At 65.6% G+C, this 56,088-nt stretch carries 53 protein-coding genes, 1 tRNA gene and 2 pseudogenes (2 of these 56 only partly in view); 31 read left to right on the forward strand and 25 right to left on the reverse strand.

Annotated elements, in window-relative coordinates:
- The 3 genes from U4960_RS02495 to U4960_RS02505 all read right to left on the reverse strand — a co-directional run.
- A protein-coding gene (locus tag U4960_RS02495; RefSeq protein ID WP_324262036.1) for a TonB-dependent receptor crosses the window boundary here: on the reverse strand, positions 1–274 show its 5' portion. It extends 1,916 nt beyond the left edge of the window; only the first 274 of its 2,190 coding nucleotides appear in the window; it begins with the start codon at positions 272–274; its stop codon lies beyond the left edge, outside the window.
- A 145-nt stretch (positions 275–419) separates the two neighbouring features.
- Positions 420–1,694, reverse strand: a complete 1,275-nt coding sequence (locus tag U4960_RS02500) for a cytochrome P450 (RefSeq protein ID WP_324262037.1) — start codon at positions 1,692–1,694, stop codon at positions 420–422.
- Positions 1,695–1,704: 10 nt separating this feature from the next.
- Positions 1,705–2,292: a carboxymuconolactone decarboxylase family protein gene (locus tag U4960_RS02505; RefSeq protein WP_324262038.1), complete on the reverse strand. Its 588-nt coding sequence runs from the start codon at positions 2,290–2,292 to the stop codon at positions 1,705–1,707.
- 121 nt (positions 2,293–2,413) lie between these two features.
- On the opposite strand from U4960_RS02505, the gene U4960_RS02510 reads away from it, so the two are divergent.
- From U4960_RS02510 to U4960_RS02520, 3 genes are read left to right on the forward strand one after another with little or no spacing between them, the layout of a single operon-like run.
- A complete protein-coding gene (locus U4960_RS02510) occupies positions 2,414–3,739 on the forward strand; it encodes a cytochrome P450 (RefSeq protein ID WP_324262039.1) in 1,326 nt (441 codons plus the stop codon).
- Positions 3,740–3,752: 13 nt separating this feature from the next.
- Positions 3,753–4,154 (forward strand): putative quinol monooxygenase, encoded by a 402-nt coding sequence (locus U4960_RS02515; protein WP_324262040.1) that lies wholly within the window; start codon positions 3,753–3,755, stop codon positions 4,152–4,154.
- Positions 4,151–4,681: a nuclear transport factor 2 family protein gene (locus tag U4960_RS02520; protein WP_324262041.1), complete on the forward strand. Its 531-nt coding sequence runs from the start codon at positions 4,151–4,153 to the stop codon at positions 4,679–4,681. The genes U4960_RS02515 and U4960_RS02520 overlap by 4 nt, the downstream gene beginning before the upstream one ends.
- A 124-nt stretch (positions 4,682–4,805) precedes the next feature.
- Here U4960_RS02520 and U4960_RS02525 read toward each other — a convergent pair whose 3' ends face one another.
- Positions 4,806–5,162, reverse strand: a complete 357-nt coding sequence (locus U4960_RS02525) for a nuclear transport factor 2 family protein (RefSeq protein WP_324262042.1) — start codon at positions 5,160–5,162, stop codon at positions 4,806–4,808.
- A gap of 146 nt (positions 5,163–5,308) precedes the next feature.
- On the opposite strand from U4960_RS02525, the gene U4960_RS02530 reads away from it, so the two are divergent.
- Positions 5,309–5,842 carry a carboxymuconolactone decarboxylase family protein gene (locus U4960_RS02530; protein ID WP_324262043.1) on the forward strand — a complete coding sequence of 178 codons (534 nt, stop codon included), beginning with the start codon at positions 5,309–5,311 and terminating at the stop codon, positions 5,840–5,842.
- On the forward strand, positions 5,839–6,222 hold the full coding sequence (locus U4960_RS02535; protein ID WP_324262044.1) for a hypothetical protein: 384 nt from the start codon (positions 5,839–5,841) through the stop codon (positions 6,220–6,222). Before U4960_RS02530 ends, U4960_RS02535 begins: the two co-directional genes overlap by 4 nt.
- A gap of 126 nt (positions 6,223–6,348) precedes the next feature.
- Here the strand turns inward: U4960_RS02535 and U4960_RS02540 are convergent, their stop codons facing one another.
- On the reverse strand, positions 6,349–6,858 hold the full coding sequence (locus U4960_RS02540) for a VOC family protein (RefSeq protein WP_324262045.1): 510 nt from the start codon (positions 6,856–6,858) through the stop codon (positions 6,349–6,351).
- A gap of 22 nt (positions 6,859–6,880) precedes the next feature.
- Positions 6,881–8,473 (reverse strand): fatty acid--CoA ligase, encoded by a 1,593-nt coding sequence (locus tag U4960_RS02545; RefSeq protein ID WP_324262046.1) that lies wholly within the window; start codon positions 8,471–8,473, stop codon positions 6,881–6,883.
- A gap of 118 nt (positions 8,474–8,591) precedes the next feature.
- Here U4960_RS02545 and U4960_RS02550 point away from each other — a divergent pair, with 118 nt between their 5' ends.
- Positions 8,592–9,017, forward strand: coding sequence for a PaaI family thioesterase (locus U4960_RS02550; RefSeq protein WP_324262047.1), 426 nt, complete (start codon positions 8,592–8,594; stop codon positions 9,015–9,017).
- Between the two features lie 2 nt (positions 9,018–9,019).
- Entirely contained in the window at positions 9,020–9,820 is an 801-nt protein-coding gene (locus U4960_RS02555) for an enoyl-CoA hydratase/isomerase family protein (RefSeq protein ID WP_324262048.1), read from the forward strand.
- Between the two features lie 21 nt (positions 9,821–9,841).
- On the opposite strand, the gene U4960_RS02560 is transcribed toward U4960_RS02555, so the two are convergent.
- The 4 genes from U4960_RS02560 to U4960_RS02575 all read right to left on the reverse strand — a co-directional run bounded on the left by U4960_RS02560 (position 9,842) and on the right by U4960_RS02575 (position 14,933).
- On the reverse strand, positions 9,842–11,791 hold the full coding sequence (locus tag U4960_RS02560) for a polysaccharide biosynthesis protein (protein WP_324262049.1): 1,950 nt from the start codon (positions 11,789–11,791) through the stop codon (positions 9,842–9,844).
- A 290-nt stretch (positions 11,792–12,081) separates the two neighbouring features.
- Complete coding sequence (fabI, locus tag U4960_RS02565; RefSeq protein ID WP_324262050.1) at positions 12,082–12,906, reverse strand: enoyl-ACP reductase FabI; 825 nt, start codon at positions 12,904–12,906, stop codon at positions 12,082–12,084.
- Positions 12,903–13,769: a YihY/virulence factor BrkB family protein gene (locus U4960_RS02570; RefSeq protein ID WP_324262051.1), complete on the reverse strand. Its 867-nt coding sequence runs from the start codon at positions 13,767–13,769 to the stop codon at positions 12,903–12,905. Before U4960_RS02570 ends, fabI begins: the two co-directional genes overlap by 4 nt.
- A 189-nt stretch (positions 13,770–13,958) precedes the next feature.
- Positions 13,959–14,933, reverse strand: coding sequence for a DnaJ C-terminal domain-containing protein (locus U4960_RS02575; RefSeq protein WP_324262052.1), 975 nt, complete (start codon positions 14,931–14,933; stop codon positions 13,959–13,961).
- Positions 14,934–15,125: 192 nt separating this feature from the next.
- Here U4960_RS02575 and pdxH point away from each other — a divergent pair, with 192 nt between their 5' ends.
- From pdxH to U4960_RS02590, 3 genes are read left to right on the forward strand one after another with little or no spacing between them, the layout of a single operon-like run.
- Entirely contained in the window at positions 15,126–15,749 is a 624-nt protein-coding gene (gene pdxH, locus U4960_RS02580; protein ID WP_324262053.1) for a pyridoxamine 5'-phosphate oxidase, read from the forward strand.
- A gap of 20 nt (positions 15,750–15,769) precedes the next feature.
- Positions 15,770–16,717 carry a cation diffusion facilitator family transporter gene (locus tag U4960_RS02585; protein WP_324262054.1) on the forward strand — a complete coding sequence of 316 codons (948 nt, stop codon included), beginning with the start codon at positions 15,770–15,772 and terminating at the stop codon, positions 16,715–16,717.
- A 20-nt stretch (positions 16,718–16,737) separates the two neighbouring features.
- Positions 16,738–17,556: a PhzF family phenazine biosynthesis protein gene (locus U4960_RS02590; RefSeq protein WP_324263159.1), complete on the forward strand. Its 819-nt coding sequence runs from the start codon at positions 16,738–16,740 to the stop codon at positions 17,554–17,556.
- Here U4960_RS02590 and U4960_RS02595 read toward each other — a convergent pair.
- The gene (locus tag U4960_RS02595) at positions 17,541–18,665 is read right to left on the reverse strand and encodes a serine hydrolase domain-containing protein (protein WP_324262055.1); all 1,125 of its coding nucleotides are present in this window, start codon (positions 18,663–18,665) and stop codon (positions 17,541–17,543) included. The two genes, U4960_RS02590 and U4960_RS02595, sit on opposite strands and share 16 nt — an antisense overlap.
- Before the next feature lie 29 nt (positions 18,666–18,694).
- On the opposite strand from U4960_RS02595, the gene U4960_RS02600 reads away from it, so the two are divergent.
- A complete protein-coding gene (locus U4960_RS02600; protein ID WP_324262056.1) occupies positions 18,695–19,033 on the forward strand; it encodes a hypothetical protein in 339 nt (112 codons plus the stop codon).
- Here the strand turns inward: U4960_RS02600 and U4960_RS02605 are convergent.
- Together U4960_RS02605 and U4960_RS02610 are read right to left on the reverse strand one after the other, a co-directional pair.
- On the reverse strand, positions 19,030–19,572 hold the full coding sequence (locus U4960_RS02605; RefSeq protein ID WP_324262057.1) for a nuclear transport factor 2 family protein: 543 nt from the start codon (positions 19,570–19,572) through the stop codon (positions 19,030–19,032). The two genes, U4960_RS02600 and U4960_RS02605, sit on opposite strands and share 4 nt — an antisense overlap.
- Complete coding sequence (locus tag U4960_RS02610; RefSeq protein WP_324262058.1) at positions 19,569–20,570, reverse strand: NADP-dependent oxidoreductase; 1,002 nt, start codon at positions 20,568–20,570, stop codon at positions 19,569–19,571. The genes U4960_RS02605 and U4960_RS02610 overlap by 4 nt, the downstream gene beginning before the upstream one ends.
- A 136-nt stretch (positions 20,571–20,706) precedes the next feature.
- On the opposite strand from U4960_RS02610, the gene U4960_RS02615 reads away from it, so the two are divergent.
- On the forward strand, positions 20,707–21,654 hold the full coding sequence (locus tag U4960_RS02615; protein WP_324262059.1) for an SDR family oxidoreductase: 948 nt from the start codon (positions 20,707–20,709) through the stop codon (positions 21,652–21,654).
- A 306-nt stretch (positions 21,655–21,960) separates the two neighbouring features.
- Here U4960_RS02615 and U4960_RS02620 read toward each other — a convergent pair whose 3' ends face one another.
- From U4960_RS02620 to U4960_RS02635, 4 genes are all read right to left on the reverse strand, one after another.
- Complete coding sequence (locus tag U4960_RS02620; RefSeq protein ID WP_324262060.1) at positions 21,961–23,193, reverse strand: aromatic ring-hydroxylating oxygenase subunit alpha; 1,233 nt, start codon at positions 23,191–23,193, stop codon at positions 21,961–21,963.
- A 144-nt stretch (positions 23,194–23,337) separates the two neighbouring features.
- Positions 23,338–24,516 (reverse strand): TonB-dependent receptor, encoded by a 1,179-nt coding sequence (locus U4960_RS02625; protein ID WP_324262061.1) that lies wholly within the window; start codon positions 24,514–24,516, stop codon positions 23,338–23,340.
- The gene (locus U4960_RS02630; protein ID WP_324262062.1) at positions 24,465–25,895 is read right to left on the reverse strand and encodes a TonB-dependent receptor plug domain-containing protein; all 1,431 of its coding nucleotides are present in this window, start codon (positions 25,893–25,895) and stop codon (positions 24,465–24,467) included. The genes U4960_RS02625 and U4960_RS02630 overlap by 52 nt, the downstream gene beginning before the upstream one ends.
- A gap of 179 nt (positions 25,896–26,074) precedes the next feature.
- Positions 26,075–27,361 (reverse strand): aromatic ring-hydroxylating oxygenase subunit alpha, encoded by a 1,287-nt coding sequence (locus U4960_RS02635; protein WP_324262063.1) that lies wholly within the window; start codon positions 27,359–27,361, stop codon positions 26,075–26,077.
- Between the two features lie 147 nt (positions 27,362–27,508).
- Here U4960_RS02635 and U4960_RS02640 point away from each other — a divergent pair, with 147 nt between their 5' ends.
- Positions 27,509–28,288: an SDR family oxidoreductase gene (locus U4960_RS02640; protein ID WP_324262064.1), complete on the forward strand. Its 780-nt coding sequence runs from the start codon at positions 27,509–27,511 to the stop codon at positions 28,286–28,288.
- Positions 28,269–29,606: a spinster family MFS transporter gene (locus U4960_RS02645; protein WP_324262065.1), complete on the forward strand. Its 1,338-nt coding sequence runs from the start codon at positions 28,269–28,271 to the stop codon at positions 29,604–29,606. Before U4960_RS02640 ends, U4960_RS02645 begins: the two co-directional genes overlap by 20 nt.
- Positions 29,607–29,610: 4 nt before the next feature.
- Here the strand turns inward: U4960_RS02645 and U4960_RS02650 are convergent, their stop codons facing one another.
- Both U4960_RS02650 and U4960_RS02655 read right to left on the reverse strand, forming a co-directional pair.
- Entirely contained in the window at positions 29,611–30,378 is a 768-nt protein-coding gene (locus tag U4960_RS02650; protein ID WP_324262066.1) for an SDR family NAD(P)-dependent oxidoreductase, read from the reverse strand.
- A complete protein-coding gene (locus U4960_RS02655) occupies positions 30,379–31,011 on the reverse strand; it encodes a glutathione S-transferase family protein (protein WP_324262067.1) in 633 nt (210 codons plus the stop codon). It lies immediately after the preceding gene.
- A gap of 129 nt (positions 31,012–31,140) precedes the next feature.
- On the opposite strand from U4960_RS02655, the gene U4960_RS02660 reads away from it, so the two are divergent.
- The 3 genes from U4960_RS02660 to U4960_RS02670 are packed head-to-tail and all read left to right on the forward strand — an operon-like array spanning position 31,141 to position 34,438.
- Positions 31,141–32,310 carry an acyl-CoA dehydrogenase family protein gene (locus tag U4960_RS02660; RefSeq protein WP_324262068.1) on the forward strand — a complete coding sequence of 390 codons (1,170 nt, stop codon included), beginning with the start codon at positions 31,141–31,143 and terminating at the stop codon, positions 32,308–32,310.
- A 50-nt stretch (positions 32,311–32,360) separates the two neighbouring features.
- Complete coding sequence (locus U4960_RS02665; RefSeq protein ID WP_324262069.1) at positions 32,361–32,915, forward strand: PH domain-containing protein; 555 nt, start codon at positions 32,361–32,363, stop codon at positions 32,913–32,915.
- A gap of 11 nt (positions 32,916–32,926) precedes the next feature.
- A complete protein-coding gene (locus U4960_RS02670; protein ID WP_324262070.1) occupies positions 32,927–34,438 on the forward strand; it encodes a PH domain-containing protein in 1,512 nt (503 codons plus the stop codon).
- Here the strand turns inward: U4960_RS02670 and U4960_RS02675 are convergent.
- Entirely contained in the window at positions 34,435–34,734 is a 300-nt protein-coding gene (locus U4960_RS02675) for a GNAT family N-acetyltransferase (protein ID WP_324262071.1), read from the reverse strand. The genes U4960_RS02670 and U4960_RS02675 overlap by 4 nt on opposite strands.
- Positions 34,735–34,785: 51 nt before the next feature.
- On the opposite strand from U4960_RS02675, the gene U4960_RS02680 reads away from it, so the two are divergent.
- Positions 34,786–35,781 carry a threonine aldolase family protein gene (locus U4960_RS02680; RefSeq protein WP_324262072.1) on the forward strand — a complete coding sequence of 332 codons (996 nt, stop codon included), beginning with the start codon at positions 34,786–34,788 and terminating at the stop codon, positions 35,779–35,781.
- On the forward strand, positions 35,778–36,686 hold the full coding sequence (locus U4960_RS02685; protein WP_324262073.1) for a DMT family transporter: 909 nt from the start codon (positions 35,778–35,780) through the stop codon (positions 36,684–36,686). Before U4960_RS02680 ends, U4960_RS02685 begins: the two co-directional genes overlap by 4 nt.
- Here the strand turns inward: U4960_RS02685 and U4960_RS02690 are convergent.
- The gene (locus U4960_RS02690) at positions 36,677–37,453 is read right to left on the reverse strand and encodes an SDR family NAD(P)-dependent oxidoreductase (RefSeq protein ID WP_324262074.1); all 777 of its coding nucleotides are present in this window, start codon (positions 37,451–37,453) and stop codon (positions 36,677–36,679) included. The two genes, U4960_RS02685 and U4960_RS02690, sit on opposite strands and share 10 nt — an antisense overlap.
- Positions 37,454–37,493: 40 nt before the next feature.
- Between U4960_RS02690 and pepN the strand changes: the two genes are divergently transcribed.
- The 12 genes and pseudogenes from pepN to U4960_RS16095 all read left to right on the forward strand — a co-directional run.
- Positions 37,494–40,145, forward strand: a complete 2,652-nt coding sequence (gene pepN, locus U4960_RS02695) for an aminopeptidase N (protein WP_324262075.1) — start codon at positions 37,494–37,496, stop codon at positions 40,143–40,145.
- The gene (gene pgeF, locus U4960_RS02700) at positions 40,138–40,887 is read left to right on the forward strand and encodes a peptidoglycan editing factor PgeF (protein ID WP_416379095.1); all 750 of its coding nucleotides are present in this window, start codon (positions 40,138–40,140) and stop codon (positions 40,885–40,887) included. Before pepN ends, pgeF begins: the two co-directional genes overlap by 8 nt.
- Before the next feature lie 198 nt (positions 40,888–41,085).
- Positions 41,086–41,661 (forward strand): ubiquinol-cytochrome c reductase iron-sulfur subunit, encoded by a 576-nt coding sequence (gene petA / locus U4960_RS02705; protein WP_324262076.1) that lies wholly within the window; start codon positions 41,086–41,088, stop codon positions 41,659–41,661.
- Positions 41,662–41,678: 17 nt separating this feature from the next.
- A complete protein-coding gene (locus U4960_RS02710; protein ID WP_324262077.1) occupies positions 41,679–42,965 on the forward strand; it encodes a cytochrome b in 1,287 nt (428 codons plus the stop codon).
- Positions 42,966–42,987: 22 nt separating this feature from the next.
- Positions 42,988–43,848, forward strand: a complete 861-nt coding sequence (locus U4960_RS02715; RefSeq protein ID WP_324262078.1) for a cytochrome c1 — start codon at positions 42,988–42,990, stop codon at positions 43,846–43,848.
- Positions 43,849–43,928: 80 nt separating this feature from the next.
- Positions 43,929–44,465, forward strand: a complete 537-nt coding sequence (locus tag U4960_RS02720; protein WP_324262079.1) for an adenine phosphoribosyltransferase — start codon at positions 43,929–43,931, stop codon at positions 44,463–44,465.
- Between the two features lie 55 nt (positions 44,466–44,520).
- Positions 44,521–44,594: transfer RNA gene (locus U4960_RS02725), tRNA-Gly, on the forward strand.
- A 176-nt stretch (positions 44,595–44,770) separates the two neighbouring features.
- On the forward strand, positions 44,771–46,003 hold the full coding sequence (locus U4960_RS02730) for a tyrosine-type recombinase/integrase (protein ID WP_324262080.1): 1,233 nt from the start codon (positions 44,771–44,773) through the stop codon (positions 46,001–46,003).
- A 355-nt stretch (positions 46,004–46,358) separates the two neighbouring features.
- Positions 46,359–49,820 carry a class I SAM-dependent DNA methyltransferase gene (locus U4960_RS02735; protein ID WP_324262081.1) on the forward strand — a complete coding sequence of 1,154 codons (3,462 nt, stop codon included), beginning with the start codon at positions 46,359–46,361 and terminating at the stop codon, positions 49,818–49,820.
- A 464-nt stretch (positions 49,821–50,284) separates the two neighbouring features.
- Entirely contained in the window at positions 50,285–51,034 is a 750-nt protein-coding gene (locus U4960_RS02740; RefSeq protein WP_324262082.1) for a hypothetical protein, read from the forward strand.
- Between the two features lie 148 nt (positions 51,035–51,182).
- Positions 51,183–51,362 carry a helix-turn-helix domain-containing protein gene (locus U4960_RS02745; RefSeq protein ID WP_324262083.1) on the forward strand — a complete coding sequence of 60 codons (180 nt, stop codon included), beginning with the start codon at positions 51,183–51,185 and terminating at the stop codon, positions 51,360–51,362.
- A 188-nt stretch (positions 51,363–51,550) separates the two neighbouring features.
- Positions 51,551–52,024: pseudogene (locus U4960_RS16095) on the forward strand (CHC2 zinc finger domain-containing protein); the annotation flags it as partial.
- A gap of 60 nt (positions 52,025–52,084) precedes the next feature.
- Here the strand turns inward: U4960_RS16095 and U4960_RS02750 are convergent.
- From U4960_RS02750 to U4960_RS02765, 4 genes and pseudogenes are all read right to left on the reverse strand, one after another.
- Positions 52,085–52,786, reverse strand: a pseudogene (locus U4960_RS02750) (arginase family protein); the annotation flags it as partial.
- A 5-nt stretch (positions 52,787–52,791) separates the two neighbouring features.
- Positions 52,792–54,183, reverse strand: coding sequence for an aspartate aminotransferase family protein (locus U4960_RS02755; protein ID WP_324262084.1), 1,392 nt, complete (start codon positions 54,181–54,183; stop codon positions 52,792–52,794).
- A 189-nt stretch (positions 54,184–54,372) separates the two neighbouring features.
- The gene (locus tag U4960_RS02760) at positions 54,373–55,122 is read right to left on the reverse strand and encodes a gamma-glutamyl-gamma-aminobutyrate hydrolase family protein (RefSeq protein ID WP_324262085.1); all 750 of its coding nucleotides are present in this window, start codon (positions 55,120–55,122) and stop codon (positions 54,373–54,375) included.
- A 2-nt stretch (positions 55,123–55,124) separates the two neighbouring features.
- On the reverse strand, positions 55,125–56,088 hold the 3' portion of the coding sequence (locus tag U4960_RS02765; RefSeq protein ID WP_324262086.1) for a gamma-aminobutyraldehyde dehydrogenase. 467 nt of this gene lie beyond the right edge of the window; 964 of the gene's 1,431 nt are visible here — the last part of the coding sequence; its start codon lies beyond the right edge, outside the window; its stop codon occupies positions 55,125–55,127.

The following is a 56,088-nucleotide window of genomic DNA, read 5'->3' on the forward strand; positions in this document are numbered from 1 at the left end:
GCAACTTCACCAGCATGTCGCCGATCTGGCCTTCGTGATTGCGCTGGAGGTCCGCACCTTCCAGCACCGAAGTGCCTGCCAGCACGTCCAGCTGAGTCACGCCGATGGCGCTGACGACAATTTCCCCCGAGCCGTCAACCGAGCGGTCATGGAGATCATCTGCCGGTTTGTCCTGCTGGGCCAGCACAGGGGCCGAAACGAGCGCTGCCGCGACAGAAAGGAGAGAGAGGGCGGGCGAGATGGCGCGGTTGCGCGCTGATGAATGATACAACATAACGCAGGCCGTTAGCGATCCTGGGGCGGGAAGAAAAGCGCTTTCGGCAGGACGACGATTTCGCACGACAAGCGGCGGCGGGCACCGCAGTGTCGGCTGCTGTCAGTGCGATCGGGCAGGACAAAGCCGCGCAGGAATGCCCGTGTCAGCGTTTCCGTGGCTCGAACGCGATATGGAGTTCCTTCAGGCTGCGGAGCAGGAAATGCGGGTGGTAGGTGAAGTCATTCTTCCCGTCTGCGAAATGCATATCCTCGAACCGGTCGACCACGGCGGTAAAACCCCAGGCGAGTTCGCGCCGGGCGAGCGGGGCGCCCAGGCAGTGGTGCGTGCCGGAACCGAAGCCCATGTGCGCGCCTGCCTTGGGCCGGTCGAGGTCGAGCTTGTCCGGGCAGGCGAAGAACCGCTCGTCGCGGTTGGCGGCGGCATAGCGCACGTTGACCACCGATCCGGCCGGGATCGCCACCCCGTCAAGTTCCACGTCCTGATGGGTGAAGCGCATCAGCGACTGGACCGGGCTTTCCAGCCGCACCACTTCCTCGACAAAGGTCTTCATGTACCTGTCGGGATCGGACTTGAGCTGGTGCCACACGTCCTTGTTCTCGATCAGCAGCTTCATCCCGGCCGCCAGCGCATTGGTGGTGGTCTCACTGCCGCCGACGAAGGTATCGGCCATCATCTCGGCATGGAGCTCGTTGTCGTTGAGCGGTCGGCCCCAGCCACCGATCACGGTATTGACCAGCACGCTGATCAGGCTGTCATCCGGGTGCTGCCGCAGGCGCTCGAAAATCGGCTGGAAATAGTGCTGCGCCTCGATCTCCCGGTCGACCATTTCCAGGTGCCGGTCTTCCGGCAGCATCAGCGAAATGCGGTGGAAGAAGGCATCGGTCCAGCCCTTGATCCGCCACATGTCTTCGCGGGCTGCGCCCATCTGTTCGCCGATGATGAACAGCGGCAGCGGCACACAGAACTGGCGCACCCACTCGCAGTGGCCATCGGCCAGGAAGCTGTCGATCAGCTCGTAGGCGAGACTTTCGACCCGCGGATCGATCTGCTTGATCCGGCTCGGCTTGAACGCCTCGTTGAACATGGCGCGCATCTGCTTGTGGTTCGGGTCGTCCCGCCCGGCCAGCGTCGGCGCGGGGAGCCACCCCTTCTCCTTGAAGCGTTCCGCCACCTTGCGCCCGCGCTCCTGATCGACCGGGCTGGCGCGCATCGATTCGCTGCGCGCGGTGGACGGAAACCGCTGCGGATCGAGCAGCACCTCGCGCACGTGGTCATAGCGGCTGACGACATAGATCTGCGTGCCCGGAATGTTGTAGACCGGCGCCTCGTCGCGCAGCCGCTTGTAGGCGTCATAGGGGCATTGCTGCAGTTCGGGATCGAACAGGTTGATGCTCAGGCTGTCGGCAGTGGTGGCCATGGTGTGTTCCCTATCGCACCTGCACCGAATCCTGCCCCCAGGGGGCGATGGTTTCGGCTTGTCTGAAAGCTTCAGGCAGTTCCTCGACCATCTTCCAGGTGGCCGCGAGCCGCCCGAATCCGACGAAGAAGGCGCAGGTCATCCCCAGCTCGACGATCTCCGCTTCGCTGAAATGGGCGCGCAATTCGGCGTGCAGTGCATCGTCGATGGCCAGGTGATCGGTCGCCATCAGTTCGCCGTAGCGGATCGCGACTTTCTCCGCAGGGGAGAGGTTGGTCGCCTCCTGCGGGCGTTCGAGCGAGCAGACCAGTGCCTCGTCCACCCCGTCGGCCACCGCGTCGGAATACCGGATCGCCATGCAGCTGCGACACTGGTTGAAGAAAGCGATGCGCAGGCGGACCAGCTCGACCAGCCGGTCGGGCAGGCTGCGATTGAGTTTCAGCGCGCCCCCGAACGCCATCAGGCCAAGGGCCTGTTCCGGGCAGTGGGCGAAGTAGCGGGTCAGGCCCTGCTCCAGATCGGTCAGGTTGTCCGGCTGGATTGCGGCGCGCAGGCGCGGGTCCCATTCACCGGGTTCGACCTTGGCTATCCGGCCCATCTGCCTGCACTCCCAAAAACGCCTGTGGCTAAGGGGGGCAGGCTGGGGCGATAGCAGGGCAGCGGCAATTGGCGGTTTAGAGCATGAGCCTGCGCCTGCCGCCGGGAGAGGCAGTGGTGAGATGAAGGCGCAGCGGCACCCCAACCACGAGCTGAGCCCGATGGCTTGCCCCCGCACGGTGGCCGATGTCGACCTGTTCGGACCGGGCGCGGCGGAGCACTGGTACGAGGCCTACGACATTCTCCATGCCGAGGCGCCGGTGCTGCGCCTGCCGGGCGAAGGGCTGACGCCTGATCGTGACGCCTTCATCCTGACCAGGCACGCCGACATTTCCCGGGTGGTGAAGGACTGGACCCGCTTCCCGCCCACGCTCGACCTGCTGGTGGCGCATATCCAGCAGTCAGGGCAATTGCCGCGCGAGATGCCCGATCTCGATGCCATGGTGCAGTCGATCGTTTCCCTGCGACCGACCCAGGCGCTGTGGCGCGCGCACCGGCAGGAGCTGACTGATCCATGGGTCGGGCCCGGAGCGGGTCGTCACCGCGCGATGATTGCCGGACATGTCGACGCTCTGATCGAGCAATGGATCGGGCGCGGCGGGCCAGTCGATTTCGTGGCCGAATTCGCCCGCCCCCTGCCGCAGCGCACCATGGCCAGCGTGCTCGGCTTCCCGCTGGAGGATGTCCCGCAGCTGGAGGTGTGGGGCAATGCGCAGGTCATGTCCTATGTCCATGGCTGCGGGCACAACAACGTGCTGACGCCGGAGCAGACGGCGGAGAAGTTCCGCCTGCTGGCGGGCATGTCGGACTATGTGCGCGATCAGGTCCGGGCGAAGCGGGCCAATCCGCAAGACGACATGATCAGTTTCCTGAACCGGGTCGAATACACCGCGCTGGGGCGGCGGCTGACCGACGACGAGATCAACGGCGTGGTCTATGCCATGGTCATCGGCGGGCTGGAGACGACGCAATATGCCCTGGCGGAACAGGCCCAGCTGCTGGTGGAACGGCCCGGGCTGTTCGCGCAGCTGCGCGCCGATCGCGACCTCATTCGTCCCTTCATCGAGGAAGGGATGAGGTTGCGCAGCCCGACGCAGGGCCTTTCCACCCGGATCACGGCGCAGGACGAGGTGTTCCAGGGGGTCGCCGTACCCGCCGGGTCCACGCTGCACTTGCGCTACGGCGCGGCCAACGTCGATCCCGACGAATTCGAGGATCCGAAGGAGCTCAGGCTGGATCGCAAGGCGGTCACCCGGCACCTCGCTTTCTCCGCCGGGCCGCGCGTATGCCCCGGCGCAGGGCTGAGCCGGCTGGAGCAGACCATTGCCTGGAACCGCCTCGCCGACCGGCTGGCCGACTTTGCCTATGCCCCCGGCAACACGTTTCTCCACCAACCCGGCATCATGCTCGGCACGCTGGAGCTGCACCTCGACTTCACCCCCGCCTGAGGAGACCTGACAGATGGCTACCCTGCTCGCCCATATCCGCATCAAGCCCGGCAAGGAGGCCAAGTGGGAAGCGATCATGGCCGACATGGTCAGGGAGACCTTCGCCACCGAGGAAGGCGTGGTCCGCTATGAATACTGGAAAGGGCAGGAGGAGAACGCTTATTACTGCCTGCTGTCGTTCAAGGACAAGTGGGCGTTCTACCACCACCAGATGTCCGATCACCACGAAGGACACGATTTCGCCGACGTGCTGGCCGATATCAAACTCGAATATGTGGGCCCGGTGAAGGGCGCAGGCGGCGGACTTGCCCCGACCGAGGACCCCGCCCTGCCCGACGATGCGAGCGCGGCGATGCGGACCGCGCAGGAACGCTTCCCGCTCAGCATTCCCGGCTGGTGGAGCGCACGCGCATGAGCAGGGATACGGCCTTGCAGGACCTGCTCGACAAGCAGGCCATTACCGAGGTTCTGCAACGCTATTCGCGCACCCTCGACTGGCTCGACGATGAAGGGCAGGCAGGTTGCTACTGGCCCGACGCGCATATCGACTACGGCTTTTTCACCGGCAGCGCGGCGGAATTCGTGCCGGTGGTGATGGCAATCGAGCGCGCCAGCCAGCGGCGCTGGCACCTGCTCTCCACCCCGGCGATCCGGTTCGATTCGGCCGATCATGCCGAGGTCGAATGCTATGGCATGGCCACGGGGATCCGGCAGCAGGACGACGGCACCTGGTCAGGCGGGCTTTACGGCGGGCGCTACCTCGACGCGTTCGAACGGCGGACGGGGGAGAACGGGGCCGAGTGGCGGATCGCCCGGCGGCGATACATCATGGACTGGAAAACCCCGCTCGACGATCAGCCGTCCAACGAACCCAACCCCGATTTCCCCCTGCCGGTGCTGCAGATCATCGCCAGCGGGCACGCCGATTACCGGAGGATGTAGCTTCTCGCTCGTCATTGCGAGGAGGCGAAGCTGGCGAAGCAATCCAGAGCCCGACGCATGACCATTCTGGATTGCCGCGGCCTGCGGCCCGGCCATGACGGGTTGGCGAGGGCAGGCCGCGGGCCTACCCCTCCTCAGCCGGGTCCATATAGTCGCGGTAATAGGTCAGCTTGCCGTCTGTCACCTTGTAGATGCCCACCCCGCCGCGTGAAGGCGCGCCTTCCATGTGCATGGTCCAGCGCGCCCACACAGCATGGTCATCGCCGCAGATTTCGTCGACGGTGAAGTGGACTTTGCGGGTGCCCATTTCCCTGACCATGGTGGTCATGAAACCGAGGATCGCCTCGCGCCCTTCGTAGCGGCCCCAGATCGGGTCCTCCAGCAGGGCGTCCTCGGCGAACAGGTCGACCAGTCGGGTGTAGTCGCCATCGTCCTGGATGCGCCAGAACTCCTCGATCACCCGCTGTGCTTGTCCCGGCATTTGTTCTCTCCCCCCACAGTGTCGGTGCAGTGTCGGTGCAGCATCGGCGCCAGTGTGCCACGATGCGGGTGCGCGGCTGCCCTGTGAAAATGGCGAGGGCGGGGGACAGGCCGGGGCTGTTATCGTGCCGCGCAAGGAGAGGCCCGATGTCCACCACCCCCCGCGTATCTTCCGCCGTTCCCGGCGAGCCAGCCCACTTCGGCACGGTGCTGGCCCACCAGCCGGAACTGTCGGCCAGGTTTTTCGCCCTCTACGGCGCGTTCTGGGGCAGCGATGTCCTCTCGGCCCGGATCAAGGAAGTGGCGCGGATGCGCAATGCCCGGGTCACCGAATGCGGCTTTTGCCGCCAGGTGCGGTTCGACAAGGCCGTGGCCCAGGGGCTGGGCGAGGACGTGCTGGACGACATTACCGATGGCTACGAGGCCTCCGCCCGGCTGACCGAGGCGGAAAAGGCCGCGCTGACATTCACCGATGCGCTGATCCATGATCCGGACCTGCTCACCGGCGATGCCCGCGCGGCACTCGCCCGCCATCTCACGCCGGAGCAGATTGCCGAGCTGGGCCTGGGGGTCAGCCTGTTCCTTGCCCTCGCCAAGGCGCTGATCACCATGGGACTGGAACCGGAAGCGATGGCCCGCACCGTGCTGCCCACACCTGCGCCGCTGGAGCAGGCGGCATGAGCGGGCCGGTTTTTGCCGCACTGGCGGCCCGGCCCGAACTGGCCGCACACTATGCCGCGTTCCGCGAAGCCGCGCACCAGGCGCTCGACCCGGCGCTGGTCGCCATGGTCCGCCAGGCGATTGCGGCAGTGCATGGCTGCGCCGACCCGGAGGCCGCGCCGATCGACGAGGCCGCGCTCGACGCCGGTACGCAGGCCTGCCTCGCGTATGCCCGGCGCATGCCGTTCGAGCACACCGCAATCACCGATGCCGAGGCCGCCGCCGTGGTCGCCGCGCTGGGCGAGCCGGGCTATGTCGCGTTCTCGGTGGTGGCGGCACTGGCCGATGCTGAATGCCGCGCGGGGCTGGTGGGGCTGCCGGAGCTGGTGGAGCAGGGCTAGGGCCACCGGTCCTTCCCATTTCCTGGCCCGTCATTGCGAGCGAAGCGAAGCAATCCAGAGCGTTTGCGCGCAGCGCTCTGGATTGCCGCGGCCTTCGGCCTCGCAATGACGAAATAAGAGTGGAGCTTACGCCAGCGCCCGCACCGGGTCGGACCCGTCCCACCCCTGCGCTGCTTCCGCCACCATCGCGTAGAAGCCCGTCAGCACGTCACTCGGCTCGTACAGTTCCAGCATGTGTCCCATTTGCTCCCGCGCATCGATAAAGGCAAATGCGGTGCCCGTTGCCGTGACTGATAGCTGCGCCAGCGGCATCCCCTCGCCTGCAAACTGCGCGATTGCCGCCTCCAGATTGTCGACGAACAGCGCCGCATGGTGCAGCCCTTCCTGGCCCGATCCGTGCGGATAGATGTCATGCACCGCGCTCGGATCGGGGTTGTGCTGCTGGACCAGTTCCACCATCACGCCGCCCCACTGCCCATAGGCGCTCGAATGGTCGAACGGGCGCTCGACCCCGCGATGCTCGGAGCGCGCCAGCGCCACATGCCGCAGGACGAAGAACGGGCCGGAGCCGAATCGCCGGTGGTGCGCCAGTGCCGCTGCCTCCACGTCCTGCACTGCGTAGGCGAGTTGGCGCACGGCCAGACCACCCGGAAGCATGTCAGTTGACCGCCCGGTCCTTGCCCTCCCAGTAAGGCGCGCGCAGTTCGCGGCGCAGGATCTTGCCGCTGGGATTGCGCGGCAGGGCATCGATGAAGTCGACCGACTTGGGGCACTTGTAGCCCGCGATGTGCTGGCGCGCGTGGGCAATCACCTCGGCCTCGGTCAGGTTTTCGCCGGGCTTGACCACCACGCAGGCCTTGACCGCCTCGCCCCACTTGTCGTCGGGCACCCCGATTACGGCCACGTCAGCCACTTTGGGGTGGGCGTAGATCGCGTTCTCGACCTCGGCCGGATAGACGTTCTCCCCGCCGGAGATGATCATGTCCTTCACCCGGTCGTGGATGTAGAGATAGCCGTCCTCGTCGAGATAGCCCGCATCGCCGGTCCGCAGCCAGCCTTCGGCGTCGATTGTCTCGGCGGTCGCCTCGGGCTTGTTCCAGTAGCCCTTCATGTTCTTGGTCGAGCGGGTGGCGATTTCGCCCACTGCGTTGGGGCCGAGCGGGTTGCCATCGGCATCGATGATCTTGATTTCCACCCCCGCCAGCGGCTTGCCGACCGAGCGCATTTTCGGGCTGCCTTCGGGCACGTGGTCTTCCGGGTCGAGCGCCACGATCGTGCCGCTGGTCTCCGTCATCCCGTACATCTGGACGAACCCGCAGCCGATCCGGTCCATCGCCGCTTTCATCAGTTCGAGCGGGATCGGCGAGGCACCATAGGTGATCGTCTTCAACCGGCTGAAATCGACCTCGCCCACGCGCGGGTGGTTGAGCAGGATCTGGATCGCTGCGGGCACCAGGAAGATCTTGGAGATATTGTAGTTGGCGATCAGGTCCAGCGCCTGCGTGGGATCATATTCGGGCAGGACAATCGAATTGGTCCCCGCCACGATCGTGCCGATGCCGGTGCCGGTGCCACTGATGTGAAAGCACGGCATGGCCAGCAGGGTGACGTCTCCCTCGACCGGTTCCTGCCACGGCCGCAGCACGCCCTCGCTTCCCGTCGCATCGCGGCTGGAGAGGATCGAGCCATTGGTCATTACCGCACCCTTGGGCCGCCCGGTGGTGCCCGAGGTGTAGAGCTGGAGCAGGTCGTCCTCGCGCACCAGTGGCACTTGCGGATCGGTTGCCGGGAAGCTGTCGCGCCACGCGCGGTAATCGGCAGCGGTTTGCGCGCCGGCATCGATCCTGATCACGTGTTCGAGCCGGGGCACTTGCCCGCGCACCTGCTCGACCATCGCGGCGAAACCTTCGCCCACGAACACCACCCGCGCCTGGCAATCGTCCAGGATATAGGCGACCTCGGGCGGGGCCAGCCGCCAGTTGACCGGGGTCATCACCGCGCCCAGCTTGGCCGCACCCAGCAGCGCCTCGAAATAGAGCGGGTGGTTCTTGCCCAGATAGGCAACCCGCTCGCCCTTCGTCACGCCCAATGAGGCAAGGGCCTGTGCCGCGCGGTTGCTGCCCGCGTCGAGCGCGCCGAACGTCAGCTCCTCGTCACCGAAGGTGAAGGCGACTGTATCGGGCTGGGCCTGGCCGTGCAGCCGGATCACTTCGGCCAGCGTTTCGGCCTGGAGGATGGTGTCGATGTCCATTTTGCTGGTTGTCGCCCTTCTGCTCGGTTGCTTTGTGCAGCTTTCCTGTGCCGGAGATTAGCCCTAGGCGGCAGGGGCCGCGCGCGGGATTGGCACAATTCATAGCAGGGAGAGCGAGATGGTCGAGGATGACGAGGCGCGGCTGGAGGGCTTTGCCCCGGCGCGGTTCACTCCGGGCTTCCTCGACCATGGCGGGCCTTACTGGCTGAAGCCGGCCGAAGGGCGCACGCTGGTCGGCCTGCGGATGGCACCGCACCACATGAATTACCGCGACATGGCCCACGGCGGCGTGCTGACCACGCTGGCCGATGTTGCGCTGTCCTATCAGGCGTTCGCCTCGGAGGACCCGCCGGTGCCGGTGGCGACCGCCTCGCTCACGACCAATTTCCTCGCCCCGGCACGGCTGGGGGACTGGCTGGTGGCCGACGCGCGGATTGACCGGATCGGCGGGCGCAGCGCCCATGTCTCGGGCCGGATCGCGCGCGGCGGCGAGACGCTGGCCACGATGAGCGGGGTTTTCACCCTGCACCGCAAGGGAGCATGACGATGGCTGATGAACTGCTGGTCGAGACGCACGGGGCAATCGAGGTGGTGACCCTCAACCGGCCGGAGCGGCTGAACGCGATGAACGCCGGGCTGATCGCGGCCATGCAGGACTATTTCCGGGGCTTGCAGGAGCGGCTGGAGGTGCGGGTGGTGATCCTGCGCGGGGCAGGCCGGGCGTTCTGCGCCGGGCTGGACCTCTCGCCCGACAGCTGGCCGCGCGAGCCGGGCATGGGCGGGGTCCAGGCCGGGTGGAAGACCCAGCGCGCCATTGCCACGGTCATGCAGCTGATGCGCAGCTGCCCGCAGCCGGTGATCGCACTCGGCCACGGGGCGGCTTGCGGCGGGGGCTTCTCGCTGCTGCTGTCCAGCGACGTGCGGATTGCTGCGCCGGACCTGAAGATGAACGCGGCCTACATCAAGATCGGGCTCGGCGGGTGCGACATGGGATCGAGCTATTTCCTGCCCCGGCTGGTCGGTGCCTCGCTGGCGGCGGAGCTGCTGCTGACCGGCAACTTCATCCACGCCGAGCGCGCGCTGGCATCGGGACTCGTCAGCCGCGTGGTCGATCATGACGCGCTGCTCGATGCCGGGATGGCGCTGGCGCAGGACATGCTCATGACCAGCCCGATGGGGCTGCGCCTGACCAAGGACGCCTTGAACCGCAACATCGATGCGCCCGGGTTCGAGGCGGCGCTGGCGCTGGAAGACCGGCAGCAGGTCATGCTCGGCCAGACGGAGGATTTCCGCGAGGCCACCCGTGCCTTTGCCGAGAAGCGCCCGCCGCAGTACCGGGACCGCTAGGGCGCCTGTAAGCGGGTACGGCTAGGCAGCCGGATTACCGCCCGAGGCCGCAGCAGGCCCGTTGTCCCGCCGGTGCTCGAATTCGGGCACGATCTGGCGGAGTATCTCCAGCGCCCGGACCGGATCGCGCGTTTCCACGATCATGGTCAGGCACCGGTTCAGCTCTGTCCAGTCGAGATGGTTTTCGCGCGCCATCCGGATGCGGGGGTGGCTGGTTTCCTGCGGATCGCTGCCGATCAGCAGCTCCTCGTAGAGCTTCTCCCCCTCGCGCAGGCCGACTTCCGCAATCTCGATTTCGCCATCGGGGTTGTCCTTGTCGCGCACGGTCAGGCCGGACAGCTGGATCATAGTGCGGGCAAGGTCGGCGATCCTGACCGGCTGGCCCATGTCGAGCACGAACACTTCGCCGCCGCGCGCCATCCCGGCGGCCTGGATCACCAGCGAGGCGGCTTCGGGGATGGTCATGAAATAGCGGGTAATCCGCTTGTCGGTGAGGGTGATCGGCCCGCCCGCCTCGATCTGCTGGCGGAACAGCGGCACCACCGACCCGCTCGAGCCAAGCACGTTGCCGAACCGGACCATCGAGAAGTGGGTGTGCCCGTTGCTCTTGGCAAAAGCCTGGACGATCTGCTCCGCCGCGCGCTTGGTCGCGCCCATCACGTTGGTCGGGCGGACCGCCTTGTCGGTCGAGATCAGGATGAAATCCTTGGCCCGGGCGGCATGGGCAGCCTCAACCACCGCACGGGTGCCGAGAATGTTGTTGCGGATCGCCTCCAGCGGATTGGCTTCGACCAGCGGCACATGCTTGTAGGCTGCCGCGTGATAGACAGTGTCGATGGCATGGGCGGCAAAGACTTCGTCCATGCGCTGGCGATCACTGGCGCAGCCGAGCACCGGCACGATCTCGATCTGGCCCGCTGCCTGATCGTGGGCAAAGGTGCTCAGTTCCTTGTGGATTGCATAGAGCGCAAATTCGCTCATCTCGAACAGCACCAGCTTGCTGGCGCGCATCCGCACGATCTGGCGGCACAATTCGCTGCCGATGGAGCCGCCTGCGCCGGTCACCAGCACCGTCTTGCCGACCGTGGTGCGCCCCAGCAGCAGCTCGTTCGGCCGCACCGGCGAGCGACCCAGCAGGTCTTCGATATCGAGCGGGCGGACATCGTTGATGGTCACTTCGCCTGCCACCAGATCGCGCATCTGGGGCAGGGTCTTGACCTTGATCTTGAGCTCTCCGAGTTCCCTGACAATGGCCCGGCGGCGGCTGCGGCGGATATTGGGCAGCGCCAGCAGCACTTCGCTGGCGGCGGTGGCGGCAATCACTTCAGGCAGCCTGCGGCTCCAGTAGACGGGAATGCCATCCAGCTTCTGCCCGTCGAGCCGCTTGTCATCATCGATATAGCCGGCGACCTCCATTTCGGCGTCGGAGCGCAGCGAACTGGCGAGCTGCTGGCCGGCCTGTCCTGCGCCATAGACCAGGACGCGCCGGATCTGCCCGCCGAACCGGGTCCGGCCGAGCACGTCGACCATGGTAAAGCGGGCGAACACCCGCAGGCCCATGACCAGGCAGAAAAACACCAGTGGCTGCAGCAGGCCCAGCGTGCGCGGCACTCCGGGCACGCCCACCAGGGTGAACACCGCGAACACCGCCAGGCCATAGAAAAACCCGGCGCGCAGCAATGTCTTGAGCATCCCCAGCCCGACATAGCGGAAAATCGCCTGATAGACGCCGGTCATCAGGAACACCGGCACCATGAACAGGGCCGCCCCGATCGTGAACTGCATGACGGCCCGGTCCCACAGGATCCACTGGTCGATGCGCAGCGAGTAGGCGATCCAGATCGACTGGATCAGCAGGACGAAATCGAGCGCGAAGACAATGCCCTGCTTGGCCACGCGCGGCAGCACGGCGAGGCGCTGGAGCAGCGACTTGAAGCGTTCACTGGCAAGATTGGTGAGGGAGGTCAGCATATCGGTATCGGTTGTTCGCCTGTGGTCGTTCGTTACTGCGCGGGACCGGTTGGGTTCCCGCAGTGATCAACCCTGCCACAATGCGCAGCAGGGGGACTGGTGCCATGCTCTGGCAAAGACGACCCCCGGGGTGCCCGGGCCACGAAGCGGCCCTGGCACTGCCCGTTTGCCAGGTCTGCGATCAGTATCGGTTGCCGCAGTTACAGGCAGCAGGGGGTTAGCCGCTAAATGCGGCACTGCCAAGACTGTCGCGGCGACTCGTTCCGGCCCCGCCTGCGGGTGCAAGTGCCTCAGTCCAGTGCGATATCCGGCGCGTCTTCCTGTTTCATCCCGACCACGTGATAGCCGCCGTCGACATGATGGGTTTCGCCGGTCACCCCGGAGGACAGGTCGGACAGGAAGTAGAGCCCGCTGCCGCCGACATCATCGATCGTGATGTTGCGCCGCATCGGCGAATTGAGCTCGTTCCACTTGAGGATATAGCGGAAGTCGCCGATCCCGCTCGCCGCCAGCGTCTTGACCGGGCCGGCGCTGATCGCGTTGACGCGGATGCCCTGCGGCCCGAGATCGTTGGCGAGATACTTGACGCTGGCTTCCAGCGCCGCTTTGGCCACGCCCATCACGTTGTAGTGCGGGATGACCTTTTCCGCGCCGTAATAGGTCAGCGTCACGATGCTGCCCCCGCCGGTTCCGTCCTCCCGGAGGGGGGGCATCATCTTCGCCGCGCGCTGCGTCACCGCGACCAGCGAATAGGCCGAGATGTTCATCGTCATCAGGAAGTTGTCCAAGCTGGTGTCGACGTACTTGCCGCGCAGCTCGTTCTTGTCGGAAAAGCCGATTGCGTGGACCACGAAGTCGATCATCGGCCAGCGGCTGGCGAGGGTTTCGAACGCCCGGTCGAGCGCGGCCATGTCCGACACGTCGCAGTCGAAGGTGAAATCGCTGTCCAGCTGGGCGGCGAGCGGGATCACCCGCTTGGCCAGCGCCTCGCCCTGATAGGAAAAGGCCAGCTCCGCGCCATGCTCGCGCAGCTTCTTCGCAATGCCCCAGGCCAGCGACTTGTCATTGGCAAGGCCCATGATCAGGCCCCGTTTTCCCTGCATCAGACCGCTCATGCGGTTCCCTCCTCTTGTCCTGCCCCGCCTTCGGGCGCTGCGGCGGCTTCCTCTTCAGGGGTGACCGCCAGCGCCGCATTCAGCTCTGCACCGACCACCATCCCTAGCCCAACCAGCCAGAAAAAGAACAGCACGATCATCATGCCCGACAGCGCGCCATAGGTCAGGTCGTAGGTGAAGAAGCTGGCCAGCACCGGCGGCAGGGCCAGCGTGACCAGCACCCACCACACCGTGGTCAGCAGGGCGCCGGGCCACTTGGGATAGCGCCGCTCGCGATAGGCGTGCGGGGCCAGGCTGTAGAACAGCAGATAGACCGAGGCGAGCACCCCGAAGGCCGGGATCAGTCGCCCCAGCGCGAGCTGCCCCAGAATGTCCTGCAACAGCGGAAAATAGGCGTCGATCACCTGTTGCGCGGCCCCGATCAGCACTTGCGCGATCAGGCTGAGCATCAGCAGCACCACGGCGAGCAGGATCACCCCGGTGGAGAGCAGCCGGTTGGCCCAGAACCCGCGGGTCGGCCGGGTGCCATAGGCGCGGCGCAGCACGTCACGGATCGTCTCGACCAGGCTGCCCACGGTCCACAGGCCGATCAGGCCGCCCACCCACAGCAGCCAGCCGCTGCGCGCATCGACCACGGAGCGGGCAACCGGCTCGATCACATCGGCCACCACCGGCGGCAGGGCTTGCACGATGGCGGTAACCGTGGCCAGCCGCTCGCTTTCCTCGCCGATTACGGAAAACAGGGCCGCGCCGGTGATGAAGAACGGAAAGATCGCCAGCACGCTCATATAGGCCAGGTTGCCGGCGTGGATGAACCCGTCGTTGAATGTGCCCAGCGCCACGCGCTTGATCACCGCGAACACGCGGGTGCCCGGGCCGACCCGGTTTTCGATCCGGCCGCGCAGGTTCTGGGCGCGCAGATTGCGGGCACGAAGGCGGCGCGCTTCCGGACTGAGCGAATCGAGCTCGCGCTCTTCGGGATCAGGCAGGGAATCGATCGGGCTTTCTCCTCCGGTTTTCGCCCGGCCACCAGGTGCGTGGGCGAAGGGGCCTCAGATGCCCAGCTTCGCCCGCGGGTTGCTGCTGTCCTGCCAACCTTCCAGCCGGCGGGACAGTTCCGACAGGTCTGCCGGCAGCTGGATCTCCAGCGTCACCAGCTGGTCGCCGCGTGCACCGGCCTTGGTCGAGAACCCCTTGCCGCCGAGCCGCATCACCGTGCCGCTGCCGGTGCCCGGTTTGATCGTCAGCATGACTGCGCCATCCACGGTGGGGCACTTGACCTTGCCGCCCATGACCGCCTCGTCGAGCGTGATCGGCAGGTCGAGCCGCACATCGTCGCCATCGCGGCGGAAATGGGGGTGGCGGTCAATCGCAATCGTGACGATTCCGTCGCCGGTGCCGCCAGGCCCCGGTTCGCCCTTGCCCTTCAGCCGCATCTGCGTGCCGTCCTCGACCCCGGCGGGCAGCTTGAGATCGATCGTCTTGCCGTCAGCCAGGGTAATGCGCTGGTCCTTGCGGGTGGCCGCATCGATGAACGGCACGCGCAGGCGATAGGCGACATCGGCGCCCTTGGGCGGTGGACGGCCCTGCCCCCTGAAACCGGCGGCGCCAGCCGGGCCGCGCCGCGCGCCCCCGCCACCAAACAGCCCGTCAAACAGGTCGCCCAGGTCGAGCCCTTCGGCGCCCTGGAGGTCTTCGGGCCGGAAACCGCCCTGACCCCCGAAGCCGCCCCCGTAGCTGCCGCCGAAGCCGCCGCCGGGCCGCCCGCCGTACCCGCCGCCCATCCCGGCAAAGGGATTGGCCGGGTTGCCGTCGCCATCGATTTCGCCCCGGTCGAACTGGGCGCGCTTGGTGGCATCGGACAGCAGGTCATAGGCCTGCGTCACCTTGCTGAACCGCTCGGACGCTTTCGGATTGTCCTGGTTACGGTCAGGGTGCAGCTCCTTCGCCAGCTTGCGATAGGCGCTCTTGATCTCTTTTTCGGAGGCCGTGCGGGCAACGCCCAGGGTCGCGTAAGGATCGCTCATGGCGTGTTAGCTAGGTGAGGCAGTGGTTCCGCGCAAGCACGCAGGCTTTCCTACTGCATGCTGAATGCCTAGATGCGGGGCATGACCAGGCCTTTCCACCCCCCGTCCCGCCCGTTTGCCGGTCATGAAAAGGCGGCGGGATTTTCCTTTCCAGGACTGTGTAACATGCGGTCCAAGTGTGCGGTGTGAGCGATGAACCGAGAGCCTGACCAGAGCGCCATTCCGACCAGCGATCCCTTTGCCACCTTCGACGCCTGGTTTGCCGAGGCGCAGGCGGCCGAACCGAACGATCCCAATGCCATGGCACTGGCCACCGCCACGCCAGCGGGCGCGCCGTCGGTCCGCATGGTGCTGCTCAAGGGCCACGGGCCGGATGGCTTCGTGTTCTACACCAACGCGCACAGCCGCAAGGGCGGGGAGATCCGCACCAACCTGCAGGCCGCGCTGCTGTTCCACTGGAAGAGCCTGCGGCGCCAGATCCGGATCGAAGGCCCGCTGACCGAAGTGACGCCGGCGGAGGCCGATGCCTACTTCCACTCGCGCCCGCGCGTCTCGCAGCTGGCCTCGGCCGCGAGCGACCAGTCGCGTGCCCTGGCCGATCGGGCCGACTACTACGCCCGCCTGGCCGAGGTCGAAGCGCGCTTCCCCGAAGGCAGCGTGATCGAGCGCCCGCCGCACTGGACCGGCTTCCGCCTCGCGCCCACCGCCATCGAGTTCTGGCTCGACCGCCCGGGCCGGATGCATGACCGGCGCCGGTTCGAGCGTGATGGACCAGAGACCGGAGGGGTGTGGAGCAGCACCCTGCTCTATCCGTGACCTCCACTCCACCCGCAAGCATGGCCCATGGCGCAGAGCGGGGGAGCCTGACACGCAGTGCTGCCTATGCCTCGATTGCCACCGCCCTGTTCCTGATCGGGCTGAAGGGCTGGGCCAGCTGGCGCACCGATTCGACCGCCATGCTCGGCAGCCTGGCTGACACCGCGCTCGACCTCGTCGCCAGCCTCGCGACGCTGGTCGGGGTGTGGATTGCCGCCCGCCCGGCGGACGAGACGCACCGCTTCGGCCACGGCAAGGCAGAGGCGCTGGCAGCGATCGTGCAGGTCATGCTGATTGCGGTCTCCGCCACCGGCATTGCCGCGCGCGCGATTGCGCGGCTGGTCGATGGCGGAGAGACGGCGGCGGCAGAAGAAGGGATCGCCGTTTCGGTGATCGCGATCATGGCGACGCTCGCGCTGCTGGCGTGGCAGCGCCACGTGATCCGGCGCACGGCCAGCCTGGCGATCCGCACCGACCATGTCCACTACCAGTCCGATCTCCTGCTCAACCTGGCGGTGATCGCCGCCCTGGTGCTTGACCAGTACCTCGGCTTCACCCGGGCTGATCCGCTGTTCGGCCTTGCCATTGCCGCCTGGCTGCTGTGGGGGGCCTGGCGCGCAGGGGCGGACGCGGTCGACCAGATCATGGACCGTGAATGGCCGAAGGAACGGCGCGAGCGCTTCCTCGAGGTGCTGGCCCGCCATCCCGAACTGCGCGGGGTGCACGATCTGCGAACCCGCAGCAGCGGGGTGCACGAGTTCGTCCAGTTCCACGCCTCGGTCGATCCGGCGATGAGCGTGGCCGAAGCGCACCGGGTGATGGACGAGATCGAGGCCCGGCTCGAAGCCGAGTTCCCGGGCGTGGAAGTGCTGATCCACCCTGACCCGGACGGGCTGGTGCGCGAGGAAGGCCTCGCGGCCGAGGAGCTGCTGCCGGGCGCCGCCGAAACCACAGGAGACAAGCCGTGAGCCCGCCCATGACCTCCCCCATGACCCCGCTGCCCTATTGGCACGTCGATGCCTTTGCCGACCGCCCGTTCCGCGGCAACCAGGCGGCGGTGATGCCGCTCGAGGCCTGGCTGCCCGACCACGTGCTGCAGGCGATTGCCGAGGAGAACCTGTTCGCCGAAACCGCCTTCGTCGTGCCCGATGCCAGCGGTGCCGCGGACTGGGAGCTGCGCTGGTTCACCCCGACCAGCGAAGTGCGGCTGTGCGGCCATGCCACGCTCGCATCCGGCCATGTCCTGCTGACTCGCGATGGCGATGCCAAGGAACAGGGGCGCGTGACCTTCCGCACCCGGCAGGGCGGTGTGCTCGAAGTGCGGCGCAGCGATGCTGGCTACGAGCTGGCCCTGCCTGCGATCGTGACCGAGCCGGGCGAATGGCCGGAAGCGGTCGCCCTGCTCGGGGCGGAGCCGGGCGAGGTGTGGCGCACGCCGGGCTACAATGTGTTCCTCTATGCCGATGAGGCGCAGGTGCGCGGGCTCGATCCCGACTTGCGCGGGCTCGGCGCACTGGGGAACGAGCAGTTCATCTGCACGGCTCCCGGCGCCGCGTTCGACGTGGTCAGCCGCGTCTTCGTGCCCGGCGGCGGGGTTGACGAGGACAGCGTGACCGGATCGGCCCATGCCGTCCTGACCCCGTTCTGGACTGCCAAGCTGGGGCGCGATGACTTCACCGCGCACCAGGCAAGCGCGCGCGGCGGCGATCTCGTCTGCCGGCTGGAAGGCACCGGCGAAAGTGCGCGGGTCTGGCTGGGCGGGCCCTGCGTGACGGTGGTGGAGGGGACGTTCTACCTCCCGGGGTAGAGCGCCAGCACGTCGGCCAGCTCCTGCAACAGGACGCTGCGCTGGGGCGCGTCCGAATGGCCCAGCCGGACCACGGTGACGCGCTGCTCGGGGGAGACAACCACGTACTGCCCCATGTGGCCGATCGCGGCGAACACCGATGGCGGCGCACGGTCAGGGAACAGCGGGTGCTCGCGCTCGCCGGTGGGGCGGTTGAGCCAGGTCTGGCCGCCATAGTGCGGGCTGCGCGGGCTGGAGCTGGTCATGAACTCGATCCAGCGGCGCGGGACCAGCTGGCTGCCGCGAAAGGAGCCCTTGTTGCGCAGGAACTCGCCGAACCGGGCCCAGTCCCGCGCGGTGCCGTGCATCAGGCTGCCACCGATCAGGGTGCCACTGGCGTCGTATTCGGCGATCATCGAGTCCATCGCCAGCGGTGCGAACACACGGGCGCGAAGGTAGTCGTCCACCGCACGGCGACGGGTGTCGGGATCATCGCTGGTGGTCAGCACGCGGGCGGCGATATCGGCCAGGATTACGGTGGTGTTGCTGGAGTACTCGAACTGCGCCCCCGGTTCGGCCTCGAGCGGCTGGGCTTCGGCCCAGGCGGCCATGTCGTCCCGCCCGTCGAGGAACAACATCCGCACCTCGGACGATTCGTAGGGCGGATCGCCTGCCTCGGTATGCTCCAGCCCGGCCCGCATCTGGAGCAGCTGGCGCAAGGTGATCTCGCCGCGCGGGTCACCCGGACGCTGCCAGTGGGGGACGGGGGGAGATTCGTCGAGCCGCAGGCGCCCGTCGGCGACCAGCATCCCGATCATCACCGCCGTCACCGTCTTGGCCATCGACCAGCTGACGAACCGGGTCTCGGCATCATAGCCGGGGGCATAGCGTTCCGCTGCGACCTGGCCGCCGTTCATGACCACCACGGCGCGGGTCTCGCCCAGTTCGGGCTTGGCAAACAGGTCATCGACTTCGCGGGCGAGCTGCTCGCGCGGGGCGGCGGCCTCCTTGGTCACGGCGGCCAGGGCTGCCTCGCTCAGCGGGGCGGGGGCAGCCGGCGTCTCGCCGCACGCGGCAAGGCTTGGCAGCAGGGCCAGCATGGCGATAAGGGACAGGGAGCGCGCGACCATCGCGCATCCCCTCGCTTAAGGAAATCCGCTTGGCAACGGCAAAACCGGCAAAGTCCCGTCGTCCGGGCATCATTCTGGCAGGCGTTGCAATCCTGCTGCTGGGCACGGCGTGGTATTTCCGCGCCCCGATGACCGGTTATGCCGGGGTCTCGACCGCCTATGCTGCGCGGGTGGCCTGTTCCTGCCGCCATGCCGGGGGGCGCGATCTGGAGGACTGCGCCAAGGACAAGCTGGCGGGAATGGAGCTGGTGACCCTGACCGAAGACGCCGAGGCAAAGAGCGTGACCGCCCGCTTCCCGCTGATTTCCAGCGACACCGCCAGCTGGCGCGAAGGCTATGGCTGCGTGCTGGAGCCGTGGGAGGACTAAGCCGGGCGCCAGCGCCTGACCACCGGGGTCGATGGATCGCGGTCGTCGTGGAAGCCACAAGCACCCTCGGGCATGGCGGACAGGTCCACCCCCTCAACCTCGCGGTATTCGCGCCAGTCGTAGATCCCGGTCCGGTGCGCGATGCGCCACACACCGTCCCGCTTCTCGAACCGGTCGACATAGCGCCCGGCGATGACAGCAGAATAGACGGTGCCCTTGTCGGGGAAGACTTCGGTCATCGGGTAGCCTGCCGGGATAGTGTGCATCGCGGTCATGTAGGTTTCGGTGTAGCAAATGTGCGCGCTCTCGAACCCGAACGAGACCTGGCCGAGCTGGTGCTGGGTGATCAGGCACGGATCGATGATCGCGCGGGCCTGCTCCACGAAGCCTTGCCAGTCGCCCTGCACCGGGCCGAAGCCGAACACCGCGTCGGCATGGAACAGGGCGGCCATCATGTCCCACCGGCGGCGGTCGATGGCATGGGCATAGGCGGCGATCACGTCGCGAATCGCTTCGCGGTCCTCCAGCGTTCCGGTCATTGCTCCAGCTCCACGATCACCTTGCCCATGTTCGCTCCCGACAGCATCCGGCCATAGGCAACGAGCGTATTCTCCAGCCCCCGGGTCACGTCATATGGCAGGTCCAGCTGGCCAGCATCATACCAGCCCAGCAGGCGCTCGGTCAGTTCCGGGCCGTGGTGCATGAAATCGGGCGAGAAGAACCCCTCGATCCGCAATCGCCGCATCAGCACCTGGTCGAATTCCTGCGGGGCGGTGCGGGTCCCGGTGTTATAGTCCGCCACCAGCCCGCACACCGCCACCCGGCCGTAATGGTTCATGCTGACCAGGACATCGTCGAGCAACGGGCCGCCCACATTGTCGAAATAGACGTCGACCCCGCCAGCCCCGGCGAGCTGTTCGCGCACGTTGCCCGCCTTGTAGTCGATCGCCCCGGCCAGCCCGTAATCGCTGACCAGCGCGGCGCACTTGGCCGGGCCTCCGGCAAGCCCCCACACGGTGCAGCTGAGCAGCTTTGCCACCTGGCAGGCGAGCAGCCCGGTCGCCCCGGCGGCAGCGGAGACCAGCACTGTCTCGCCCGGCTGGGCAGCGCCGGTGCGCTCGACGCCCCACAGCGCGGTCCAGCCGTTCATGCCGAGGGGGCCGAACCAGGCGCGTAGGTCGGCCACGCTTTCATCCAGCCTGACGGCACCGGCCATGACCGGATCGACCACGCTATGATCGCCCCATTGTCCGAACGCGCGCACCAGCGCGCCTTCGGGGAAGCCAGCATGGCGAGAGGCGGTCACACGGCCGATCACCAGCCCGCTCATGGCCACGCCGAGATCGAGCGGAGGCTGGTAGCCGTCGGTCCGGTCGCTCATCCACATCCGCGTGCCCGCGTCCATCGAGAGGAGCGCGTTGCGGATCACGATCTGGCCCTCGGCAGGATCGGTCAGCGGCGCCTCGACCAGGTGCAGCGCACTGGCGAAATCGGTTCCCTGCGGGCGCGCCGTCAGGCGCCAGATGCGGTTGGTCATGCGCGTCAGCATCGACCGGCGCGGCCGTTGCGGCAAGGCGCAGTTTTGGCAGGGCTGCGGCTATCAAAATGGGGCGGCGCGCAGGGGCAAGGGGGTGCCTAAGCTGGCAGTCAACCAATCGACAGGGAGAGGCAGCATGGCATTGATCACGGTAATCGGCTCGTCCGGGCGGCAAGGCATGGCGCAGGTCCGGCAGGCGCTGGCGGCAGGGTATGACGTGCGCGCGATTTCGCGCCAGCCCGATCCGTTCGCGGGGGCAAGGATCGAGGGGGTCGAGCGGGTCGAGGTGCGCCCGATGGATCTCTACGATCCCTCGACCTACCGCGCCGCGCTGGAGGGGACGGACTACGTTTTCTACACCCACCCGCTCCAGGCGCGGGCGGACCGCGCGGTGCTGGTAGGTGATGTCGGCAAGGCGGCTGCAGAGCTGGGCGTCAAGCGGGTGGTGTGGAACACCTCGAGCTGGATTCCGGACAAGCCGGGTGATGCCTTCACTTATGCCGGCAACACTGCGGGCATCAACGCGCTTTGGCGCTCCGGCGCGCCGGGCACGGTGTTCGGCAGCGTGCTGTTCATGGACAACCTGCTGACCAATTGGGCGCGGCCGTTCATCGTCAACGAAGGGCGCTATGTCTATCCGCACGCACCCCATCTCGAAGCCAACTGGATCAGCCTCGACGACGTCGCCCGGTTCATGCTCGCCAGCCTCGAACGGCCCGACATGGAAGGCGCCTGGCTCAACATCGGCGGGCCGGAGCGGATGCGCGGGCCGCAGGTGGCCGAGGTGCTGAGCAACACGCTGGGCAAGACTGTCAAATACGATCCCTGCACCCCGGCCGAATTCGGGCGCTACCTGGTCCAGGCGGCGGGCGATGACATGCCGGCCGAAGTGCGCGAGGAATTCGCCAAGGGGATCGAGGCGTTCTACGAATACAACAACACCGCGCCCACGCGCCCGTTCGCGGTTGACATGGACCATGTCTATGAACGCTTCCCGGAACTGGAAGGCAAGCTTGAGCCGATGAGCGAATGGGCACCGAAGCAGGATTGGGGCGACAGCAACTTCCGGCCGGCTTTCGGTTAGTGTGGAGGCGCCTCCGCGCCTCCATCCTCGCTAGACGCGCAGCATAACTGCGCCCGCTGCGGGCGGCCGGTCGGCCTTGCGATGCCGTTGGCATCGAGACAGTGCTGACAAGCTGATTTAGCTTGTAACCCGGTCGCTGGCCCGACCGGGATTTGGCGCCAATGTTACTGGCGGCGAGGCTCGCTTCGCTCCCCTCCCCTTGGGGAGGGGTTGGGGGTGGGGGTTCTGCGGCCGATATGGCGTGCTGCATGGCAACGCCGTACACCCCCTCCCAGTCTCCCCCTCAAGGGGGAGGAGCTGGTCATTCTATTCCGCCGCGATGGCTTCGCGTTCGCGAGCGAAGATGTCCTTCAGTTCGGCATCGCTCGCGTGGGTCAGTTTGTCGACCCACTGGTGAAACACCTGGCCGCCGCGTTCATTGCGGCCGAACAGGACCTCCTTCATCAGCCCGCTCTGCAATGCCTCGTGCTGGCGCTTGCCGGTCTTGTAGTCCTCGTCGCGCACCACGATTTCGAGGAAATCGAACTGGTCGCGTGCGGCCTTGATTGCCACTTCGTCGGTCGGTTCGTGTTCCATGACGTAGAACTGCGTGGTGTAGCTTTCGCCCACGGTGGCGCCGGGGAACAGCTGGCTGATCATCGCCCCGCGCAGGCCCCCGCCGTAGAAGCTCGCAATCGAGATATGCGGGAAGATGGTCCACACGCCCTGGACCAGCACTTCCTGCGGAATCTGGTCATCGGCCATGGTGTTGATGTCCAGCTTCTGGTCGTCGTCACCCGAGACCTTGATCGCGAACTGTGAGGGGGTCGACAGGCGCTGATGTGGGCCGAAGGCGAAGTAATTCGCACGATTGTAGAAATCCGCGCCAAAGGTGTCCTTGTGCAGCACCGGCAGGTGGTAGAAATCGAGGTACCCGTCATAGGCGGTCTTCCAGTTCGGGCCCGCCAGCGTGCGCTGGCTGAACAGGTGCCAGCCGTCGAATTCGAACGCTTTCAGCAGCTCGTCATAGCCGCACAGGTAATCGGCGATGTCGAGCGTGGAGGCGGGATCCAGCGTGGCCCAGATCAGGCCGGCATTTTCGTAGACCGGGAACCGCGTCAGGCAATGCGCGGCCTTGTCGATCACGCCGAAATCCTGCGGGCTGGCAACCCCGATCAGGTCGCCGTCATTCTTGAAGGTCCAGCCGTGATAGCCGCAGGTAAAACGGCTGGCGTTGCCCGTGCCGGCGGCAACCGGGTTGCCGCGATGGGTGCACATGTTGAGGAAAGCAGCGACCGTACCGTCCTTCTGGCGGGTCAGCAGCAGGGGCACGCCGCAGATGTCCAGCGCCTTGTAGTCGCCTGGCTTGGGCAATTCACAGGAAGGCGCCACCATCAGCGGCAGCCGCCGGAAGATCTGCTTCTTCTCCAGCTCGAACAGGTCGGGATCGGTGTAGCTCGCCGCCGGGATGCCAACCACTTCGTCTGCCAGTTCCATCGTGCCTGCCATGCCGTGGGCGACCAGCGAGCGGGTCATCGAAACCAGATTGTCCTGCGCCATTGCTTACCTCTTCCCTGATTGACGAACCGCTTGTCGGCCAGACCGGCTCAGGCGGCAATTGCCACTTTTGCGTGGGGCCTGAACGAAAGCGGGCGCGGGGGTGGATGTCCCCGCGCCCGCAGCGGCGTCCGCTTGAAGCTCCCCCTAGAAGCGGACCCTGCCTTCGATGAACACCTGCCGGCCCCGGTTCTGCGTCAACACGATGTCGTCGCCGGTCGGGATTGCGAGACCCGAGGGTGCCAGGAACGGGCGGCCGCCCGAAGTGATGACATAGATCTCGTCGGTCAGGTTGACCCCGACCAGCGAGAGCTGCCACTTGCCGTCCGGATCGCCGACCGAAACAGTCGCGTCGAGGGTGACGAAGCTGTCCTGTTCGTAGTCACTGAAGGTCGCCTCGTCGGTAATGTAGCCGCCATTGTACGATGCGTTGCCGCCCAGCCCGAACTCCAGGCTGTCACCCATCGGGATGGACCAGTCGAATGCGAAGTTACCCGACCATTCCGGCGCCTGCGAGGCGCGGCGGCCCTTCAGGTTGACCGGCCCGCCGGCACCGCCCGGCTGCAGGAAGTCGTCGGTGTATTCGGCATCGAGGTAGGCCACGCTGCCGGACAGGTTCAGGCCCTCGACCGGCGTATCCCACGCCCAGTTCAGATCGACGCCCTTGGTGGTCAGCTCGCCGGCGTTGCTGGTGATGAACTGGACAGTGGTGGCGTTGAAGTTCTGCACCTGGAGGTTGTCGAAGACGTAGTGATAGACGGTGCCATTGAGCGTGAAGGTGCGGTTGGCGAACTGGCTCTTGAAGCCGATTTCGCCGCCAATGGCCGTTTCCGAGGCATACTTGAGGCTGTTGGCAGTGGCTGCCTGCACCGCCGGGTCGCTGCTGGCGAACCCGGAGAGCGAATTTGACGGCAGCGCGCTGTTGTCGATCCCGCCCGACTTGAAGCCGGTCTTGAACGAAGCGAAGATGTTGAGATCAGGCGTTGCCTGGAACTTCAGCGTGGCTTCCGGCGACCAGTTGTTGTCGGCAAACCGGATCGGCCCGGAGAAGAAGCCGCTGTCCACGAAGGCCGGGCCTGACGCCAGGAAGGTGTGGACATAGGGGATGCTGATCGTCTGCACCTTGGTTTCGTCGGTGTAGCGCACCCCGCCCGACAGCTCGAGCCGGTCGGTCAGATCGATGCTGACGCTCCCGAACACCGAGTAGGCTTCGGTCTTGGTCAGGTGGGTCTTGTCCCAGTCATAGGTGAACCCGGTGATCGGATCCGGGGCAATCAGAGAGATGTTGACCCCCTGCTGCGAGGTGTCGAACAGGATTCGCGCCATTCATAGAAGCCGCCGACCATGAAGTTGAAGGGGCCGTCGTAGTTGCTGGACAGGCGGATTTCCTGGCTGAACTGCTTCAGTCCGTTGATCGGGTCGCTGGCACCGGCGCCCATCGGCACACCGGGCCGGTTGACCGCAGCCAGCGCCGGGAAGTTGGCCGCGATGACCGCATCGCTGACTGCTGCCGGCAGACCCGGGATGAAGGCCTTGCCCTGGCCGCCGTAGGAGTAGCTGTCGAAATCGACCGCTTCCATGTCGAGCAAGCCGGAAACCGACGACAGGGTGAAGTGGTCGCCAATATCGAGGTCCCACTTCAGCCGGGCGAAGAAGATCTCGGTTTCGCCGAACGGCACCCCGTTGCGGCCCTCTGCCTTGGACGGCCCTGGTACGCCGCTGGCAAGGGCCGGGTTGGCATCGACCTGGTAATAGCTCTGGTCGAAGCTGTTGCAGTCGTATCCGGCCGGAATGGCGATTGTGCCGCCGAACAGCACCACTTCGTCTGCACGTCCGTTGAGGCCGCAACCAATCTCGACCGTGCCGAGCGCGCCGTCGTTCTCGTGCTTGGAATACTGGATCTTGAGGTTGGCGTTGAACTCGGGCAGCGGATCCCAGTTGAGCGTGACCCGGCCGATGAAGTCGGTCAGGCCGCGCTTGCGGTTGACCGCCGGGGTGTTGGGCGCGATCTTGATGAATTCGTCGATATCGTTGAACTGGGCGGCGACGCGGATGCCGAGGGTATCGGTGACCGGGCCGGAAATGTACCCGTTGATCAGGTACCCTTTTTCCTCGAATTCATAGGACGCCTTGGCCCCGATTTCCCACTCGCGGGTCGGGTCGGCCGACTTGACCGCGAACACACCGGCAGAAGCGCTCTTGCCGAAGTAGAGCGACTGGGGCCCCTTGAGCACTTCGATCTGGGCGGTGTCGAAGAACCCGGCCTGGACCAGACGCATGGTGGAGACCTGCACCCCGTCGAAATCGAACGCGACAGCCGAGTCGAAGGCGGCCGAAATGTTGGATGAGCCCACCCCGCGCAGGGAGAGCTGGCCGCCCGAACCCGAACCGCCGACCTGCACGTTGAGGGTCGGCACGCGGCTGACGACGTCAGCGACCTGGTCGACGCCATATTTGTCGAGCGTGTCCCCGCCGATCACGGTGACGGTCACGGGGACTTCCTGGAGCGTTTCATCCTGCTTGCGGGCGCGCACGATGATCTGGTTGCCGCTGTCCTGACTGGCGTCCTCGCTGGCACCGGCGTCCTGCGCCAGGGCGGCCTGCGGTGTGGCCAGCATTGCGGCCCCCGCCACCCCGCCAAGCAAGGCCGTTCGTATCGCACCATGGCGCAGCCAGGACGGATTGCGGTCGTCGATCTTGTGCATGCTGTCTCTCCCGATTGCGGCAGGCGCTACCCCCCTGTCCGCGTTTGTCCCGTGCGGATTTCCCGCCAGATGTGCACTTCTATGAGGCGTGTCCGAACACACCATCCGCAAAAGCAATAGTGCGTGCAGCCAGCCGTGACGTTGCGTCATTCCGGCATCACCGGCCCTTTTGGCCAGGCTTACCCTGCCGCTTCCATCAGCGCGATGCGGGGTTCGTTCGGCCAGGTCCACTCTGGCCCGATCACCGGCTCGACCCGCAGTTCGGGCGGAATCCGGGCAGGCCCGATCATCCGGTCACAGGCCTGGTGAAAGGCATAGATCCGCGCTTCCTGATAACTCAGCGGTACGCTGCGGAAGGCGGCACTCTGCATCGAATGCTGGATCGCTTCGCCGAACTGGGTGTCCTCCAGGATGATCGGGCTCATCTGGCGCCCGATCGGCTGGCTTTCGTCGGGGACGGTCCACAGATCGGGCGCGGGCCCGTCTCCCCAGTCCAGTGCCATGGTCACCAGCTCGAGCCGGGTGGTGGTGAGAGAAGTCGGCCAGAACACCAGCGGCGGGATGAAGTAGTTCGACAGCGGCGAAACCCAGTTGGGGAACAGGGTATAGCTCTGGGTGCAGGTTCGCCCCAGCTCGCCGACGGTATCGATCTGCCGCCAGTGCGCCGGGCTGTCGATGGCCCGGACGTGGGCGCGATCGGTTTCGCGGGGCGCCGGGGCAAGCATCCGCGCGTGGCCATTGGGGTAGATCGTGTTCAGGTTGCGGGCGGGATCAACCAGCGGCGCGACCGTGTCGGGATGGATGAAAGGCACATGGTAGACTTCCATGTTGGCTTCCATCGCCACCTTCCAGTTGCAGTTCAGATCGAACGAATGGCGCGCGGCAAGGCGCACCCGGTCGAAGCCGAATTCCTCCCATTCGTCGGCGACCGGCCCCATCCACTGGCGCAGCGGCATGGCATCATCGTCGAAGTTGACGAAGATGACCTTGCCGAACAGCTCGCACCGCACGGGAATCAGGCTGCGGCAGGCAAGGTCGAAACCGGGCGGGAAATCCTGCCGCGAAGGCACGCCGACAAGGCTGCCATCGGTCTTGTAGGTCCAGTTGTGATAACCGCACATCAGGCGGCTGGACTTGCCGTAATCCTGCGTCACCACGGGCGCGCCGCGGTGGCGGCACGTGTTGTAGAAGGCGCGGACGACGCCATCCATGCCGTGCACGATCACGATCGGATCGCCTGCATTGTGCCAGCGCATGTAGCAGCCAGGCTCGGGGATCTCGTCCATGTGCCCGGCGAACAGCCAGGACTTGCGGAACACATGGCTCTGCTCGAGGGCGTAGTATTCGGCGCTGGTGTAGCGGGCGGCGGGCAGGTCGGGCAGGATCGGAAAGCCCTCCGGCGGTGCGGTGCGGGTTGCCTCCCATTCCATCAGCGCCTTCAGGCGTTGGATTTCGGCTTGATCCATGCGGAGTCTCCTTCCCGCCTGGGAAGCTAGCTGTCCCGCCAGTGCGCGCGACTGGCATTTTGGCGTGTGCATCATCGCTTTCGACAGTGGTCTGATGGTGGGTGCCGCCTAGTCTCCCGGCCAGAAAATACGCTTCAGGAGAGGGCGATGGCAGGCAGGGTTGAAGGCAAGGTGGCGCTCGTTACCGGCGGGGCGATGGGGCTGGGCAAGGCCGATTGCGAAATGCTGGCGGCACAAGGCGCGCGGGTGATCGTGACCGACCGCGAGGTCGAGCAGGCGCACAAGGTGGCTGACGCAATCGGCGGCGATGCCATGGCGCTCGACGTAACCGACGAGGCACAGTGGCAGCACGTGATGGCGGCGGTGCAGGAGCGGCACGGGGGGCTTGATATCCTGGTCAACAATGCCGGCAACGTGATCTTCGAAAGCGTGGAAGAGTGTTCCACCGCCAACTTCCGCCTCCATCTCGACATTCACGTGATGGGCACCTTCTTTGGCTGCAAGTACGGCATCCCCCTGATGAAGAACCGGGCCGAAACGCACGGCGGCGGGGGCTCCTCGATCATCAACATGGCCTCGACCGCCTCGCTTATGGGCTATGGCAACATCGTCGCCTATACCGCTGCCAAGGGCGCAATCCGCTCGATGACCAAGTCGATCGCGATGCATTGCCAGGACAACGGCTACGGCATCCGCTGCAATGCGCTGGCACCGGGCGGGATCGAAACCCCGATGGTGCGCGACATTTCCGGGCGTGCGGGGCAGGATCTGATGGCGGTGCCGGATGGCCCGCTCGACGCCAATGCCCTTGGTTCGCCGAAGGATGTGGCTTACGCCGTGCTGTTCCTCGCCAGTGACGAGGCACGCTTCCTCAACGGGCTGGAAATCCCGGTGGACAACGGCCTCTATGCCCGCCCCCACCACTGACGGGCCGATAACCGCGGCGGCCCCGGCGAAACCGGCCGATCAGCCGGGGCCGTACCGCTGGTACGTGCTTGGACTGCTCACGCTCACCAGCACGTTCAGCGTGGCCGACCGGTTGGTGTTCGGCATCCTGGTGGAGGACATCAAGGCCGAGTTCCAGCTGAGCGACTTCCAGCTCGGCCTGCTGGGCGGGGCGGCCTTTTCGCTGGTCTATGTGCTGGCCGGCTTCCCTGCCGCCCGGCTGGCTGACCGGTCGGTGCGCAAGAACATTGTCGCGGCCGCGATCAGTTTCTGGAGCGTGATGACGGCCATGTGCGGCCTCGCGACGGGCTTCTGGACACTGTTCCTCGCGCGGACCGGGGTGGGTGTGGGCGAGGGCTGTTCTGGGCCGTCGTCGCAAAGCCTGGTGGCCGATTTCTTCGCCCGACACGAACTGGCCAAGGCGATGGGCTTCCTCACCATCGGCGCCAGCATGGGTACCGCCGGCGGACTCGTGATCGGCGGGCAGCTGGCCGAAATCTTCAACTGGCGCTGGGCCTTCGTGCTGATGGGCCTGCCCGGCGTGCTGCTGGGTGCGGTGCTCTATTTCACCGTGCGCGAGCCGGTGCGCGGGCGCTATGCCCCGGTCGGTTCGGACATGGCCCAGCAGCCGCTCTGGGCGACCACCCGCAGCCTGCTCGGTAACCGGGTCTTCATGGGGCTGGCGGTTGGCTGGGCCGTGCAAATCATGATCGGCTACGCGCTCGCGTTCTGGATGGCGGCGGTCATGCTGCGCCAGTTTACGATCTCGACCGGTGATGTCGGGCTCTTTCTCGGGCTGGCCTTCTTTCTGGGCGGAATTCCTGGGCCGATCCTGGGCGGATATGCAACCCACTGGCTCACCTTGCGTGACGAACGCTGGCGGGCCTGGCTGCCGGGCGTCGTCAGCCTCGCCTGCCTCGTGCCGCTGGCGCTCAGCCTGACTGCCGGCAGTTTCTGGCCATTTCTCGGCTGGTTTGCCTTTGCCTATGCTATCTATGTCGCCAGCCAGGCGGGCATCCTGTCCGGCATCCAGGCGGCTGTCGAACCATCGCAGCGCGGATTTGCCGTGGCGATCGCCCTGTTCCTCAACAACCTGGTGGGCCAGATGCTCGGGCTGGCGGTGATCGGGGCGGTGAGCGACTGGCTCACGCCTGCCCAGGGCGCGGCCTCGCTCGGCATTGCGGTGTTCGGCGTGTGTCTGGTGTCCGGCGTGCTGTCGATGGCCGTATTTGCCTGGACCGCCGCCCAGATGGGGCCGACCGGCTATCTCGCCCGGATGCGTGACGACGTGTTCGGCTGAGCGATCAGAACCCCGGATGGATCGACAGCGCGCCGCCATCCACCAGCAGTTCCGCGCCGGTCATGAACGGGCATTCGTCGCTGGCGAGGAAAGCGATGGCCGCGGCGGTTTCCGACGGCTGGGCCAGCCTGTTCATGGGTGATGTGGCCGCAACTGCCGCCTTGAAGCCGGGCATTTCCGCTTCGGTCCGGTCAAGGATGCCGGTTTCGGTGGCACCGGGGATCACGGTGTTGCACCGGATCGCATAACCCTGCCCGGCGCACCAGGTTGCGACCGATTTCGACAGGACCCGCACCCCGCCCTTGCTGGCCGAATAGGCCGCATCGGTCGGCAGCGGGGCGAGTGCGGTGGTGCTGGCCACGTTGATGATCGAGCCTTTGGCACCGCCAGGATTGACCTTCATCGCCCGGATGGCCGCGCGGCAGCCAAGCATAGTGCCGGTCAGGTTGACGGCGATCACCCGGTCCCACGCGTCGAGATCGGCATCCTCGATTGGCCCCCCGCCGACCATGCCGGCGTTGTTGACCAGGATGTCGAGCCGCCCGAAAGCCGCAACCGCCTCGGCCACCACCTCGTCCCAGCGGGCCCGGTCAGCGGCGTCCTGCACTGCGAAGCGTGCACCCGCCGAAGCGCACAGCGCCGCGCCGCCCGCCGGATCGATATCGGTGCCGAGCACCTGCGCCCCGTCCGCTGCCAGCCGACGCACGGTGGCCGCACCAATCCCGCTGGCGCAACCGGTAACCAGCGCCACCTTGCCGGACAGGTCGGGCACCTATTCGCTGTCCTGCCAGACGGCCGCGCTCGCCCGCTCATTGTGGGCGGCGACGAAGCGGGCGAGGTTGTCGGTTCCCTCGGGCAGCTTCCAGCCTACGGTAAAGCCGAAGTTGGCGAAGCAGAACACGATCAGGTCGGCAAAGGTGAAGCGACCGAGTGCGAAGTGGTTGGCGCTGCCCAGCTGCTGATCGAACCAGCGCCACTTCTCGTCGGCCATGGCTGACAGCTCTGCCCCGGCCCCGGGGCTGACCACGCTCATGCGGGGTTCGAACATCGGGCGCCCGGCGCCGGCGCGGAAGCCCATGGTCATCGGCACCACCACTTCCTGGTCGAACAGGCGGGCCCACTTGCGCACCTGCGCGCGTTCCACCGCATCCGCGCCAAACAGGTTCGGCTCCGGGTGCACTTCCTCCAGGTACTCGCAGATCGGCCAGCTCTCGGTCAGGCAGGTGCCATCGTCCAGCTCCAGGGTCGGCGTGGTGCCAAGCGGGTTCTTCGACACGTAATCGGCGTTCTGCCGGTTTTCGCCGCTGATGATATCGAAGTGGACCCGCTCCACTTGGATGCCCTTCTCGACCAGGAACATGCGCACCAGGCGGGGGTTGGGGCCGAGACTGGAATAGAGTTTCACGGGCGTTGTCTCCTGATCGTGGTTAGCCGGGAACCTAGGCTGCGGGCTATGCGCCCTCATCCTCCCAAATGCGCTAGGCAAATGCGCGGCGCAATGCTCTAGGACTGCGCGCAAAGGAGAGAAGCCCCGATGGATTTCCAGCTGACCGAGGAGCAGCGCGCGCTGCAGGACGCCGCCCGCACATTCGCCCGCAGCGAACTGCCCGACCTTGCCCGCGAGATGGAGGAGAAGGACTTCTCCGTCCCCGCCGACATGATGCGGCGTTATGGCGAGATGGGTTTCCTCGGGGTGAACCTGCCGACCGAATATGGCGGGCTTGGCCTTGGCCACCTGGAGGCGCTGCTGGTGCTCGAGGAGTTTGCGCAAGTCTCCAACGCGGTCGCCTTCCCCGTGTTCGAGGCGCTGGTCGGCCCGGTCCGGGCGATCGAGCGGTTCGGATCGGAGCAGATGAAGGCCCGGGTCATCCCTGAAGTGACCGCGGGCGAGGCGACCGTGGCGGTCTCCATGTCCGAACCCGATGCCGGGACCGCGCTGACCGACCTCAAGACCCGCGCGGTTGATGCGGGTGATCACTTCCTGCTCAACGGCAACAAGCGCTGGACCAGCGGCGCGGGCCACGCGAAATACTACGTCACCTATTGCCGCCTGTCGGATGACGAAGGGGCCAAGGGTATTGGTGCGGTACTGGTCGAGAAGGGAATGGCGGGCGTCAGCTTCGGTGCGCGTGAGGAACTGATGGGTTTCCGCGGGATCGAGACGCGCGACATCCTGCTCGACGATGTCCGGGTGCCGAAGGAGAACCTGGTCGTGCCCGCCGGCAGCTTCGGCAAGCTGATGAGCGCCTTCGGGCTGGAGCGGTGCGGCAATGCCACCCAGGCGCTGGGCGTGGCGGCGGGGGCGCTGGAGCAGGCACTTGCTTACACCCAGGAACGCAAGGCGTTCGGCAAGCCGATCGTCGATTTCCAGGCGGTCCAGATCAAGCTGGCCGAAATGGCGATGAAGGTGGAGGCAGCGCGGCTGCTCATCTGGCGCGCGGCGGCCAATGCGGCCCACCAGCCGAACCAGCTGCCCAGCGTGTTCGAATCGAGCGTGGCCAAGTGCTTTGCCAACGAGATCGTGCGCGATGTCGCTTCGTTGGGGGTGCAGGTCATGGGCGGCTACGGCTATCACAAGGCTTACGGGATGGAGCAGCGCCTGCGTGATGGCTTCGCCTGGGGTATCGCGGGCGGCACCACCGACGTGCAGAAGACCAACATTGCCGCTGCAATGATTGGCCGGCGGTTCGACCAGCGGAGGTAGTATCGGAAATCGGGCTTGCTCTGGCGCGGTGTATTGTCCATCTAAACCACATGGACGAAAACCCCGTTGAAACAGCCCCGCCGGCCGACATGACGCCTGCACCGGCCGGTACCCCGGTCGCAACTCCGCTGACCGGGCCGCTCGATGATGAGGCGCTGACCCCGCTTCATCCCGCGCACGTCAAGGTCCTGCGGCTGCAGGCTGTGCTGTTCACCCTGCCGTTCTTGATCGCCGCGCTGGTGCTGGAAAGCGCGGGGCTGGTGCCGCTTGGCGCGATCATTGTCCCGGTGGCGCTGCTGGCAACATGGATCATCATTCAGGCGCCGCTGAAGCGTTATTACGCCCGGGGGTATGCCATGGGCGAAGACCGGCTGCGGGTCGTGCGCGGCTTGCTTTTCCGGAGCGACAGCGTGGTGCCGTTCGGCCGGGTGCAGCACATCGACCTTGATCAGGGCCCGCTGGAACGGATGTATGACCTCGCCACCCTGACAGTCCACACGGCAGGCACCCATAATGCCTCGGTCCGCCTGCCGGGCCTGGCCAACAATGATGCGGTTGCCATGCGCGAAGCCATCCGCGCTCACATCCGGCGCGAGACGCTGTGAGCGCGCAAGCCGTGAACCAAGAGGCCGTTGCTGCGCCGGCAGAGCCGCGCCGCACCGCGCCGGTCGGCCTGCTGGTCAAGGCCGTGGCCGGGCTGCGGCAGTCTGTGGCCGGGATTGCTGCGCTGGTCTTCGTCATGCGCGACCAGGGTTCGATCTTCTGGATTGCGCTCGGCGTGGTGCTGCTGGTGGCCGCGATCAACGTCATCGTTGCGGGCTTGCAGTGGCACCGGCTGACGTTCCATGTCGGAGCGGAGGATATCCGGCTGGAAAGCGGCGTGCTGGCCCGCGCGGCACGCTCGGTTCCCTACGAACGGATCCAGGATGTCAGCCTGGAGCAGGGGCCGCTGGCGCGGATTTTCGGGCTGGTCGAAGTCCGCTTCGAAACCGGTGCGGGCGGGGCCGATGACCTTTCGCTGACCTACCTGACCGTAGCCGAGGGGGAAGAGCTGCGCGAACTGATCCGCGCGCGGCGCGACCAGTCCCCTGTCGGGCAGGATGACCATGCAGCTGCGGCACTTGCCCCGGTGACTGCCCTGTTCGCCATGGGGCCGCGCCGGGTAGTGACGTTCGGCCTGTTCGAGTTCTCGCTGGCGGTGATCGCGGTCCTGTTCGGGGTAACCCAGCAGTTCGACTTCCTCCTGCCATTCGACATCTGGGATTTCGACCAGTGGGAGGAACGCCTGGCAGGCCAGGGGGCGTGGCTCGCCGGTCTTGGCGCGACTGCGCAGATTGTCGGCGGGATTTTCGCCGTGGCTTCTATCCTGGTACTCGGGTTCGCGACCGGAGTGGTGCGAACGACCTTGCGCGAGTGGGGTTTCCTGCTGGAACAGACCGACAAGGGATTCCGCCGCCGCCGGGGTCTGCTGACGCGCACCGATGTGGTCATGCCGGCCCACCGGGTGCAGGCCATGACCCTCGGCACGCGCCTGCTGCGCCGCCTGTTCGGCTGGCATGGCCTGTCTTTCGTCAGCCTGGCGCAGGACGCCGGCTCGGCCAACCACGTGGTGGCCCCGTTCGGACGGCTTGAGGAATTGTGGCCGGTAGCACAGGCGGCCGGGTTCACCCCGCCGCCGGAAGACGCGCGCTGGCATCGGGCCAGCACGGCCTATCGGTTCGATTCGATGCTGCTGGCAGCCCTGCTGCCGGTCATTCCCGCCGCAGTGCTGATCGGGCTGGGTGAATATCTGTGGGCGCTGCTCCCCATGGCGGTGGCCGTTGCCGGTGCCGCAGGGAACTGGATTGCCTGGTACAATACACGCCATCTGATTGACGGGCATCAGGTGCTGGCGCGCAGGGGCTGGCTGGCACCCCGGCTTGATATCGCACCGCGGGTCAAGTTGCAGTCAGCCGATTTCCGGCAAGATCCGCTTGGGCACTGGCATGGTTACGGCACACTCCACCTGGGCCTGGCAGGCGGCACGTTCGAAATTCCCGGTGTGCCGGTGGCGCGGGCGCGCGAGGTGTGCAATGCCGTGCTCGCCAGCATTGCCGAGGCCGACTTCAGCGAGCTGAACCAGGGTTAGGCGCGCAGGCCGGCCCAGTCGGGGTTGCGGCGGAATTTCGCCTCCACATAGGAGCACTGGGGTACGATCCGGAAGCCTTGCGCCCGCGCATCGGCGACCAGCGCATCGACCAGGGCGGCAGCGATCCCGCGTCCTTCCAGCTCGGCTGGCACCAGCGTGTGGTCAGCCACGCGCACGCTCTCGCCGCGCGCTTTCCAGGTCAGCCGGCCCACCTTGTTGCTTCCCGGCACGACAGCGCGGTATTCGCCGCCCGCTCCCCTGTCATGATGGGTGATTTCGAGCCCTTCGATTGCCAAGATGCGTCTCCTTCTTGCCAAGAACGTGCGGGCCGCTAGGGGCGTTCCACCATGCTGTTCCTGTCCGACAATGCCGCCGCCGTCCACCCCCGTGTCTGGGCTGCGATGCAGGCCGCCGACGCGCCAGACGCGCCCTATGACGGCGACGCGCTGAGCAGGGACCTCGACGCGCGATTTGCGGACCTGTTCGGGCGGGACTGCGCGGTGCTGTGGGTCGCCACCGGAACGGCCGCCAATTGCCTTGCGCTTGCCACCATGTGCCCGCCTCACGGCGGGGTGGTGTGCCACCGCGAAGCGCACATCGAGGTCGACGAGGGCGGCGCGCCGGGGTTCTACCTCCACGGGGCCAAGCTGATGCTGGCCGAGGGGAGCGGTGCGAAGCTGACCCCCGACGCCATCCGCGCCGTGGTCGATCCGATCCGCGATGACGTGCACCAGGTGCAGCCGCACGCGATCTCGGTGACACAGGCGAGCGAATATGGCCGCGCCTACCGCCCTGCCGAACTCGCCGCGATCGGCGCGCTCGCGGCAGAGCGAAAGCTGGGCTTCCATGTCGATGGAGCGCGGTTTGCCAACGCGGTCGCCTTTCTGGGCTGCTCCCCGGCGGAAGCAGTCGGCCCGGCGGACGCGCTCAGCTTCGGCTGCGTCAAGAACGGCGGGATGAGTGCCGAGGCGATCGTGTTCTTCGATCCTGCGCTGGCAGACGTGGCCCGCTATCGCCGCAAGCGCGCCGGTCACCTGCAATCGAAGGGCCGGTACCTCGCGGCGCAGCTAATCGCGATGCTGGACGGCGATCTGTGGCTGGAGAATGCGCGGGCCGCCAATGCCGCTGCCGCCGCCATCGGAATGGCCTGCGGCGAGCGGTTGCTCCATCCGGTCGAGGCCAACGAGGTATTTGTGCGCCTGACCGCGGCCGAGCGTGATGTGCTGCGGGCGCAAGGTTTCGGCTTCTACGACTGGGGCACCGATGCTGCCCGGTTCGTAGCTGCCTGGAACACCCGCGAGGATCACGCGAGCGCGCTCGCACAGGCCATCAGCAGCCTGTGACCAACGCTCCCCCGCACGCGCTGCTGCGCCCGCGCATCGCGCTGCCGTTCATTCTGGTTGCGCTGATCTGGGGTAGCACCTGGTATGTCATCACCGGGCAGATTGCCGAAGTCCCGGCCAGCTGGTCGATCGCCTACCGCTTTGCGATGGCCACCCCGGCAATGTTCGCGGTCGCGCTCGTCATGCGCCAGCCGCTCGGGCTGGGCCGGGCGGGGCACCTGCTGGCGGTGCTGATCGGCCTGACCCAGTTCTGCGGCAACTTCAATTTCGTCTATCGGGCGGAAATGCACCTGACCTCGGGCATTGTTGCGGTCATGTTCGGAATGCTGATGGTGCCCAATGCCCTGCTCGGCCGCTGGTGGCTGGGGCAGCAGGTCACCCCGCGCTTCCTGCTCGGCAGCCTGGTGGCCATCGCCGGGATTGCCCTGCTGCTGGTGCACGAGGCGCAGACCGTGCGGCTCGACGGCAACGTGTTGTTGGGCGTGGTGCTGGCTGTAGGCGGCATCCTCTCTGCCTCGATTGCCAACGTGGTGCAGGCCAACCCGACCGGCCGGAGCCTGCCGATGGTCAGCCTGCTGGCCTGGTCAATGCTCTACGGCACGATCATCGACGTCGTGCTGGCCTGGACGACTGCCGGCCCGCCGGTGTTCCCCACCTCGGCCGCCTTCTGGGCCGGCACGGCCTGGCTGGCGCTGGCCGGATCGGTCGTCACCTTCCCGCTGTACTACACCATCGTGCGCGAAATCGGGCCGGGGCGTGCGGCCTACAACGGCGTGCTGGTGATCGTGGTGGCGATGCTGATCTCGACCTTTGTCGAGGGCTATGAATGGTCCCTGCTGGCGGCAGCGGGGGCGGTGCTGGGCATGGCGGGCATGATCCTGGCCCTGCGCGCCCGTCAGGCCTGAAGCAGGCTGGCCAGCCCTTCGCGATAGGTGGGATAGCGCGGCTGCCAGCCAAGCACCCGCTTGGCCTTGCCATTCGCCACCCGGCGGTTCTCGGCATAGAAGCCCAGCGCCATGGGAGAGAGGTTCGCTTGTTCCAGCGTCTGGAGCGGCGGCGGCGCGCGGCCGAGCAGGCGGCAGGCCTGCTCGATCACCGCATTCTGGCTGCACGGCAGGTCATCGGCCAGGTTGTAGGCACCCGGCGGCCCGTCGAGCCCGGCCAGCACGCCGGAAACGATATCATCGACATAGACCCGGCTGAACACCTGCCCCGGCAGGTCGATCCGCTGGGCACGCCCCTCGCTGACCCGGTCGAGCGCGCTCCGGCCCGGGCCGTAGATCCCGGGCAGGCGGAACACCCGCGCGCCCAGCGCCATCCAGCGCGCGTCCGCCTCGCTCCGGGCGGAGCGGCGCCCGGTGCCGGTCGGCGCGCTCTCGTCGACCCAGGCGCCCTGCGCGTCGCCATAGACGCCGGTCGACGACAGGTAGCCGAGCCATCCGTGCGTCAGGCTTGCGCCATAGCGATCCAGCACCGGATCGCTGTCTCCCACTGGCGGGACCGAGGACAGGACGTGGCTCGCCCGGCCCAGCGCAGCCCGCACCGCCGCCTCGTCCTCGAAGGCGATTCCGCCCGCCCGTCCGGTGGCCTCGACCGTCCACCCGCGCGCCACAAGCGCGTTTCTCACGCGCGAAGCAGTGTAGCCGAGGCCGAAGATAAGCAGGTGCGGCAAGCCGTGGCATCCTTCCGAAAATGCGATTAGGAACGGCGCAATGGATATTGCAACCCCTCCGCAGCCCGATGGCACCACCATTCTCGCAGACGCCGCGCCCACCCCGCACGAACCGCCGGTGATCCGGCGCGAGGATTACCGTCCGTTCGGCTGGCTGGTACCTGAGGTCTCGCTCCGGTTTGACCTCGGGCTGGACCGCACCCGGGTGCACGCCGCGCTGACGGTGCAGCGCAATGCCCGGGCCGATCACAGCGACACCATCCGGCTCAATGGCGACGGGCTGGCGGCGCGCTCGGTCACGGTCGATGGCGCGCCCTGTACCGGCTGGAGCATGGACGGCGGCGACCTGATGGTGCCGCTGCATGGCGACAGCCATCTGATCGAGGTCGAGACCGAGATCGATCCATCGGCCAACACCCAGCTGATGGGCCTCTATGCCTCCAGCGGGATGCTGTGCACCCAGTGCGAGGCCGAAGGTTTCCGCCGGATTACCTTCTTCCCTGACCGGCCCGATGTGCTCTCGGTTTACACCGTGCGGATGCAGGGGCCCAAAGCGCAGTTCCCGGTGCTGCTGTGCAACGGCAACGAAGTGGCGACCGGAGAAGGCGAAGACGGCTCCCACTGGGCCGAATGGCACGATCCCTGGCCCAAGCCGAGCTACCTGTTCGCGCTGGTGGCAGGTGATCTGGTGGCCAACTCGCAGGGCTTCACCACCATGGGGGGGCGCGAAGTGACGCTCAATATCTGGGTCCGCGTCGAGGACCTGCCGCGCACCGATCATGCGCTCGAATCGCTGGCCCGGTCGATGCGCTGGGACGAGGAGGTGTTCGGCCGCGAATACGACCTCGACCTCTACAACGTGGTTGCGGTGAGCGATTTCAACATGGGTGCGATGGAGAACAAGGGCCTCAACGTCTTCAACACCAAGTATGTGCTGGCCGACCGGGAAACCGCCAACGACGCCGATTATGACGCCATCGAAGGGGTCATCGCGCACGAATACTTCCATAACTGGTCGGGCAACCGCGTCACCTGCCGGGACTGGTTCCAGCTGAGCCTCAAGGAAGGCTTCACCGTGCTGCGCGACCAGCTGTTCAGCCAGGACATGCAGGGCGAAGCGGTCAAGCGGATCGAGGATGTGCGGGTGCTGCGCCAGGTCCAGTTTCCTGAGGACAGCGGCCCGCTGGCCCACCCGATCCGGCCTGACAGCTTCCGGGAAATCTCCAATTTCTACACCGCCACGGTCTACAACAAGGGGGCCGAGGTGATCCGCATGATGCGGACCATGTCCGGGCCGGAGGCGTTCCGGCGGGGCACCGACCTGTACTTCAGCCGCCATGACGGCGAGGCCGCCACGTGCGAGGATTTCGTCCGCGCGATCGAGGAAGGGGCCGGGCTTGACCTGGCCCAGTTCCGCCTGTGGTATTCCCAGGCCGGGACGCCCAAGGTCGAGGTCGCGCTGACGCACGAGGGCGAGACGGCGACCCTCCACCTCAAACAGACTGTTCCGCCAACACCGGGGCAGCCCGACAAGAAGCCGATGCCGATCCCGCTGCGTCTTGCCCTGTTTGACCGCGCCAGCGGCGCGCACCGGGGCGAAGAACTGCTGGTGCTCGACCGGGCCGAGGCGAGCTACCACTTTGCCGGGTTTGCCGCCCTGCCGGTGCTGTCGATCAACCGCGGCTTTTCCGCCCCCGTTGCGATCGAGCGCCACGTGCCTGCTGAGGACCTGCTGTTCCTGGCCGCGCATGACGATGATCCCTTCGCCCGCTACGAGGCGATGCAGGAACTGCTGGTCGGCCATCTTACAGCCGCCAGTGGCGGTGGCCTGGACGCGGCCGAGCGCGCGGCTGGTCAGGAAGCGGTCCGCAGCGCCTTTGCTGCGGTGCTGACCGACAAGGCGCTGGATGATTCGATGCGGGGCGAACTCATCACCCTGCCCGGCCACGGCTATCTTGCCGAACAGCAGCTGGTGGCCGATCCGGCGCTTATCCATGCCGAACGTGAGGCGCTCAAGACCTGGCTCGGGCGTGAGCTGGAGGCGGACCTGCTCGCCATCCACCACCGCGCCGCAGCGGTCCCCTTTGCGCTTGACCGGGCAGCCAAGGGAGCGCGCAAGATCCGCACCCAGACGCTGGTCTATCTTGCGGCGGGCAACCCTGCCCTGGCTTCGGAGCTGGCAGCGGCGCAATACCATAACGCCACCAACATGACTGACCGCCAGGGCGCACTGATGGTCCTGGCCGGGCTGGAGACGGCCGCGCGCACCGCGTGCCTGCTCGATTTCTACAACCGCTTCCGCGGCAATGATCTGGTGATCGACAAGTGGTTCAGCCTGCAGGCGCTCTCGCTCCACCCGCAGGTGCTGGAGCATGTCAAGGCGCTGGCCCGTCACCTCGATTTCACCTTGCGCAACCCCAACCGGGTGCGGTCGCTTTACATGGCTTTTGCCGCCAATGCCCATGCGTTCCATGCCGCGAGCGGGGAAGGTTACCGGATGCTGGCGGACCTGATTATCGAACTCGATGCAATCAACGCTCAGACCGCCGCGCGTATGGTGCCCTCCCTCGGGCGCTGGCGGCGGACCGAGCCGGGCCGGGCAGCACTGATGAAGGGCGAGCTGGAGCGGATCATGGCTACCGGCAGCCTGTCGCGCGACACGTTCGAGCAAGTGAGCCGCAGCCTTGGCTGAGGCGGTTCGGGTCACGGCACTTTCCGGTATACCGCACGGATTCATGACCCGGCTTGGTGGCCAGTCCACCGGCCTGGTCGGCGGGTTGCAATGCGGCTTTGGCGCAGGCGATGATCCGGCTGCGGTTGCGGCCAACCGGCGGGAAGCGGCCGATGCAGTGCTGCCGGGCGCGCCGCTGCTGGGGCTGCACCAGGTCCATTCGGCAGACGTGGTGACGGTGACGGACCTGTGGGACGACGACCATCGCCCCACGGCCGATGCGCTTGTTACCGACCGGCCCGGGGTGATCCTGGGCATCGTGACGGCCGACTGCGCCCCGGTCCTGTTTGCTGATCGGCAGGCCGGCATCGCCGGTGCTGCCCATGCCGGATGGCGCGGGGCACACAGCGGGGTGCTCGAAGCGACTCTCGAGGCGATGGAGCGGCTCGGTGCACGGCGGCCGCGCATGGTCGCAGCGATCGGCCCCACTATCGCGCAGGCCAGCTACGAAGTGGACGATGCGTTCCGCGACCAGTTCGGACCGTCTGCGGAAAAGTGCTTTGCTCCCGGGAAACCGGGCCACTGGCAATTCGACCTTCCCGCCTACGTCGCAGGCCGGCTGAGGCAGGCTGGTGTTGGTGCTGTCGAAGATTGCGCGCTCGACACGTACGCCCTGCCGGAGCAGTTCTACTCGTTCCGCCGAGCCACTCATCGGGCCGAGCCGAATTACGGGCGCCAGCTCAGCCTGATCGCGGTTGCGTGAAAGTGCACAGGCAGTGCCCAAAATGCGGTTGGCAAAAGCACTGCCCCTGTATAGAGGCTCGCCCAAACCGGCGATAAGGTGTGGTCTTTTCACGTCTGTCGGAACCTGCCGCTGGCGGGTTCACTCAGGCGGAGGCCGGTTGGAAGATTGGGACAGCCCGCGCATCGGGCGGAATACAGGCTAGGCAAGGCAGGTCTAATGGCTGATTCGACTGGCACCGCGACACCGGCAATGGTTGCCGAAACCGGCGACACCGGGGTCCGCAGGCGCGACTTCATCAATATCGCTGCGGTCAGCGCCGCCGGCGTCGGCGCGGTTGGCGTGGTGCTGCCGCTGATCAGCCAGATGGCGCCTTCGGCTGACGTTCTGGCCGAAAGCAGCACCGAGGTTGACGTTTCGGCAATCCAGCCCGGTCAGGCCGTCAAGGCGATTTTCCGCAAGCAACCCCTGTTCATCCGCCGCCTGACCCCGGCTGAGGTCGAGGCGGCCAACGCGGTAGCGACCGGCGATCTGCGCGATGCGCAAAGCCTGGCTGAGCGGACCAAGGAAGGTCATGAGGACCTGCTCGTGACCATGGGTGTCTGTACCCACCTCGGTTGTGTTCCCCTCGGTGCCGCAGAAGGCGAGAACAAGGGTGAGTACGGCGGCTATTTCTGCCCCTGTCATGGTTCGCACTACGACACGGCAGGCCGCATTCGCAAAGGCCCGGCACCGACCAACCTGGAAGTGCCGGAATACGCATTCACTTCCGACACTGTCATCCGGGTCGGCTGAGGAGCGAGAGAGAAACCATGAGCTTTCCCTGGGCTAAGCAGTACGAGCCGGCCACCGGCCTGACCAAGTGGCTGGACGAGCGCCTGCCGCTTCCGCGTTTCGTGTACAATGCTGTCGGCGCCGGTTATCCGGTCCCGCGCAACCTCAGCTACATGTGGAATTTCGGCGTCCTCGCCGGGTTCTTCCTGGTGCTGCAGATCATTACCGGGGTTGTCCTGGCGATGCATTATGCGGCCGATGCGGCGGTCGCCTTCGGCAAGGTCGAGCACATCATGCGCGACGTGAACTGGGGTTGGCTGATGCGCTATGCCCACGCCAACGGCGCCAGCTTCTTCTTCATCGTGGTCTACATCCACATCTTCCGCGGCTTCTTCTACTCATCGTACAAGGCCCCGCGCGAAATGATCTGGCTGCTGGGCGTGGTGATCTTCCTGCTGATGATGGCAACCGCCTTCATGGGCTATGTGCTTCCCTGGGGCCAGATGAGCTTCTGGGGCGCCAAGGTCATCACCGGCCTGTTCGGGGCAATCCCGCTGGTTGGTGAGCCGCTGCAGGTTTGGCTGCTGGGTGGCTTTGCCCCTGACGACGCTGCCCTCAACCGCTTCTTCTCGCTGCACTATTTGCTGCCGTTCGTGATTGCGGGTGTCGTGATCCTGCATATCTGGGCACTGCACATCCCCGGCTCGTCCAACCCGGCCGGGGTCGAAGTGAAGCAGGAATCGGATACCGTGCCGTTCCACCCCTACTACACTGCCAAGGACGGTTTCGGCCTGGGCGTGGTGCTGATCTTCTTCGCATTCATGGTGTTCTTCCTGCCCAACACGCTGGGCCACCCGGACAACTACATCGAAGCCAACCCGCTTGCGACGCCGGCGCACATCGTGCCCGAATGGTACTTCTACCCGTTCTACGCGATCCTGCGCGCCTTCACGGTCGACTTCATCCTGTCGGCGAAGCTGTGGGGCGTGCTGGCCATGTTCGCAGCCATCCTGGTGTGGTTCTTCCTGCCCTGGCTGGACAAGGGCCCGGTTCGCAGCGGCCATTACCGCCCGCTGTTCCGCAAGTTCTTCTGGTTCGGCCTGATCCCCTGCATGGTGGTGCTGTTCATCTGCGGCGGAGCCCCTGCTGAAGAGCCCTACGTGATGATCAGCCAGATCGCGACGGCATACTATTTCCTCCACTTCCTGGTGATCCTGCCGATCGTGTCATCGATCGAACGGCCGGAGCCCCTGCCGTTCTCGATCACCGAGGCAGTGCTGGGTTCGGACCCGAACGCGAAGCTGGGCACCCCTGCGGCTGCCTGAGGACGAGAGAAAGAGACCTGACATGATCCGTCTTATCGCAATCCTCGTCGGCCTTGGTTTCACCGTAGTGGTGGGCTGGTCCTTCGGTGTCGGCGCCTATACGGCTGCGACCGAAGGTCTGGGAGAAAAGGGTGCCGAGTACACCTTCTACCAGAAGCCCAAGGCCCCGGCCGAAGGCTTCTCGTTCGCCGGCGGCCTTGGCCGCTGGGACGAGGCGCAGCTCCAGCGCGGCTACCAGGTGTACAAGGAAGTCTGCGCTTCCTGCCACAGCCTGAAGTTCGTGCACTTCCGTGATCTGGCAGCGCTTGGCTACACCGAAGGCCAGGTCAAGGCGCTTGCCGCTGAATGGACCGTGCCCGGGATCGACCCCGATACCGGCGAAAGCACGACCCGCCCCGGGATGCCGACTGACAAGTTCCCGTCGCCCTATGAAAACAACGTTGCGGCGGCAGCGGCCAACAACAACGCCATTCCGCCGGATCTTTCCCTGATGGCCAAGGCCCGTCCCGATGGCAGCAACTACATCTATTCGCTGCTGACCGGTTACGGCGAGATCCCGGCTGAGCTGAAGCAGCAGTTCCCGGCCTTCGAAACCGGCCCTGGCCTGCACTTCAACCAGTACTTCCCCAACCTCAACATCGCCATGGCTCCGCCGCTGGCGGTGGACGGGCAGGTTACCTATGCCGAAGGCTCGCCCGAACCGACCATCAGCCAGATGGCACAGGATGTCGCCGCGTTCCTCACCTGGACGGCAGAGCCGAAGATGGAAGACCGCAAGCAGACCGGCTTTACTGTGCTGATCTTCCTGCTGTTCGCCACCATCCTCGCCTACCTGTCGAAGCAGCAGGTCTGGTCCGCCCTCAAGCGTCGCGAAAACGGCTGATCGCTCGGCGCATGAAATCGGGAGAACGCCCCTTGCGTCCTTAGGCGCGAGGGGCGTTTCCTTTTGGGGGGAGTGAACGGATGAGCCCGGACGATCTCAAGGCACTGATCAGGACCGTACCGGACTTCCCTGAGCCCGGAATTCTGTTCCGTGACATCACCACTCTGATCGGCCACGGCACCGGGCTGGCCGCGACGGTCGAACATCTGGCCGAACGCGCCCATGACACCGGTGCGGACGCCATTGCCGGCATGGAAGCCCGCGGTTTCATCTTCGGCGCTGCTGTCGCGGTGCGGCTCGGTCTGGGATTTGTGCCCGTCCGCAAGCCGGGCAAATTGCCGGTTGCGACGCTGGGGGTCGATTACGCACTCGAATATGGCAGCGACCGGCTCGAAATCGATCCCACGGCCATTCACACCGGCCAGCGTGTTGCCATTGTCGATGACCTGATCGCGACCGGCGGAACCGCACTCGCCGCCTGCGCGCTGCTGCGTCAGGCGGGCGCACGGGTAGACACGGCGCTGTTCGTGATCGACTTGCCGGACCTCGGCGGTGCCGAGCGCCTCAGGGCCAGCGCCGTGTCCGTCGATGCCCTGATGGCATTCGACGGCCACTGAACACCAGATATTGACGAGAGGCCACCATCGGTGGCAGTGCCGCCCCGCTGGATGTGCGGGTATAGCTTAGTGGTAAAGCCCCAGCCTTCCAAGCTGGTTATGCGGGTTCGATTCCCGCTACCCGCTCCAGCCCCTAGACCGTTCCCGTTCATTACCGTCTAGACAAACCCCGGAAATCCGCCATATTTGACGCATCAAGCGGCCAAGGGCGTTCACTGTTGGCCGCTGGAAACCGGCAAATCCGGGGGCCTTTTTAGGGGGCCTGTCGCTTGGGGGCCGATTTCCGCATTTGGAAAGGCCCCCATATGGCGCTGACAGACACGAGCATTCGAACCGCCAAGCCCCGGGAAAAGGACTACAAACTGGCCGATTCCGGGGGCCTTTATCTGCTGGTCACACCAGCGGGCGGGAAGCTCTGGCGGTTGAAGTTCCGGAGCGACGGGAAAGAACGCAAGCTGGCGCTGGGCCGTTACCCGGCTGTCGGTCTGGCCGATGCCCGCAAGGCGCGGGATGCCGCCCGCTCGCAACTGGCCAGTGGAGCCGATCCGGCACGGGAAAAGCAGCGCCAGAAGATCCGGGCCAAGCTGTCAGCTGAAAACACCTTTGCGGCCATTGCTGCCGAGTATGCCGCCAAGCGCAAGCGGGACGGGGAAAAGGGCTGGACCGATTCAACCGCCAAACGGTGCGAATATCTGCTGTCGCGGCTGGCCCCTTCGCTGGGCCACCTGCCCATTGCCGAGATAGAGCCTGCTGACGTGCTGGCAGCGGTGCGCAAGATTGAAAGGAAAGGCCAGCTGGAAAGCGCCCGGCGCACCCTGCAACTGGCCAGCGCTGTTTTCCGCTATGCCGTATCTACCGCGCGGCTGGGGTCCGACCCGACCCGCGACTTGCGCGGCGCACTGACAGCGCCAACCGTGACCCATTACGGGGCCATTACCGATGCCAGCCGCGTAGGCGCGCTGTTGCGGGCGATAGATACCTATGAGGGCACCGGCATAACCGGGCTGGCCCTGCGGCTGGCCCCGCACGTCTTTGTGAGGCCGGGCGAGTTGCGCCATGCCGAATGGAGCGAGTTCGATCTGGACGCGGGCCTGTGGGCCATCCCGGCGGGCAAGATGAAAATGCGCAAGCCGCATCATGTGCCCCTGTCGCGGCAATCGGTGGCCATCCTGCGGGAAGTCCATTCCGTTACCGGACCCGCAGGGCTGGTGTTTCCATCGGTCCGCAGCCGGACCCGGCCCATGAGCGATAACACCTTGAACAGCGCCCTGCGGCGGCTGGGCTATACCAGTGAGGAAATGACAGCGCACGGGTTCCGGGCGCTGGCGTCAACGCTGCTGAATGAATGCGGCAAGTGGAACCCGGACGCGATCGAACGGGCGCTGGCCCATGGCGATAAGGACAAGGTGCGCGCTGCCTATCATCGCGGCCCCCATTGGCAGGAACGGGTGGAAATGGCCCAGTGGTGGAGCGATTATCTGGACCAGCTGCGCAAAGGGGCGGACGTGGTGAAGTTCCCGGAACGGCAGGCCGGGTAGGGGGGTATGGCAATCCCTGCGGCCCCAAAACCGGAGAGCGGGGGAAATCTGGCGTTCAAACACTAACACAGTTTTTCGCCCGCGCGCGAGGGAAGTGCCCGGCTGTTCCCCGAGGTGCCAAAAACGGCAACTTGCCAAATGATTTAGGAAAATCGTGGCGGCTGATCGCGACGCCGCATTGCGTGATAGGAAACGCTGTGAACAACTAAAGGCTGCGTGCCTCGCCGTTGTCTTTAAGTGCGGGCGATTGCCGCGCCCTCAACCTTTCCCCTTGTGCGTTAAAGCCTTTAGTCGTTATCCCCAAAGGCCACGAACAAGCGCGACATATCCCGCGCGGTGAAGGTATGGTGGCGGCTTGAACATCGATGATTTCATAACCCGCTGGCAGCAATCCGGTGGCAGCGAACGGGCCAATTTCCAGACCTTCGCAAACGAGTTGTGCGATGTCCTGGGCGTGTCCCGGCCCACCCCGGCCAGCGAAATCGCCAACGCAAACGCTTACCATTTTGAGCACCCCGTTACCTTCATTCACACGGGCAGCCAGACGCGCGGCTTTGTCGATCTATACCGCGCTGGCCATTTCGTGATGGAAGCCAAGCAAGGCGTCTCTGGCGACCAGCCGGAAAGCGACCCGCAAGCCTTGCTGCTGGCCGATCTGCCCAAGGGATCCCGCAAGGGCCATGGCACACGCGGGACGCGCGGCTGGGATGATACCATGATGCGCGCCCGCAATCAGGCCGATGGCTATGCCCGCGCGGTTTCCCGCACCGATGGCTGGCCCCCGTTCCTGCTGGTGGTCGATGTGGGCCATGTGATCGAAGTTTACGCCGATTTCTCGGGCCAGGGGCAGGGTTACACCCAATACCCGGATGGGAACCGCTACCGCATTTTCTTGGATGACCTGCGCGACCCCAAAACGCTCGACCGGCTGCGCACCATCTGGACCGACCCGCACGCGCTCGACCCGTCCAAGATTGCGGCGCAAGTCACCCGCGAAGTGGCAGACCGGCTGGCCGCGCTGGGCAAATCGTTTGAAGGCCAAGGCCATGCCCCCGAGGCGGTGGCCAATTTCCTGATGCGCTGCCTTTTCACCATGTTCGCAGAGGATGTGGAGCTGATACCCAAGGAAAGCTTTTCCGATCTGCTGAAACGCCTTCGCGGCAAGCCAGAGCACGCGGCCCCGGCTCTTGCCGATCTGTGGCAGGTGATGAACGCGGGCGGCTTTTCCGGCGTGCTGATGACCGATCTAAAGCGGTTCAATGGCGGCTTGTTCAAGGACGCCTCTGCACTGCCCTTGTCCGAAGTGCAGCTTTCCCTGCTGATCGATGCGGCAGGCAAGGATTGGCGCGAAGTCGAACCGGCGATTTTCGGCACGCTGCTGGAACGCGCGCTGGACAAGAAACAGCGGCACAAGCTGGGCGCGCATTACACCCCGCGCGCCTATGTCGAACGGCTGGTGGTTCCCACCATCATGGAACCCTTGCGCGCCGATTGGCGCAATGTGCAGGCAGCCGCGCTTACCTTGGCCAATCAGGGCAAGCTGGAACAGGCCCGCGAAACGGTGCACGCCTTCCATACCCAGCTTTGCGAAATCCGCGTGCTGGACCCTGCCTGCGGCTCGGGCAATTTCCTTTATGTCGCGCTCGAACTGATGAAGCGGCTTGAAGGCGAAGTAACCGCGCTGCTGGCCGAACTGGGCGAGGAACAGGGCGCGCTGTCGCTGGCGGGCCTGACTGTGGACCCGCACCAATTCCTGGGCATTGAATTGAACCCATGGGCAGCGGCGGTGGCCGAACTGGTGCTGTGGATTGGCTATCTGCAATGGCATTTCCGCACCCATGGCAAGGCCAGCCCATCCGAACCGGTGCTGCGCGATTTCCGTAACATCGAAAACCGCGATGCGGTGCTGACATTCGAGAGCACCAAAGCGCGGCTGGATGATGCGGGCCAGCCGGTAACGCGCTGGGATGGGGAAAGCACCATCACTCACCCGGTAACGGGCGAGGACGTGCCAGACCCGCAAGCGCGCGTGGCGGTGCTGGATTATATCAAGCCGCGCCCAGCCGCATGGCCCGAGGCGGAATTTATCATCGGCAACCCGCCCTTTATCGGGGCCAGCCGGATGCGCGATGCGCTGGGCGATGGCTATGCCGAAGCCTTGCGCGCGGCCTATCCCAAGATCCCGCAAAGCGCCGATTTCGTGATGTATTGGTGGGACAAGGCGGCAATGGCTGCGCGCGGCTGGAAGCCCGCCACCGAAAAGGCGCGCGCCAAGGGCACGCGGCGGTTCGGCCTGATCACCACCAATTCGTTACGCCAGACCTTTAACCGCAAGGTGCTCGAACCACATCTGGCCGACCCCAAAACCCCGCTTTCGCTCACCTTCGCAATTCCTGATCACCCTTGGGTGGATTCGAGCGATGGGGCGGCGGTGCGCATTGCCATGACTGTGGCAGAGAGGGGTAAGGCGGCAGGCAGGCTTTTGACAATTGCCGAGGAAAGCAAAGGTGAGACCGAAGCCGAAGGCCGCACGGTGCGGTTTGAAACGCAAATTGGCAAGATTTTCGCCAATCTGCGGATAGGGGCGGATGTGGCTGGAGCAACGCCCCTAAAGGCGAATGCGGGACTTGGTCACCGAGGAATGACCTTGAGTGGGCAAGGCTTTGTTCTATCTGAAAAGCATGCCGAAAAGCTAATCTACAAAAGCATATCTGGCCAACGGGTGATCAAGCCTTACGTCAACGGTCGCGATCTTGCGCAATCTCCAACTAACCGTTGGATTATAGACTTATACGGAATGTCTGAGTCTGAAATTCGCTTGAGTTATCCTGAAATATTTCAGCACATACTACACACGGTTAAGCCTGAACGTGATCAAAATAACAGAGACGTATATCGCGAAAATTGGTGGATTTTTAGCGAACCTCGATCTGAATTAAGGAAGGCGGTTCGCGGACTCTCTAGATACATTGCAACCACCCGGACAGCAAAACACCGAATTTTTCAGATGCTAAGCGGTGAGGCTGTTCCGGAAAGCGAAGTGGTGTCGTTTGGCCTTAATGATGCCGCCTATCTCGCAATCTTGTCGTCCCGGATTCATCAGATTTGGTCTTTGGCCCAAGGTGGAACCCTTGAGGACAGGCCGAGATACAATCACTCCCGTTGCTTCGATCCTTTTCCCTTTCCCGATGCGACCGACGCTCAGAAAGAGCGGCTGCGGACCCTTGGTGAACAATTGGACGCGCACCGGAAGACCCAGCAAGCGGCCCACCCTAAGCTGACCCTTACCGCGATGTATAATGTGCTGGAGAAGCTGCGCGCGGGGGAACGCATCGAAGGCAAAGACCGCGAAATCTATGATCAAGGCTTAGTGGGCATCATGCGCGATCTGCATGATCAAATCGATGCAGCGGTGGCCGATGCCTATGGCTGGCCAACCAATCTTTCCGATGATGAAATCCTGCACAGGCTTGTCGATCTGAACAAACAGCGCGCAGCCGAGGAAGCGCGCGGCCATGTGCGCTGGCTGCGGCCTGAATATCAAAACCCCACTGGCCACCAGACCATGGCCAAGGGCGAACAGGGCGCGCTCGACATTGGCCCCAAGGATACCGCCACCAAAGCCCCTTGGCCCAAATCCCTGCCCGAACAGATTGCAGCGGTGCAGGCGGCGCTGGCCGATCTGGGCGAGGCCACCCCCGAACAAGTTGCACGGCAATTCCAGCGGGCGCGATCGGGCACGGTCCAGCCGTTACTGGAGAGCTTAAGCGCGCTCGGCCACGCAAGGCAGACCGAGGGCGGACGCTTCGCAGCGTAACGATAGCGCGCCGAAGTTTCGCCCCGTTTCGGCGTAAAGGGCGGCAGTATGGCAGGTCGGTGGCGGATGAAGCCATGCGGGTGGATTTCGCCTGGAAGGCCAGCCGATCTGCCCCCGCTGAATTAGTTGCGCGGCTGGTGGCTCTTAAGGCCGAACGCGCGGCAGAGGAAAAGGCAGGCAAAGTCCGCTGGCCGCACCCCCATGATCAGATTTCCCGGTTTGGCGCGAAAGCGGGATAGGAGTAGCCGCACAGGCTTGCTTCGATGGCCCTCGCGGGCACCTGACAGGGTCAACGCGAATCGCACAATGCATGGCTCGCCGACAGCGATTGCAAATGCGAATCGGTGTGCACCACCTATTTTTGCATCGAAACATGGGGGACAAAAGGGGTGTTGTCCCCAAGGAATCGGCTTCCTCCACCGGTCGGCCTTGTCCGTGACCGTTCGCGGCCTATCATTTTTCAAATGGACCGGAGTCATTCGAACAAAAAGCCGCAAGGATCGCAACACCTGGGTGAGCCTGTATTCTTGCCGTGCGCTGTTGCGCTGAAAGAAGTCGCCGACGCATACGCGGAGGCGTCTATAGTGAAGCATCCTGATCAGCACTATTTCCTATCGCGGATAAGGGCGGATGCGATCGATGCGATGCTGAGGCGTTTGGCAACGGGGACGCTCTTGGCGCGCTGCGAGCAATACGAATTGTTCTGCGACCAAGGCTACGTTCCGTTTGCTGACAAGAGCGGTATCATTCCCAAGGACTTCTGGGCGTATGTAAGGCGGTTTCGCATGCCAGAGCATCAGGATTGGCTATCCGGCGATTTCACGGTCGAGTGCCTCCAAGATCGTCAATACGTCGCGGGCTATGCCCATGCCGTGCGGTTTGAACGTGCCGGATTGCCGCTAGTCAACGAACCGTCGGCCATAAGTCAGGCAATAACGGCTACGCGGGGAGGCCCTGGCGCGCCCCGCAGGTGGGATTGGGACGGGGCGCTGGCTCACTTAGCTGCCTTGGCCCATTTCTCCGCTGACGGTCTGCACCGCGCTGATGGCACAGAGCCGAATCAATCGGATATTGCCCGGCAACTGGGAGACTGGTTTATTGGCAATGGGGGGGAATGCCCCGAGAACAGCCAACTGCGGACCTACGGAAAGCGCGTTGTGCAAGAGATCAACACATTGAAATTGCTAGCTGCCAACAATCGCCAGGTGGCCTGATAAGCGGCAATTACTGGCAGTTGCTGGCAGGCTCTCGGCAGCGAACGTTGCAGAATGGCCCCGTCACTGAGCGGTGGCTGACGGCGGTAACGCAACCCAAGCGCTTACCTACGATCGGCCCCGTTCCCAAACGGACGGAGGCACTACAATGCAATGCAATCCCGAACCTCTCGCCTATTCTGTCAGCGAGGCCTGCCGCGTATCCTCGCTGGGCAAGACCCGGCTTTACCAGCTGATCGGCGAGGGCCGTCTTGAAGCCCGCAAGGTCGGCAAGCGCACCCTGATCCCGGCGGCCAGCTTGCGCGCCCTGATCGATGGGGAGGCCTGAGCGATGGGCCGGAAAGAGCAAACCCCGGCGGGTGGAGCCGCCGGGGTTCGTTGCGATAGCTTTGCGGGCCTTTCGCACCGTTCCCTTAGCCTTGAAGCCCAGCGGGCGCAATTCCTGGTGATGGCCCATGCCGTTCGGCCCGAGCTGGCCGTGATGCTGGCGGCAGCCGTGTTTGACGGGGGCGCGCGATGATCGATTTCAACGCAGTGCGCGCGGCGCACCCGCTTCCGCAAGTGGCGGCCCGGCTGGTCAAGTTGCGCCCAGCCGGAAAGGATTGGCTGGGCTGCTGCCCCTTCCATGCCGATCGGTCCCCCAGCTTCACCGTGTTTGACCGTGGGCGGCGCTTCCACTGTTTCGGGTGCGGAGCATCGGGGGACGTGCTGGATTTCGTCCAGCGGGCCTATGGGCTGGACCTGCCCGGCGCTGCGGAGATGCTGGGGGCCGGGAACCTGCCGACCCCAAGGTCGCCCCATGGCCCGGCGGGAACGCCTGCGGAACCGGAACAGGGGGAACCGGACCGCGCAGGCGAGGCGCTGGCGATCTGGCAGGCGGCCATTCCGGCGGCAGGGACGCTCGCTGAGGCCTATCTGCGGTGGCGGGGCATCGATCCCCCCTATCCAGCCGCGCTGGGCTTCCTGGGGCTTCCTTACGGTAAGATGGGGGTAAGGCCGTGCCTTGTCTGTGCGGTTCGTGCCCCGGATGGGGAGGTCACGGGTACCCACGACCTTGCGGACGGCTTCGGCAATGATCTCCGCCGGCATCACGTCCACATCGTCCGCTGTCAGCACGGTAAGACCGAGCGTATCGGCATTGTTGGTGCGGATGCCGAGCTGGATCGAATGGCCGGGGTCAATCACGCCCTCGCGCACCGCATGCCAGAACATGGTCCCGTGATCGATTTCGTTCTCTCCCCCGGGCCAGGTGTCGCTGTGGGCATCGAAATGGATCAGAGCCAGCGGCTGCCCCAAGCTGGCAGCGAGCGAACGCAAGACCGGATATGTGCAGAAGTGGTCCCCGCCGAGCATCAAGGTGGCGACCCTGGCCTGGTGGATCGGTCGGAAAGCCTGCTCGATCGCGCTGACTACGTCGCGCGGAGTGCCATAAGGCACGGCAATATCGCCGTGATCGACCACGGAGAGCCGCTCGAACGGGTCAAATGGCCAGCCCCACACGGCGTCCCATGCGATCATCGCTGAGCCGCTACGGACCGCGCGCGGGCCGTAGCGCGCGCCCGGCCTGCCGGTGGTCGCGAGGTCGAACGGAATGCCGACCACCGCCACGTCCGCGCCTTCGAGCGACTTGGTGTAGCGGCGGCGCATGAAACTCATCGCTCCGGAGAAGGTCGGCTCGGCTATGGTTCCATCGCGTCCGCCGGGGCGGGTGAAGGCAAGGTCGACTGGCTGGGTTGCGCCCGGATCGGTCATGGCGGTCAGCCGATGGCCCGGAGCTTGGGGCTAGCCTCGTCGAGCGACTTGCGGATGATCGCCACCATGTCATCGATCTGCGCGGTGGAGATGATCAGCGGCGGGCACATGACGATGGAATCGCGGATTCCCCGAACCATCAGCCCGTTGGCAATGCAGTGGTCACGCACCATTGGCCCGGCGGTGCCTTCCTTGCCGCCGAAACGCCCGCCGGTGGCCCTGTCCGCCACGATCTCGACCGCGCCCAGAAGGCCAATCGAGCGCGCCTCGCCCACCAGCGGGTGATCGGCCAGGGTTGCGAGTGCCCGGGCGAGGTGCGGCCCGGTTTCATTGCGGGTCCGCTCGACCAGCCCCTCGCGCTCCATGATCTCGATGTTGCGCAGAGCGACCGCCGAGGCGACGGGGTGCCCGGAATAGGTGTAGCCGTGAACGAAATCGCCGCCGGTCTTCATCACCTTGACGATCTCCGCGCTGACCGCGACCGCGCTGATCGGCAGGTATCCGGAGGACAGCCCTTTCGCCATGGCGATGATGTCGGGGAAGACGCCCATGGTCTCGTGGCCCCACATGTTGCCGGTCCGCCCGAACCCGCAGATCACCTCGTCACACACCAGCAGGATGCCGTACTTGCGGCAGATTGCTTCCACTTGGGGCCAGTAATTGGCCGGCGGGATGATCACGCCGCCCGCGCCCTGCACCGGCTCGCCGATAAAGGCGGCGACGTTTTCCGGGCCGACCTCGAGAATCTTGTCCTCGATCGCCTGCGCACAGGCAGTGCCGAAGTCCTCCGGGCTCATGTCCCGTCCCTCGTTGTACCAGTAGGGTTGGCGCACGTGTTCGATCCCGGCCAGCGGCAGGACGCCGGGTGCAGGGAAGCCCTGTCCGTGCATCGCCTTCATCCCGCCCATGCTCACCCCGGCGACGGTGCTGCCGTGGTAGGCATTGTGGCGGCTGATGAACACGGTGCGGCTGGTCTCGCCCTTGACCTGCCAGTAATGGCGGACCAGCCGCAGGATCGTGTCGTTGGCCTCCGAGCCCGAGCTGTTGAAGAACACGTGCGGCAGGCGGTTGCCGGTCAGGCTGGCAATCTTGTCGGCCAGCATTACCGCAGGCGGGTTCGCGGTCTTGAAGAAGCTGTTATAGTACGGCAGCTCCAGCATCTGCTCGCGCGCCACTTCGGCCAGCTCGTCGCGGCCATAGCCGACATTGACGCACCACAGCCCGGCCATCCCGTCGAGGATGCGGTTGCCGTCGCCATCGTGGATGTAGCACCCCTCGGCATGGGTGACGATGCGGCTGCCGCCGAGGTCCTCGATCTCCTGCCAGTCGGCCTGCGCGGGCAGGTGGTGAGCGATGTCGAGGCGCTTCAGTTCGGCGATGTCGTAGTTGCGGGGCATGTGGGGGTGAACTCCTTCATAACTTCATCCGTTCGCCTCCAGCGTAGTCGAGAGGCGTGGGCAGCAGAGCTGATGCGGGTGTCTCGACTGCGCTCGACACGAACGGAGGAGGGCACCCGGTGGCAGCGCCGCTTCAGGGCGAGAAGCCGATCCGGGCCTGATAGCGGTTGTAGCGGGTCACGCGGGTGTTCATGCCTCGCCTCTTAGTGCTTTCCCGAGTAGGGCGAAATAGGTCTGGCTGTCGGTATCGTTTTCCGTGCCCCATTCGGGGTGCCACTGGACTGCCAGCAGCGGGGCGCCATTGGGCCGGGCGCTGTAGGCCTCGACCAGCCCGTCAGGCGCAAGGGCTTCCACGCGTAGACCGTCTGCCAGCCGTGCGATGCCCTGATAGTGGACCGAGTTCACCTCCAGCGCCGGCTTGCCGTAGGCCGAGGCGAGCACCCCGCCGCTTTCCAGCATGACCGGGTGGCGGTGGTCGAACATGGCCTCGAACGGAACATCGTCAGGCGCGTGGTGGCGGATCAGGTCGTCGCTGGCGCTGGCATCGCGCCGTAGCGTACCGCCGAGCGCAACGTTGATTTCCTGGAAGCCCCGGCAGATGCCGAACACCGGCTTGGCGGCCTCGATCATTCTGCTGACCATGGCCAGTGCGACTTCGTCCCGACCCTCGTCGAACGGGCCCCCCTCTTCTTTGGCCCCGAATTCCTCCCCATAGCGGCGCGGCGCGACATTGGAGGGGGTGCCTGTCAGCAGCACGCCGTCGAGCCGGGGTGCCACTTCGGCGGCACTCATCAGGTCGGGCAGCGAGGGGATCAGCAAGGCTGCGACATCGGCATAGCGCATGGCGGCGCGGATATAGCGCTCCATCACCGCCTGCGCGGGCTCGTTGCCGACAGTGCGCTGGCAGCAGATCACGCCAAGGACGGGCCGGCTCGCCATGCTCAGTGCCGGATCATCACGTGGCGGGCGACGGTGTAATGCTCGAGGCAGTAGACCGACAGGTCCGAACCATAGCCGGACATCTTGACCCCGCCGTGCGGCATCTCGGTCACGTTGACCGAATGGGTGTTGATCCAGGTCACCCCGTATTCGAGCTGGGAGGCAAAGGTAGCGGCCTTGCCCACATCCTGGGTCCATACGGAACTGGCGAGCCCGTAAGCGGAATCGTTGGCCCAGCCCAGCACCTGCGCATCGTCGTTGAACCGGGTGACCGAGACCACCGGGCCGAACACTTCCTTCTGCACGATCTCGTCCTGGTGGCGCGCGCCCGCGATCAGGGTGGGGGCGTAGTAGAAGCCGGGCCGGTCAGGCCGGGTTCCGCCGGTCACGATTTCGGCCGGGGTATCGGCCACCGCGCGGGCGACAAAGCCGTCCACCCGGTCGCGCTGGCGGGCTGTGATCAGGGGGCCCAGCACCGTGCCCGGCTCTTCCGGATTGCCGATGGTGATCTTGCCAATGGCGGCCTCAAGCTCTGCCACCAGCCGGTCATGGATCGCGGCATGGGCATAGACCCGGCAGGCGGCGGTGCAGTCCTGCCCGGCGTTGTAGTAACCGCCTTCGGCAATCGCCTCGACTGCGGCGGGAATATCGGCGTCTGCCAGAACGATTACCGGGGCCTTGCCGCCCAGCTCGAAATGGGTCCTCTTGATGGTCGGCGCGACCGCTTCCATGATCTTGCGCCCGGTGGCGACATCACCGGTCAGCGAGACCATGCGGACGTCAGGGTGCGCGACCAGCCGCGCGCCGACGTTCGGCCCGTTGCCGGTCACCACGTTGACCACCCCTTCGGGCAGGAACTCGGCGCAGACTTCGGCCAGCATGAGCGCGCTCAGCGGGGTATGCTCGGACGGCTTGAGTACCACCGTGTTCCCTGCCGCGATCACTGGCGCGATCTTCCAGCTGGCC

Origin of the sequence: Altererythrobacter sp. H2 (genome assembly GCF_035319885.1) — a bacterium.
Taxonomy (GTDB): domain Bacteria; phylum Pseudomonadota; class Alphaproteobacteria; order Sphingomonadales; family Sphingomonadaceae; genus 34-65-8.

Excerpts from the sequence above, each read along its gene's own strand:
- U4960_RS02760 (WP_324262085.1), bottom strand. The coding sequence starts at position 55,122 with ATGGCGAGCCGGCCCGTCCTTGGCGTGATCTGCTGCCAGCGCACTGTC.
- U4960_RS02590 (WP_324263159.1), top strand. The coding sequence starts at position 16,738 with ATGACCCCGCTGCCCTATTGGCACGTCGATGCCTTTGCCGACCGCCCG.
- U4960_RS02680 (WP_324262072.1), top strand. The coding sequence starts at position 34,786 with ATGCTGTTCCTGTCCGACAATGCCGCCGCCGTCCACCCCCGTGTCTGG.
- U4960_RS02545 (WP_324262046.1), bottom strand. The coding sequence starts at position 8,473 with ATGGACATCGACACCATCCTCCAGGCCGAAACGCTGGCCGAAGTGATC.
- fabI (WP_324262050.1), bottom strand. The coding sequence starts at position 12,906 with ATGAGCGGTCTGATGCAGGGAAAACGGGGCCTGATCATGGGCCTTGCC.
- U4960_RS02585 (WP_324262054.1), top strand. The coding sequence starts at position 15,770 with ATGGCCCATGGCGCAGAGCGGGGGAGCCTGACACGCAGTGCTGCCTAT.
- U4960_RS02615 (WP_324262059.1), top strand. The coding sequence starts at position 20,707 with ATGGCATTGATCACGGTAATCGGCTCGTCCGGGCGGCAAGGCATGGCG.
- U4960_RS02740 (WP_324262082.1), top strand. The coding sequence starts at position 50,285 with ATGGACCGGAGTCATTCGAACAAAAAGCCGCAAGGATCGCAACACCTG.
- U4960_RS02520 (WP_324262041.1), top strand. The coding sequence starts at position 4,151 with ATGAGCAGGGATACGGCCTTGCAGGACCTGCTCGACAAGCAGGCCATT.
- U4960_RS02660 (WP_324262068.1), top strand. The coding sequence starts at position 31,141 with ATGGATTTCCAGCTGACCGAGGAGCAGCGCGCGCTGCAGGACGCCGCC.
- U4960_RS02560 (WP_324262049.1), bottom strand. The coding sequence starts at position 11,791 with ATGCTGACCTCCCTCACCAATCTTGCCAGTGAACGCTTCAAGTCGCTG.
- U4960_RS02610 (WP_324262058.1), bottom strand. The coding sequence starts at position 20,570 with ATGACCAACCGCATCTGGCGCCTGACGGCGCGCCCGCAGGGAACCGAT.
- U4960_RS02620 (WP_324262060.1), bottom strand. The coding sequence starts at position 23,193 with ATGGCGCAGGACAATCTGGTTTCGATGACCCGCTCGCTGGTCGCCCAC.
- U4960_RS02510 (WP_324262039.1), top strand. The coding sequence starts at position 2,414 with ATGAAGGCGCAGCGGCACCCCAACCACGAGCTGAGCCCGATGGCTTGC.
- U4960_RS02630 (WP_324262062.1), bottom strand. The coding sequence starts at position 25,895 with ATGCACAAGATCGACGACCGCAATCCGTCCTGGCTGCGCCATGGTGCG.
- U4960_RS02505 (WP_324262038.1), bottom strand. The coding sequence starts at position 2,292 with ATGGGCCGGATAGCCAAGGTCGAACCCGGTGAATGGGACCCGCGCCTG.
- U4960_RS02575 (WP_324262052.1), bottom strand. The coding sequence starts at position 14,933 with ATGAGCGATCCTTACGCGACCCTGGGCGTTGCCCGCACGGCCTCCGAA.
- U4960_RS02605 (WP_324262057.1), bottom strand. The coding sequence starts at position 19,572 with ATGACCGGAACGCTGGAGGACCGCGAAGCGATTCGCGACGTGATCGCC.
- U4960_RS02715 (WP_324262078.1), top strand. The coding sequence starts at position 42,988 with ATGATCCGTCTTATCGCAATCCTCGTCGGCCTTGGTTTCACCGTAGTG.
- U4960_RS02665 (WP_324262069.1), top strand. The coding sequence starts at position 32,361 with ATGGACGAAAACCCCGTTGAAACAGCCCCGCCGGCCGACATGACGCCT.
- petA (WP_324262076.1), top strand. The coding sequence starts at position 41,086 with ATGGCTGATTCGACTGGCACCGCGACACCGGCAATGGTTGCCGAAACC.
- U4960_RS02625 (WP_324262061.1), bottom strand. The coding sequence starts at position 24,516 with ATGGCGCGAATCCTGTTCGACACCTCGCAGCAGGGGGTCAACATCTCT.
- pdxH (WP_324262053.1), top strand. The coding sequence starts at position 15,126 with ATGAACCGAGAGCCTGACCAGAGCGCCATTCCGACCAGCGATCCCTTT.
- U4960_RS02595 (WP_324262055.1), bottom strand. The coding sequence starts at position 18,665 with ATGGTCGCGCGCTCCCTGTCCCTTATCGCCATGCTGGCCCTGCTGCCA.
- U4960_RS02710 (WP_324262077.1), top strand. The coding sequence starts at position 41,679 with ATGAGCTTTCCCTGGGCTAAGCAGTACGAGCCGGCCACCGGCCTGACC.
- U4960_RS02645 (WP_324262065.1), top strand. The coding sequence starts at position 28,269 with ATGCCCGCCCCCACCACTGACGGGCCGATAACCGCGGCGGCCCCGGCG.
- U4960_RS02530 (WP_324262043.1), top strand. The coding sequence starts at position 5,309 with ATGTCCACCACCCCCCGCGTATCTTCCGCCGTTCCCGGCGAGCCAGCC.
- U4960_RS02515 (WP_324262040.1), top strand. The coding sequence starts at position 3,753 with ATGGCTACCCTGCTCGCCCATATCCGCATCAAGCCCGGCAAGGAGGCC.
- U4960_RS02525 (WP_324262042.1), bottom strand. The coding sequence starts at position 5,162 with ATGCCGGGACAAGCACAGCGGGTGATCGAGGAGTTCTGGCGCATCCAG.
- U4960_RS02640 (WP_324262064.1), top strand. The coding sequence starts at position 27,509 with ATGGCAGGCAGGGTTGAAGGCAAGGTGGCGCTCGTTACCGGCGGGGCG.
- U4960_RS02555 (WP_324262048.1), top strand. The coding sequence starts at position 9,020 with ATGGCTGATGAACTGCTGGTCGAGACGCACGGGGCAATCGAGGTGGTG.
- U4960_RS02550 (WP_324262047.1), top strand. The coding sequence starts at position 8,592 with ATGGTCGAGGATGACGAGGCGCGGCTGGAGGGCTTTGCCCCGGCGCGG.
- pepN (WP_324262075.1), top strand. The coding sequence starts at position 37,494 with ATGGATATTGCAACCCCTCCGCAGCCCGATGGCACCACCATTCTCGCA.
- U4960_RS02755 (WP_324262084.1), bottom strand. The coding sequence starts at position 54,183 with ATGCCCCGCAACTACGACATCGCCGAACTGAAGCGCCTCGACATCGCT.
- U4960_RS02745 (WP_324262083.1), top strand. The coding sequence starts at position 51,183 with ATGCAATGCAATCCCGAACCTCTCGCCTATTCTGTCAGCGAGGCCTGC.
- U4960_RS02730 (WP_324262080.1), top strand. The coding sequence starts at position 44,771 with ATGGCGCTGACAGACACGAGCATTCGAACCGCCAAGCCCCGGGAAAAG.
- U4960_RS02720 (WP_324262079.1), top strand. The coding sequence starts at position 43,929 with ATGAGCCCGGACGATCTCAAGGCACTGATCAGGACCGTACCGGACTTC.
- U4960_RS02535 (WP_324262044.1), top strand. The coding sequence starts at position 5,839 with ATGAGCGGGCCGGTTTTTGCCGCACTGGCGGCCCGGCCCGAACTGGCC.
- U4960_RS02500 (WP_324262037.1), bottom strand. The coding sequence starts at position 1,694 with ATGGCCACCACTGCCGACAGCCTGAGCATCAACCTGTTCGATCCCGAA.
- U4960_RS02635 (WP_324262063.1), bottom strand. The coding sequence starts at position 27,361 with ATGGATCAAGCCGAAATCCAACGCCTGAAGGCGCTGATGGAATGGGAG.